Genomic DNA, 57,151 nt, shown 5'->3' with positions numbered 1-57,151 from the left:
CCCCTTTCCCACGGATTGACCATGACCTACTTGCAGGAAGCGAGCCGTAGCGCGATTACGGTCCCGAAACTCCAGGCAATGCGCGAAGCCGGTGAAAAGATCGCCATGCTCACCTGCTACGACGCAAGCTTCGCGTCGCTGCTCGATCGCGCGGGTGTCGACTCGCTGCTGATCGGCGATTCGCTCGGCAACGTGCTGCAAGGCCAGGTGACGACGCTGCCGGTGACGTTGACCGATATCGCGTATCACACGGCGTGTGTCGCGCGCGCGCAGCCGTCGGCGCTGATCGTCGCGGACTTGCCGTTTGGCACCTATGGCACGCCTGCCGACGCGTTTGCGAGCGCCACGCAGTTGATGCGCGCCGGCGCGCAGATGGTCAAGCTCGAAGGCGGCGAGTGGCTCGCGGAGACGGTGCGGTTCCTTGTTGAGCGCGCGGTTCCGGTGTGCGGCCATATTGGGCTCACGCCGCAATCGGTGCATGCGTTCGGCGGCTTCAAGGTGCAGGGCAAGACCGAGGCGGCAGCGGGCCGGCTACTGTGCGATGCGCGTGCGCTGCAGGACGCCGGCGCGCAGTTGCTGGTGATGGAAGCGATTCCGTCGCGCCTTGCCGGTGAAACCACCCGTCAGTTGAAGATTCCGACCATCGGGATCGGCGCAGGGCTCGACTGTTCCGGGCAAGTGCTGGTGCTGCATGACATGCTCGGCATTTTCCCCGGCAAGCGGCCGCGCTTTGTGAAGGATTTCATGCAGGGCTCGTCCAGTATTCTCGCGGCCGTCGAGGGGTATGTGCGTGAAGTGAAAGATGGGATCTTTCCTTCTGCTGAGCATACGTTTTGAGAGGTTGTTGAGGGTGGTGCGGCGGGCGGTGTAGCGGTTTGATGGTTGGCCCCGCTGCCGCCGTGCTGCGTCTGCTGCGTCGTCTGGTTTGTGCCTCGTCTAACGGACGATGCGCGCCGGCAGCGCGCCGCGCAATGCGTTGCAAATCAGTAGCGCTTGCGCATTGAGCACGTCGTCGCGCGTCAGAATGCGCTCGGCGGCGCCTAGCGCCGGATCGTCGAGCAACACGCCGCGCATCACACCGGGCAGCACGCCCGACGCAAGCGGCGGGGTCCACCAGCGGTCGTCCAGCTTCACGAACACGTTCGAGCGGCCGCCTTCAGTTAGCTCGCCGCGCTCGTTGAAGAACAGCGTGTCGAATGCATCCTTCGCTTCGGCTTCGCGCCATGCGCGATCGTATTCGGCACGGCGCGTCGTCTTGTGCAGCAGCAACGGGTCGTGCGACTGGACGTCGGCAAAGCCATGCTCCGGGCCGAGCAACACCCCGACGGTTTGGTCCGCGAGCGGCACCAGTGGCGCCGCTGTGATCTCGATGACGCCGCCCTTGTCGAGCGTGAGCCGCATCCGGTGCGGCACGCCCGGTGGCAGCGCACTGCATTGGGCAGCTAGCCGCGCCTGCGCGTCGGCCTGATCAAGGCGGAAGTCCAGCCACGTCGCGCTCGACGCGAGCCGCGCGAAATGACGCTCGACATTCCTGACGCCCGCCTCAAAGGTCGCGTACATCGTCTCGAATATCTGAAAGCCGGGGTCGGCTTCGGTCAGAAAACGTGCCTTCAATTTGCACTCCGCGTATTCGTCGTTCGGGACGCTGTCCAGCACGATGCCGGCGCCAATGCCCAGGGTTCCATGGCAGCGGCCCGTGGATAACTCGTTCTCGAGCGTCAGCGTGCGGATCGCGACCGACAGGCAAAAGTCGCCACAGCGTGGCACGGATGGCGCAGCAGACAGCGGCGGCGCGTCGAGCCAACCGATCGCGCCCGTGTACAGGCCGCGCGGGGTGGTCTCGAGTTGCTCGATCAACTGCATCGTGTGGTGCTTCGGCGCGCCGGTGATCGAGCCGCACGGAAAGAGCGCGCGCAGGATGTCGGCGAACGACGTGCGGGCGCGCAGTTGCGCGGTAACCGTCGACGTCATCTGCCACACCGACTCATAGGCTTCGACCGAAAACAGCGCCGGTACCTTGACCGTGCCCGTTTCCGCCACGCGCGACAGATCGTTGCGCAGCAGGTCGACGATCATCACGTTTTCGGCGCGATTCTTTGGGTCGTGCGCGAGGAAGTCGGCGGCGGCGCGATCGGTATCCGGGTCGCGCGAACGCGGCGCGGTGCCCTTCATCGGGCGCGTGCGCAAGGTGGCCCCCTTCTTCTCGATAAAGAGCTCGGGCGAACACGACAACACCCAGCGGCCTTCCGGTAGCGCGATCAGCGCACCGAACTGCACCGTCTGGCGCGCACGCAGGCGCCGGTACAGCGCGGCCGGTGGCCCGAACACGTCGAATCCAAGCCGATACGTGTAGTTGATCTGATACGAATCGCCGGCGCGCAATGCGTCGTGAATGGCGGCGATCGCGTGTTTGAATTCGGGGTAATCGACGCTCGCCTGCAGGCCGCCGGTGCCCGCCACGGTCGGCTCGACCGCACCGCTGTCGCGCTGCACGAGCCATATGTCCACTTCGTCGCGCGACAGCTTCGAGCATTGCTCGAACAATAAAAAACGCAGCGTGGCATCGCCACGCTGCGTTTCGTTGTTCAGCACCAGTTTGCGGCCGAATTCGTAGTCGGCTAGTACGACCGCGTGCAAGCCACGGCGCATGTCCTGCGCGACGGCCTCGCACACTGCATCGAGCTGCGCGGCGTCGGTACACGCGTGTTCATGGCGAAAGCCCGTGTAAAGACGGCTCGAACGGCGAGCGGCAGTCGAGTTGCAGTCATCGAGTAATGCGAACACCGCATTCCTGTCATCGGCCGTCATAGTCCCCGAACTTCAAATTGCCCTAGTTCGAAGGTTAGTCGAAAAAGCTCTTGACCCGATCAAACCAGCTCTTGCTTTGCGGACTATGGCGTGCCCCACCTTCGACCAGCGACTTCTCGAATTGCTGCAGCAGATCGCGCTGCCCTTCGGTAAGCTTGACCGGCGTCTCGACCTGCACGTGCACGTACAGATCGCCGGCGATGCTCGAGCGCAGACCCTTGATGCCCTTGCCACGCAAGCGGAACGTCTTGCCGGACTGCGTGCCTTCGGGCACGGTAAAACTCGCGCGGCCGGCCAGCGTCGGTACTTCGATCTCACCGCCCAGCGCCGCCGTGGTGAACGGAATCGGCATCTGGCAATGCAGGTCGTCGCCGTCGCGCTCGAACACCGAGTGCGGCTTGATGTGAATCTCGACGTACAGATCGCCCGACGGACCGCCGTTGATGCCCGGCTCGCCGTTGCCGGCCGAGCGAATGCGCATGCCGTCGTCGATGCCCGCCGGAATCTTCACTTCGAGCGTCTTGGTTTCCTTGGTCTTGCCCGCGCCGTGGCAGTTCGTGCAAGGCTCAGGAATATAGCTGCCGGTGCCATGGCACTTCGGACAGGTCTGCTGGATGCTGAAGAAGCCTTGCGACATCCGCACCGTGCCCGAGCCGCTGCAGGTCGGGCAGGTTTCCGGCTTGGTACCGGGCTTCGCGCCGGAACCGTGACAGACGCCGCACGACACCCAGCTCGGCACGCGAATCTGCGTGTCGTAACCGTGTGCCGCCTGCTCGAGCGTGATTTCCATGCTGTAGCGCAGGTCGGCACCGCGGTAGACCTGCGGGCCGGCACGGCCGCCGCGCGCAGCGCCGCCCGCGGCCTGGCCGAAGATATCGCCGAAGATATCGCCGAACGCATCGGCGAAACCGCCGAAGCCTTGCGCGCCTGCTCCGCCCATGTTCGGATCTACGCCAGCGTGGCCGTACTGGTCGTACGCGGCACGCTTTTGCGAATCCGACAGCATTTCATAGGCTTCTTTGACTTCCTTGAAATGCTCTTCCGCGTCCTTGCTATCCGGATTGCGGTCAGGGTGAAACTTCATCGCCAGCTTGCGATAAGCCTTCTTGATTTCTTCGTCGCTCGCGTTCTTCGCGACGCCCAGAACCTCGTAGTAATCCCGTTTCGCCATATCGCTTCAACGCCCGCCGTGCACCATGACGCGGCGGCTCCTCGTGAATGCCGGAGTCTTGCGACCCGCGCAGCGCCGGCTTCGCGCGCCGTGCGGCGCCGCAAAACCGTGCCCGTTATAAAACAAATGTGCCCGGAGAGCCGTAAAGGCTCGCCAGGCGCGATATCCGGCGGCGCTGGGGCGCCGCACGTCTTACAGCCGCGCCGCGTGCACAGTTCGGGTACACGCGGCGATGGTCGGATTGCAACCCGGCTTAGTCCTTCTTCACTTCCTTGAAGTCGGCGTCGACCACATCGTCGGTCTTGTCGCCGGATGCTGCGCTTTCCGCACCTGCTGCACCCGCTGCCGCGCCGGCTGCGCCTTGCGCGGCCTGCATGTCGGCGTACATCTTCTCGCCGAGCTTCTGCGATGCGGTCGACACGGTCTCGATCTTCGCTTCGATCGCGGCCTTGTCGGACGCGTTGTTCTTCAGCGTTTCTTCGAGATCCTTCAGCGCTGCTTCGATCTTTTCCTTCTCACCGGCGTCGAGCTTGTCGCCGTATTCCGCGACAGCCTTCTTCGTGCTGTGCACCAGTGCGTCGCCCTGATTGCGGGCATCGGCCAGTTCACGCAGCTTGTGGTCTTCTTCGGCGTTCGCTTCCGCATCCTTCACCATCTTCTCGATCTCGGCTTCGGACAGACCCGAGTTCGCCTTGATCGTGATGCGGTTTTCCTTGCCGGTTGCCTTGTCCTTCGCGCCGACGTGCAGAATGCCGTTCGCGTCGATGTCGAAGCTCACTTCGATCTGCGGCACGCCGCGCGGTGCGGGCGGAATGCCTTCCAGGTTGAACTCGCCGAGCAGCTTGTTGCCTGCTGCCATTTCGCGTTCGCCCTGGAACACCTTGATCGTCACCGCCGACTGGCTGTCGTCGGCCGTCGAATACACTTGCGCGTGCTTCGTCGGGATCGTGGTGTTCTTGTTGATCATCTTCGTCATCACGCCGCCGAGCGTTTCGATACCCAGCGACAGCGGCGTCACGTCGAGCAGCAGCACGTCCTTACGGTCGCCAGACAGCACCTGGCCCTGGATCGCGGCGCCCACGGCCACGGCTTCGTCCGGGTTCACGTCGCGACGCGGTTCCTTGCCGAAGAATTCCTTGACCTTGTCCTGCACCTTCGGCATACGGGTCTGACCGCCGACGAGGATCACGTCGTCGATTTCGCCGACCTTCACGCCTGCATCCTTGATCGCGACGCGGCACGGTTCCATCGTGCGCTCGATCAGATCTTCAACCAGCGCTTCCAGCTTGGCGCGCGTGATTTTCAGGTTCAAGTGCTTCGGACCCGACGCGTCCGCCGTAATGTACGGCAGGTTGATTTCGGTCTGCTGGCCCGACGACAGCTCGATCTTCGCCTTTTCAGCGGCTTCTTTCAGGCGCTGCAGCGCGAGCACGTCTTTCGACAGGTCGACGCCCTGCTCTTTCTTGAACTCGCCGATGATGTAATCGATGATGCGCTGGTCGAAGTCTTCACCGCCGAGGAACGTGTCGCCGTTGGTCGACAGCACTTCGAACTGCATTTCGCCGTCCACATCCGCGATTTCGATAATCGAGATGTCGAACGTGCCGCCGCCCAGGTCGAACACCGCAATCTTGCGGTCGCCCTTTTCGGCCTTGTCCAGACCGAACGCGAGCGCAGCAGCCGTCGGCTCGTTGATGATCCGCTTCACTTCGAGGCCGGCAATGCGGCCCGCATCTTTGGTGGCCTGACGCTGGCTGTCGTTAAAGTACGCCGGCACGGTGATCACAGCTTCGGTGACCGGCTCGCCCAGGTAGTCTTCAGCGGTCTTCTTCATCTTGCGCAGCACTTCCGCCGAGATTTGCGGCGGTGCGAGCTTCTCGCCGTGCGCTTCGACCCATGCATCGCCGTTTTCAGCCTTGACGATCTTGTACGGCATCAGGCCGATGTCCTTCTGCACTTCCTTCTCTTCGAAGCGGCGACCGATCAGGCGCTTGACTGCGAACAGCGTGTTCCGCGGGTTGGTGACCGACTGGCGTTTGGCAGGCGCGCCCACGAGAACTTCGTTGTCGTCCATGTACGCGATGATCGAGGGCGTGGTGCGGGCGCCTTCCGAGTTTTCGATCACTTTGACCTGATTGCCTTCCATCAGCGCCACGCACGAATTCGTGGTGCCAAGGTCGATACCAATGATTTTGCCCATTTTTACTAATCTCCTGACTTTGATCGCAGCGGAAAACGCCCGTGGCGCCTGACTCCAGGCTTGTGGCCGACGGCCGTCCCGCCCCTCAATTCATACCTGCACTCAAAGTGAGTGCGTCCGCATCGTTTTCAAGACCTTTAACCCAATGCGGTCTTTAAATTTTTTCAATCGCCCGCGCTTGCGGCGCGGATTTTCTCATGCGCGGCCGCTACGGCTGCCTCGAACTGCGCGAGACCGTGCCAGCCGGTTGCCCGGCCAAGACGCTTGCCGCGATGGAAGAAAAACCACGTGGGCACTCCGTGCAGCACGAAACGGCGCCCCAGTTCGCGATGCTCATAAACGTTGCCGTGAAACCAGCGCAGACCCAGCGCCCGAATCGCTTCCGGCTGCGCCAGCATCGCCTTCTTGGCGATCTCGCAATTGAAGCAGTCGTAACCCCAGAAGAACACCACCGCCAGTTCGTCGCCGGCCGACTGCAGCGCCGCGTCGATGCTTTCGGCGCTCACTTCCTGCATGTCGAAAGCGGCAAAAGCGGAGGCGTCGACGGGAACGTTAGCCATAAGACGGATTGCCAATACCAGAGGGTACGCGCGGATTACTTCGGCTGTGCGACCGTGACAAGCGCCGGACGCAGCACCCGGTCGCTGATCACATAGCCCTTCTGCAGCACCGCGACAACCGTATTCGGCTCCTGCTCGGCCGGCACCATCGAAATGGCCTGATGGCGATGCGGATCGAACTTCTCGCCAACCGGATTGATTGCAATCACGCGCCCTTTCTCCAGCGCACCGGCCAACTGGCGCAGCGTCAGCTCGACGCCTTCGCGAACCTTGACGAGGTCGTCGGACGAGTGCGCTACCGCTGCCTCCAGGCTGTCGATGACCGGCAGCAAATGCTCGGCAAACGTCTCGATCGCAAACTTGTGCGCCTTGGCAACGTCTTCCTGCGCGCGACGGCGCACATTCTCGGTCTCGGCCTTGGCGCGCAGAAAGCTCTCCTGCAAATCGGCAACCTTTGCCTGAGCCTCGGCGAGCGCGGCATCTACGCCAGCTTGCGCTTCACCCGTTTCTGGCTGGGCCCCGCGAGCCGCGTCGGCGGCCTGGCGCGCGGCGTCATCGGCGGGCGTGGGATTCTGGCTCGTCGGATTCTCTTGCGTGTTTTCCATGTCGCTGAAAGTCGATAGAAGAATAAAAACAGAAGCGGCTGCAATCGGCTGGCTAACCGCTAACTCGCGGGAGGCCGACCGCCTGCATTGTGCGTTGCGAAACAGCAACACTATCACCGCCCGGCAGCGGTGCAGATAAGGGCCAACACGCCGGTTTCAAGCCGTGGCCAGCCCTTTTTCGCACCTCGGCAGGGCAAAGGAAATGGCTCGTAACAACCATTACTAGCCCGCCATCATATTGAGATTGAGCGCGATTCGCGAGTGGCCTAAACTCCTTGAAAACGTCGGAAAAGACATGTTTACCCTAATCTGACGTATCCATTACTGCCAGTGAATCGAATCGCCCGTTTCCATTGCTGATCTCCGAGGGGAGTGCCATGAAACTGACCTTCGCAATCTCGGTGCTCGCCTTGGTGCTCATTGCGGGAACCACCACCATCTGCATGTCCGGCGCCGTCAACGATCACACCACCGAATACGGCGGCGTGCACGCCACGATGGAACAGCTGTTCAATCCCCACCTGAAAGTTTGTCGATAACCCGCCGGTCGCGCTTCGTCGGCCGGCCGTGCAACGCGGCCGCCGGCTCCGGAAAGCGCTTGCGCCGCTCCAGTTCCACCTGCCGTTTTGCCTTGCTGTCGTCGGTTTCCGCATAGAGCGACTGTGCAACCGGCGCCGGACCGCGTACATCGCACACGCCCAGCACCTCGATCTCCCAGACAACCCGTTCGATCTCGATCTCAACCCGGTCGCCGACGCGCACTTCTTTGGCCGGCTTGACTGCGACGCCGCCGATTCGGACGTGGCCTTTTTCGACCGCGTCGGCGGCCAGCGAGCGCGTCTTGAAAAAGCGCGCTGCCCAAAGCCATTTATCGATGCGCAACCGCGCACCCGGTTCAGTCAGAATCTTGTAGTTCATCGATCGCTCAAATGCTTCTGCGTGCAAAAGCGCACCTTGGCGTGAGAAAAACCATCGGACAAGTACTGTAGTCGAGGTGCCTGTTGCCAGTAGTGCGGCGGGCGTCCGGCAAGACACGCCTGTCGCCCAGTTTGTGCCGCCCGCTCAGGATGCAACCGCTGCTTGCGGCGCAGCCGCCTGAACCGGCCACCCCTGCAGATGCTGCGCCACGATCTCGCCCAATGCGGCAATCCACGCCGACGATGCGTTCAGGCAGGGTATCGCATGAAACTCCTTGCCGCCCGCCTGCATGAATTCCGCGCGCACTTCCATGCCGATCTCCTCGACCGTCTCGAGGCAATCGGCCGTGAACCCCGGGCAAAACACATCGACCCGCCGCACGCCCGCAGCGCCCAATTCCTTCACCGTCGGCGCCGTATAAGGCTGCAGCCATTCGGCCTTGCCGAAGCGCGACTGGAACGTTACGCGGCACTCGACCGGCGTCAGCGCAAGCGCATGCATCAGCAAGGCCGCCGTTTGCTGACATTGCTCGTGATACGGGTCGCCCAGGTCGAGCGTACGTTTGGGTACGCCGTGAAAACTCAGCACCAGCTTGTCGCCCGCCGCGAAATCGGGACGGCCGTGCACGTGCCAGTCATGATGCACTTGCGCCGCGAGCGCCGAAATATACGCGGGATGATCCGCATACTGACGCACCGTGCGTATCTCGAGCTGGTTACGCATCCGCTTCAGCGCGCCGAACGCCGCGTCGAACGCGGTGGCCGTGGTCGACGACGAATATTGCGGGTACATCGGCATCAGCAGTACCCGCTCGGCGCCTGCCAGCTTCAACTGGTTCAGCATCGCGGGAATGTCGGGCGTGCCGTAGCGCATCGCGTATTCGACCAGCACTGCGTATTCGTTCAGGTGCAGCAGATGGCGCAAACCTTCGACCTGCTTCTCTGTATGCACTCGCAGCGGCGAGCCCTCCGGCATCCACACCGCCGCGTACTTCTTCGCCGACGCGCGGCTGCGAAACGGCAAAATCAACACGCGCAGGATGATCTGCCACAGCAGCGCCGGAATTTCGACCACCCGCGGATCGGACAGGAACTGCGCGAGATAGCGGCGCACAGCACCCGGCGTAGGCGCATCGGGCGTGCCGAGATTGATCAGCAAGACTGCGACGCGATGTGCGACAGCAGACTGCAAAGGCCGCTCGAGATCGAAGCGCATAGGGTTGGCACAAAAGGCCGCGTGGGTCGCGGCGACGGTTCAGGTGAGGGCCATTATAGCGGCGCGCCATGCGACCGAAAGTCGGCCATCCGGCTAATTGGCAACGCGCGTGCGGCGACGCATCATGGTGTCCGGCATTGCACTGCATGCCGCGCATGCAGGTGCAGTAAGTTCACTGCTGGCTAAGCGTGGTCGAAAGCAGGCGCGCAGTGATATCGACGATCGGAATCACGCGGCTGTACGCCATCCGCGTCGGCCCGATCACGCCGAGCGTGCCCACGATCGTGCCGTTCACTTCATACGGCGCGGTCACCACGCTCATTTCCTCGATCGGCACGAGATTCGATTCGCCGCCGATGAAAATCTGCACTCCCTGTGCGTGACTCGATACGTCGAGCAACTGAAGGAGGCTGGTCTTTTGGTCGAATACATCGAAAAGCTTGCGCAGGCGCGCCATGTCCGACGACAGGTCCGCCACTTCGAGCAGCTTGCGCTCGCCGGAAATCAGCACGGTTTCGCCGGTATCGGTTTCATCGGTGCTGGCGGTTACCGCCGCGTGCATCAGGGCCGTCATGTCGCCGCGCAACTGGTCGATTTCTTCGCGCAACCGGCGCCGCACCTCGTCGAACGACAGTCCGGCGAAATGCGCGTTGATGTAATTGGAGGCCTCGATCAGCTGCGCCGGGGAAAAATCGCGTTGGGTGGCAAGAATGCGGTTTTGCACGTCGCCTTCCGGCGTCACGATGATCAGCAGAATGCGCTTGTCGGACAGGCGCATGAACTCGATCTGCTTGAACATGTGGCTGCGCCGCGGGGTCAGCACGACACCGGCAAACTGCGACAGATTGGACAGCACGCTCGCCGCTGCGGCGACGATCTTCTGCGGCTCGCCGCCCTGCAGCGTTGCCTGCAGCGTCTTTTGCACGACGCGCGTGAGCGCTTCTTCGTCGGCGGCGGATTCGACTGTCAACATCGTGTCGACGAACAGCCGGTAGCCGCGTGGCGTCGGAATACGGCCAGCCGACGTATGCGGACTGACGACCAGACCCAGCTCCTCCAGGTCGGACATCACGTTGCGGATCGTGGCCGGGCTCAACTCGAGCCCGGAATATCGCGACAACGTGCGCGAGCCGACCGGCTGACCTTCGGCGATATATCGCTCGATCAGCGTTTTCAGGAGGGTTTGTGCGCGGGGATCTAGCATGAGGAAAAATTTTAGCCTAACAGGGTTGCCGCAGCGAGCATTAACCGTACCGGCCGCGTGCGACCGCCGGCGCCTTGCTGCGCGCCAGCGCGCAGGCTGCGTCCCGCTAGCCGCGCGCGTGGTTGCACGCGGCTGTCATCAACGCTTCACCATTCTAACGATAATCGGGTGCACGCCGGTGTGCGTTACCAGCCCGTCGAGGCGAGCGCGCGAGCGCCCGACGCAGGAGCGCGCGGGTGCGGCCTGCCGCAACGGTTCTTTTCAGCACGCAGCTATGGTGTAATGCCGGCATGCAAGTTACCAGCCAGTTCAAGACCGTTGCGCTCATCGGGCGCAACAATACGCCAGGCATCGGCGAGCCGCTGACCGAGCTCGCCTCGTGCATCGCGAAGCGTGGCTTCGACGTCGTATTCGAGGCCCAGACCGCGCACGAAATCGGCGTGACCGACTATCCGGCATTGCGGGCCGCCGAGATCGGCGCACGTGCCGACGTGGCGGTCGTGCTCGGCGGCGACGGCACGATGCTCGGCATCGGCCGGCAGCTCGCGCCCTACCGCACGCCGCTGATCGGCATCAACCACGGCCGGCTGGGCTTCATTACCGACATCCCGATTTCCGATATGCGGGAAGCCGTGCCGCAAATGCTCAGCGGCAGCTTCGAGCGTGAAGAACGCATGTTGCTCGAAGCGCGCATCATGCGCACCGGCGAGCCGATCTATCACGCGCTTGCGTTCAACGACGTGGTGGTGAACCGCAGCGGCGTATCCGGCATGGCGGAACTGCGCGTGTCGGTGGATGGCCGCTTCATGTACAACCAGCGCTCGGACGGCCTGATCGTTGCCACGCCCACCGGTTCGACCGCTTATGCGTTGTCGTCGTCGGGTCCGATCCTGCACCCGCAGCTCGGCGGCATCGTGCTCGTGCCGATCGCACCGCACGCATTGTCGAACCGGCCGATCGTGCTGCCCGACGGGTCGAACGTCAGCATCCAGATCATCGCGGGCCGCGACGTCAACGTGAACTTCGACATGCAGTCGTTCACGGCGCTGCAGCTGAACGACACCATCGAGGTGCGCCGTTCGCGCCATACGGTGCCGTTCCTGCATCCGATCGGCTACAGCTACTATGCGACGCTGCGCAAGAAGCTGCACTGGAACGAACATCCGTCCAGCGAAAGCGACGAGTCCGACCTCTAGCGGGCCGCGGCGGCAAGCCGTCACGCGGGCCAAACAGAACCGGCCGGAGCAAGCCAGAACAAAGCCGAACCCGACCACCCCTGATCCAAACCACCGCAAGCCGCCTGATACCACCCAACCAGACGACCTCCCATGCTTCGCCACCTCTCGATTCGCGATTTCGTCATCGTCGCCGCGCTCGATCTCGAATTCGACAGCGGCTTCACGGTCTTTTCCGGTGAAACCGGTGCGGGCAAGTCGATCCTGATCGACGCGCTCGCGCTCGCGCTGGGTGCACGAGCCGACGCGAGCATCGTACGCAACGGCGAAGCGCGCGCGGACATCACCGCCGAATTCGATACGCATGAGCAGGCCGATGCGTGGCTCGACGAGCATGCCCTCGCCGCCCAGCCTAAAGACGACTCGCACGGCGGCACGGTGCTGCTGCGCCGCGTAATCGATGCGAACGGTCGCTCGCGCGCGTTTATCAACGGCACGGTGGCAACGCTCACGCAATTGCGCGAAGTCGGCGAAATGCTGGTCGACATTCACGGCCAGCACGCACATCAGCTGCTGATGCGCGCCGACGCGCAACGCGATCTGTTCGATACGCACGCCGGGCTGATCGAGCTCGCCGCCGGCGTGACGCGCACGTGGCGCAACTGGCGCGATGCGACGCAAGCGGTCGAGCTCGCCCAAACCCGCGACCGCGAATTGCAGCTGGAGCGCGAGCGGCTCGCGTGGCAGCTGGTCGAGCTCGACAAGCTCGCGCCGCAGCCCGGCGAATGGGAAGAGGTGAACAGCGAGCACCGCCGTCTGTCGCATTCGGCGAACCTGATCGACGGCGTGCAAGGCGCGCTGTCCGCGCTGTCGGAATCGGACGACGCGATGCTCCCGCATCTGGGTTCGATTATCGCCAAGCTGCGCGATCTCGCGGAAATCGATGCTGCGCTGAACGACGCGCTCGCCGCGCTGGAGCCGGCCGAGATCCAGCTGCAGGAAGCGGCCTATTCGCTGTCGCACTATGCGCAGCGTCTGGAACTCGATCCGCAGCGCCTCGCCGAGGTCGAAAAGCGTCTGGACGGCTTGCATTCGGCCGCGCGCAAGTTCCGTCTGCAGCCCGAGTCGCTGCCCGAAGAGCACGAGGCGCGCCGCGCGCAGCTGGCCGCGCTCGATGCCGCGGCCGACCTCGATAGCCTGCGTGCCGCCGAGGCCAAGGCAAAAGACGCGTACATGGCAGAAGCGAAACAACTGTCGAAGGCACGCGGCAAAGCCGCGAAGGCGCTCGGCGCCGCGGTGACGACCGGCATGCAGGAACTGTCGATGGCGGGCGGCAGTTTCGAAGTGGCGCTGGTCGCGCTGCCGGCCGGCGGCGCGTACGGGCTCGAGCAGGTCGAGTTTCGCGTCGCGGGCCACGCCGGCGTACCGTTACGGCCGCTTGCAAAAGTCGCGTCGGGTGGCGAACTTGCGCGGATCAGCCTTGCGCTGTCGGTCATTGCCAGTACTGCCAGCCCTACGCCGACGCTGATCTTCGACGAAGTCGACACGGGTATCGGCGGTGGCGTCGCCGAGGTGGTGGGCCGGCTGCTGCATCAACTCGGCCACGATCGTCAGGTGTTGTGCGTGACGCACCTGCCACAAGTGGCGGCGCGCGGCGACCATCATTTCCAGGTCGCCAAGAGCACGAAGGGCAAGCGCGGCACGGTGAGTACGGTCACGTCGCTCGACCGCGCGAGCCGGATCGAAGAAGTCGCGCGGATGCTGGGAGGCATTGAAATCACGGCGACCACGCGCAAGCACGCAAAGGAAATGCTGACGGCGTAGCGGCACACGATATCGCCCAACGGCACCCGACAGCCGCCCTTACGCGCGCCACGCGCGCACGCATCACCCCACGCGTGCGCGCGCACCACCCATCAACCAAACACCCGCTCCCAAAGCCGCAACACCGCCGCGCACTCCTGCGCCACCACGCTCCGCTCGACGCGGGCCTTCTCCATCCCATCGAGCCGCAGCTTGTGCTGCAGCTTCCGGTAGGTCCGATACGCGGCGCCGACCGTTTCAGCCTCGTCTCCGCTCATCAGGCCAAAGCGCGACACCTCGCGCAGCAGCGCAATATTGCCGGTATTACGAATCAGCTCCGGGTCACGCGCCGCATGCAGCAGCACCCAGTACTGCACGGTGAATTCGATATCCACCATGCCACCGCGATCGTGCTTCAGATCGAACAACGGCGTGCGGTTCGGATGCCCATCCGAGACACGCTGACGCATCTCGACGATCTCTTTGGCGAGCGGCGCAGCCTCGCGCGGCGTGGTCAGCACCTGCACGCGAATCGCCTCGAACGCAACGCCGATCTGCGTATCGCCCGCGCAGTAACGAGCCCGCGTCAACGCCTGATGCTCCCACACCCACGCGGTATTGGCCGCGTCGCCTTCGCGCAGCTGGTAGCGGCGGAACGAATCGAGATCCGTGACCAGCAAGCCGGATTCGCCGTTCGGCCGCAAGCGCAAGTCGATATCGAACAGCGTGCCGGCGCCGGTCGACGTGGTCAGCCACGAGATCAGCCGGCGCGCAAAGGTCGCATAGACATCGGGCGCGCAATCGGCGGAGTCTTCATACAGAAAGATCAGATCGAGATCGGACGCATAGCCGAGCTCTTTGCCGCCCAGCTTGCCGTACGCGATGATCGCAAAGCGCGGCACATCGCGATGGCGCTTGGCGAGCTGATTCCACACAGCTTCGATCGTCACGTCGAGCACCGCATCGGCGAGCTCGGACAGCCGGTCGCTGACGTGCTCGACGCTCAATTTGCCGGCCAGATCGATCAGCAGAATGCGAAACACCTCCGCCTGGTGCGCATGGCGCAACAAGTCCATCTGCTGTTCTACACCGTCCGCCGCCGCGAGCCGCAAGCGCAACGTGCGCTTGAATTCCGGCCAGTCGAACGGGCTTGCAATCGCTTCGTCGTCGAGCAGTTCGTCGAGCAGTTGCGGATGGCGGATCAGATAGCCGGCGGCCCAGCGCGACCCGCCCAGCACCGACAGCACGCGATGCAGCGCCTGCGGGTATTCGGTCAACAGCGCAAGGTACGCGCCGCGCCGGCTCACCGCTTCGAGCAGATCGAACAGCCGTGCGATCGTGTCGCCGCGCCGCTCGGGCGGCTCCAGCGTGCGCGCCGCTTCGAGCGCGCGTTGCGCGACGCTATCGAAACGTTGCCGGCTACGCTCGACAAGGCCCGTATAGCGCGACGATTCCCACACCGCGCGCAGCCGCGCGAGCAGTTCCGCGGGCTCGGCAATGCCAAGCTCGACGAGCCGCGCGCTCAGCGCCTCGCCGGCGCTCTCGTCCGCCAGCGCGCTGCTCCACACCCACGCCGCCGTGCCGTCTTCAGGCGCACCGCAGCCACCGTCGCCATTCACCTTGTCGGCGAAAATCTGGTCGAACTGCTGCTCGACCCTTTCACGGTGTGCATCCAGCACCACCATCAAGGCCGCGTAATCCGGAAAGCCCATCGAGCCCGCCAGCGCCGCACGCTCTTCGACGTCGACCGGCATCGCATGGGTCTGCGCGTCGTTGCGGTACTGCAGCCGGTGTTCGAGTTCGCGCAGAAAGCGGTACGCCTCCGACAGCTCGGCGCACACCGCCACCGCCATCAGCCCGCGCGCCGCGGCAAGGCGCAGTACCTCGAGCGTCGGCCGGATCCGGAAGCCCGCATCCTGGCCGCCGCGGATCAGCTGGAACACCTGCGCGCTGAATTCGATCTCGCGAATGCCGCCGCGCCCAAGCTTGATGTCGTCAGCCTTGTCGGGCCGCATCGACGCGCGGCGCTGCGCTTCCTGGCGGATCTGCAGATGCAGCGCACGGATCGCGCTGATCACGCCGAAGTCCAGATAGCGGCGGTACACGAACGGCATCGCGATCGCATCGAGCAACTTGGCAAGGCGCCGCGCCGGCGCGCTGCCCTGCTCCGACACGAGCCGCCCTTTGATCCACGCGTAGCGCTCCCATTCGCGGCCCTGCACGTAGAAATACTCTTCGAGCATGCCGAGACTGCACACCAGCGGCCCGGAGTCGCCGTTCGGCCGCAGCCGCATGTCGACGCGAAACACGTAGCCGTCGCTGGTCACTTCGGCGAGCGCACCGATCACCCGCTTGCCCAGGCGTGTAAAGAATTCCTGCGTGGCGATCGCGGGGCGCGTGCCGCCGGCCGTTTCGCCGTCGTCTTCATAGACGAAGATCAGGTCGATATCCGACGACACGTTCAGCTCGCGCCCGCCCAGCTTGCCCATGCCGACCACACCGAGCGTGAGCCGCTCGCCGTCCGGCCCGCGCGGCTCGCCGTACAGTGCCTCGAGTTCCGCGGACAGCACCGCAAGCGCCCGCTGGATCGTCGCCTCCGCGAGATCGGTCATCGCGCCGGTGACTTCCGCCACGTTTGCAGCACCGGCCAGATCGCGCTCCATCACGGCGCAGAACACCTCGGTGCGCAACTGCCGCAAAGCCCGTTTCAGTGCATCTTCGCGAAGCGGCGCACCGCTTGCTGCATCGGGTTCGGTGCACAGCTCATCGAGGCGCGCTTCGATGCACGCACGCGTCAGCGGCTCGGCCGCCAACGCCGCGACCCGCCCGGCAAGCTCGGGACGTGCTACGAAAGCACGGGACGCGTAATACGAATAGTCGGAACTCAGCAATTTCGTATGGGTCATGAAGAATCTGGCTCGCTGGTTGCTTTACCAGCGGCGGAAAAAAGTTCGCCGTACAACTCGCCGCACGGCTCGGCACCAGCGCTGCCATTTGCCCGCCAGGCCGCGCCAGTACAGGGTTTGCAGGAACGACAGCGAACACCCCGTGTGATACATTTCGACGCTAGACCGCAAAACTACCATACGCCCAACTTGCCTCAGCATGTCCGAGCGAAATCTACCCGCCGACCCGCACGAAGCAGGACGCGTCAGGCCCCATAGCGGAGGAGACCACGTGATGCTTCGGCACACGTTGCGGGTCGTCTCGTGCGTGGCGCTGGCCGCATACTTCATTGCGCTCGTGCTGGTGGCCGGCTTGCGCTATGTCGTGCTGCCGCAGGTCGAATCGTTCCGGCCGCGCATCGAAGCGCTGATCTCCGAGAAAATCCACGCGCAACTTTCGATCGGCAAGCTCACGCCGCACTGGATCAGCTTCCAGCCCGGCGTCGAAGTGACCGACCTGAAAATCCGCGCGCGCGACGGCCATGTCGCGCTGACCATTCCGCACGCGACGGCAACGGTCTCATGGCGCTCGCTGTGGACCTTCAAGCCGATCCTGTCGAGCCTGATCGTGGACCAGCCGGACGTGCTGATCGAGCGCAATGGCGACGGCGCGCTGTCGGTGGCCGGCGTGCCGCTGCCGTCGGGCCACACCGGCAACGACACCTTCACCACATGGCTGCTGCGCCAGCAGGCGATGGTGATGCGCGGCGGCACGCTGCGCTGGCGCGACGCGCGCCACGACGCGCCGGAAATCGCGCTGCAGAACATCCGCCTCGCGATCCTGAACGACGGCTTGCAGCATCGTTTCGCACTACAGGCGCCGGCGGACGGCAAGGTGCTGTTCGGCCCGCTCGATTTCCGCGCCCGCTTCACGCACGCCCGGCTCGCCGCAATGGGCAAGCCGATCAACTGGAGCGGCAACGCGTATCTGTCGACCGGGCCGGTCGATCTGCCGATGCTCGCGCGCTACATCGATTTCCCGATCGAGACTTACGCCGGCCGCATCGACAACGCGATCTGGCTGGACTTCGCGCAAGGGCGGATCCAGACGGCGAGCGGCGAACTGGCGGGCAGCGACATCGCGCTGCGCGTGAAGCCGACCCAGCCGAAACTCGACGTCCCGACCGCGCGCTTCTCGTGGACCCTGCACCAGGAAAACCGCGAATACACGCTCGCGCTGCACAACCTGCACGCGGAGTTCGGCCAGCAGCCGCTCGCCGACGGCACGCCGGTGATACGCACGCTGGCGTTCTCGACGCTCGACGGCCGCTTCGTGATGCCGAGCGTCCAGCACGGCCAGCTGATCAGCATCTCGGGCGACCGCGTCGACCTCGGCATCCTCGCCGAATTCAGCCGCGCGTTGCCGCTGCCGCGCCGGCTGCTGAACGGTCTTGTGCGCTTCAACCCGCGCGGCATCGTGGCGAACTACAAGATCGAGGTCGAGCGCGACAAGCCGGAGTCCGGCCAGGCGGCCAGCGAGCGCCATGAAGTCGGCGCCGAGCCGATCGTGCGCTATACCTTCAAGGGCGACTTGCAGGGCATCAGCGTAGCGGCTCAGGAACCGCCGCCGGGGCTCACCGCGCGCGGCCATCCGCGGGCCGGCATTCCGGGCATCGAGAATCTGTGGGGCAGCGTCGATGCCGACGAAAAGCACGGCACGATTACGCTGGACAGCACCAAGGCCGCGCTCACGCTGCCCGGCGTGTTCGACGATCCGCGCCTGACCTTCGAGCGGCTGCAGGGCAAAGGCAGCTGGACCGTCGCGCCGACCATCGCGCCAGGCGAGCAGCACCGGGCCTTCAAGGTCGACATTGCCGAGCTCAACGTCGCCAACGACGACACCGCCGCGCGAGCAAGCGCCAGCTATTCGAATGTCGGCCACGGCCGCGGCTCGCTCGATCTCACCGCGAAGTTCGAGCGCGCGCAGGTCAACCGGATCGTGCGCTACCTGCCGACCAGCATCGCCGAACGCGTCCGTGTCTACCTGGGCCATGGCCTGCAGGCCGGCATCTCGCGCGGCGCGACGATCGACATCCACGGCAATCTCGACAAATTCCCTTACTCGCGCGATCCGAGCGCCGGCGAGTTCAAGATCGTCGCGCCGTTCAGCGGCGGCCGCTTCGACCCGACGCCGTTCCCGCCGCGCAAGCTGCGCAACGGCACGCCGAGCATCTGGCCGGGCTTCGAGGGCATCGACGGGCAGTTCCTGCTGAAGGAAAACCTGCTGCGCTTCGACGTGAATCGCGCGCATTACAAGCGTGTCGCGATCAACAAGGTCACCGGCAAGATCGAAGACCTCGGCAATCGCGCGTCGAGCCTCGTCATTACCGGCAACGGCCATGGCCCGCTCACCGACATGCTCGATTACGTCGACAACAGCTCGCTTGGCATCATGACGAAGCACGTCACGCAGAAAATCGACGCCGAAGGCCCCGCCGCGCTCGACCTGAAGCTGACCGTGCCGCGCGCGCCGCTCGATCCGAAGGCGCCGCGGCCGCGCGTGAGCGTGGCGGGCTCGGTGGCATTCCAGAACAACCGGCTCGCGATGGACAACCTGCCGCCGCTATCGCAACTCACCGGCAAGGTGTCGTTCACGCAGCGCACGGCGCGCGTCGAGCATCTGGCCGGGCAGTTCTTCGGCGGCGATTTCCACGCGGATGGCGGCCTGCTGGAAGACGGCACCTACACGGTCGACCTGAATGGCCACGTGGCCGCCGAGGCAGCGCGCGAACTGAAGCTGCGCGGTCTCGCGCCACAGATGCTCACGCATGTGACCGGCAACGCGCCGTACCAGCTCAGCGTACGCGGCGCCAAGGGCCGCCTGCCGGAGGTGTCCGGGCATTCCGATCTGACCGGCCTCGGGCTCGATTTCCCGGCGCCGTTCAACAAGCCGATCGGCACGCCGATGCCGCTCGATCTGTCGTTCAAGCCGTACGCAGGCAGCGGCGCCGCCGATGGCCCCGGTCCGCGCCTCGAACGCGCCGATCTGAAGTTTGGCCCGATCGCCGCAACCTACCTGCTGCGCGCCGAGCTGCATCAGATGCCGAAGGTCGAGCGCGGCGCGATCGGCGTCAACCGGCCGGCCGATCTGCCGTCTGAAGGCGTGACCGCCGCGGTCGACCTCGACAGGCTGGATGCCGACGCCTGGCGTGCACTGTTCGTACAGATGCGCAACGCGAACCAGGGCGTCGCACCGATTCCGCCTTCCGCCACGACCGCGCAGTTCGTGCCGAACCGCTTCGCGGTGCACATCGGCGAGCTGACGCTGCTCAAGCGCCACTGGGACGACGTGGTGGTCGGCGCCTCACACGTCGACAACAAGTGGCAAGCCAACGTCGCGTCGAGCCAGGTGTCCGGCTATCTGTCGTGGCTGCCAGGCGCGATCCGCGGTTCGCCGGGCACGCTGCAGGCACGCCTCGCCCGCCTCGAGATTCCGTCGGCGACCGAAAAGGATCTGCTCGGACAGGCGATGGCGCAGCCGGCGCAGAACATGCCGACGATCGACCTGATCGTCAACGAGCTGATCGTGCGCGGCCACGATATCGGCCGGCTCGAAGTCGATGCGCACAACTTCGAGGAAGACGGCGTGCCGGTCTGGCAGCTCGACAAGTTCGACATCAGCAATCCGGCCGCAACCTTCACAGCAACCGCCAACTGGCGCACCGCGCGCGATTTCGGCCCGACTTCCGACGTAACCTCAGACGCAACCTCGGACGCAACTTCCGACGAAGACACGCCGCGCCGCACGGCGCTCGACTTCAAGCTCGACGTGAAAGACGCGGGCGCGCTACTCGACCGGGCCGGCCTGCCGCGCACGCTGAAGGCGGGCGAAGGCACGCTGACCGGCAAGGTGGCCTGGCGCGGCGGCCCGACGCGGATCGACTTCCCGACCTTGAACGGCAACCTCGCAGTCGATCTGCGCCACGGAGAGATCCTGAAGGTGCATCCGGGCGTCGCGAAACTGCTCGGCGTGCTGAGCCTGCAAAGCGTCGAGCGGGTTGCGACACTGCACTTCCGCGACGTGATAGGCGAAGGACTACCGTTCGAAAGCGTGACGGGCACCGCGCAGATCACCGACGGCGTCGGCCGCACCGACAATTTCCAGGCGATCACCGCGCCGGCGCGCGCCGAAATGAAAGGCACCGTCGATCTCGCGCACGAAAGCCAGGACCTGACCGTGCACGTGATCCCAACCGTCAGCGCAGGCGTCGGCGTGCTCGCCGCGGCCATCATCAATCCGTTGATCGGGCTGGGGGCGCTGGTCGGCGACATCGCGCTGTCGCAATCGATCCGCCACGCGTTCGCGCTCGACTATGCGATCACCGGTTCGTGGCGCAAACCGCACGTCGAGCGGGTGCACGGCGATCGCGGTAATATGGACGGCGTACCGGCCACGGAGGCGGCGCAAACGCCGGCCCAGTAGCCCGTAGCGGGCCTTGGGGCAGCGGTAAGCGATGCGCGGCAACAAGCGTTGTGCAGGAATCTTGCGATGCCGCATGCATGATCCGCGGCACTTGCGTTGCGCACGCCTGATTGCGTTCGCTACATGCATTGGCTGCCTGCCTCCGCTACGCGGCATCGCACCACTTCCCGCGGGCCGGCAATGTCTGAATCACGCAGTCTTCGCCGCGCAGTTCTGGTTGATATCCGGCGGCATACGCCGTGCGTCGCCGCCCTGAAGGAGTCTTTCGCAAGCTCATGAGCGATCAACACGCGCAAATTTCGCCCACCGCACCGTCTTTTCGCGTCGCGGCGCTGCAAATGGTCAGCACCCCCGATCGCGAGCGCAACCTTGCCGATGCCGAAACACTGATCGCGCAAGCCGCCGCCGACGGCGCCCAACTCGTCTTGCTGCCCGAATACTTCTGCTTCATGGGCTTCAAGGACACCGACAAGCTCGCGGTCCGCGAGGCTTACCGCGACGGCCCGATCCAGCGTTTTCTCGCCGATGCGGCGCGCCGGCACCGCGTCTGGGTGATCGGCGGCACGCTGCCGCTGACCGCCCCGGAACCGTCGCGCGTGCTGAACACGACGCTGGTGTTCGACCCGGACGGCAACGAAGCCGCCCGCTATGACAAGATCCACCTGTTCAGCTTCGAAAAGGGCGAAGAATCGTTCGACGAAGCCCGCACCATCCGCCCCGGCGAAGCGGTGCGGACCTTCGACGCGCCGTTCGGCCGGGTCGGCCTGTCGGTCTGCTACGATCTGCGCTTTCCGGAGCTGTACCGGCAACTGGGCGACTGCGCGCTGATCGTGGTGCCGTCCGCCTTCACGTATACGACCGGCCGCGCGCATTGGGAAACGCTGTTGCGCGCGCGGGCGGTGGAAAACCAGTGCTATGTGCTCGCGGCAGCGCAAGGCGGCAAACACGAAAACGGCCGCCGCACGTGGGGACATACCATGTTGATCGATCCGTGGGGCGAAATCCTCGACGTTCGCGACGAAGGCGCGGGCGTGGTTGCCGGCACGATCGAACGCGCACGCATCGACGAAGTGCGGCAGAGCCTGCCGGCCTGGCGTCACCGCGTGCTTGCCTGACACTGCCTTAGCGCGATGAATTTTGCGCAACCGAGCATCGTTGCATTGAAAGCGCGCCGCCTGTCACCCATATCGTCGGGGCGCACCGTCCGAATCCATTGAATCGAGCAGAACCTACTTCGCATGAACATTATCGAACCCAGCATCCGTAATCTTGCGACCGCGAAGGACGTGCTCCTCACGCCCTACGGCCTCGACGAATCCGTGCTGATCCGCACGCTCGCCGATATCTTCACGCACCGCGTCGACTACGCCGACCTGTACTTCCAGGCCACGCGCAGCGAAGCGTGGAGCCTCGAAGAAGGCATCGTCAAATCAGGCAGCTTCAGCATCGACCAGGGCGTCGGCGTGCGCGCCGTGTCGGGCGACCGCACTGCCTTCGCGTATTCGGACGATCTGTCGCCGGACGCAATCCGTCAGGCCGCGATCGCCACGCGCGCAATCGCGAAGGCCGGCGGCGGCAAGCAGAAGATCAAACCCGCTTCGTCGCTGATCGGCGTGGCCGGGCGCGATCTGTACCTGCCGTCCGATCCGCTGCACTCGCTCGATGCGACCGCCAAGGTCAAGCTGCTCGAGCGCGTCGAGCAGATGGCGCGCGGCCGCGACCCGCGCATCACGCAGGTGATGGCGGGGCTTGCCGGCGAATACGACGTCGTGCTGGTGGCACGCAGCGACGGCGCGCTCGCCGCGGACATCCGTCCGCTGGTGCGGGTTTCGGTGACGGTGATCGCCGAACAGAACGGCCGCCGCGAGATCGGCAGCGGCGGTGGCGGCGGCCGCTTCGATTACAGCTATTTCACCGACGAAGTGCTGTCCCGTTATGTGGACGACGCGGTGCATTCGGCGCTCGTCAATCTCGATGCGCGGCCCGCGCCCGCCGGCGCGATGACTGTGGTACTCGGACCGGGCTGGCCGGGCGTGCTGCTGCATGAAGCGATCGGCCACGGTCTCGAAGGCGACTTCAACCGCAAGGGCTCGTCGGCGTTTGCCGGCCGCATCGGCGAACAGGTGGCGGCCAAGGGCGTGACGGTGGTCGACGACGGTACGCTGCCGAATCGCCGCGGCTCGCTCAATATCGACGACGAAGGCAATCCGACGCAGTGCACGACGCTGATCGAAGACGGCATCCTGAAGGGCTACATCCAGGACACGCTGAACGCACGGCTGATGAAGATGCCGGTAACCGGCAACGCGCGCCGCGAATCGTACGCCGCGCTGCCGATGCCGCGCATGACGAACACCTACATGCTGAACGGCGACAAGGATCCGCAGGAAATCATCGAATCGGTCAAGCACGGCCTGTATGCGGTGAACTTCGGCGGCGGCCAGGTCGACATCACGAATGGCAAGTTCGTGTTCTCGGCGTCCGAGGCCTACATGATCGAGGACGGCAAGATCAGCTACCCGGTGAAGGGCGCCACGCTGATCGGCAGTGGGCCGGAATCGCTCAAGTACGTCAGCATGATCGGCAACGATATGTCGCTCGATACCGGCGTCGGCGTGTGCGGCAAGGAAGGCCAGAGCGTGCCGGTGGGCGTCGGTCAACCGACATTGCGGATCGACCGGATGACGGTCGGCGGCACGGTTTGAACGCGAGGTAACGCGCAGCTGGTCCGCACGTTTTCCGCGCAAATCGCGCAAAGCGTGCGGATTATCCGCATTTTTATCCCCCGCAGCTTGTCAATCGAGCCTGCTCGGGTTATAAAGCCAATCAACCTTTTTTGACGAACAACCCCGTTTCCGCCATGTCCGCCAAGTTTTATTTTTATTTTTTCTGGGCATCTCAGACCGCTGGCGGATCGAGAGGGGTGTTAGCGCAGTAAAGGCAAAACCCGAAATTCCCGAAAAACCGTCAGCGAGTCTGGCGGTTTTTTTTTGCCTCTCGCCCAAACAACACATACGCACGCGTTAGAACCCTGGAGAACCAGCATGCCCCCGCACAATACCGACGATGTCCGCATTCGCGAGCTGAAGGAACTCGTGCCGCCCGCACACCTGATCCGCGAATTCCCCTGCAGCGAGAAACTGTCGGACCTGATCTTCAGCACCCGGCAGGCCGCGCATCGCATCCTGCACGGGATGGACGACCGCCTGATCGTGATCATCGGGCCGTGCTCGATCCACGATCCGAAAGCGGCGCTCGAATACGCGGGGCGCCTGCTCGAACAGCGCAAGCGTCTTGCCGGCGAGCTCGAGATCATCATGCGCGTGTACTTCGAAAAGCCGCGCACGACAGTGGGCTGGAAAGGTCTGATCAACGATCCGCATATGGACAACAGCTTCAAGATCAACGACGGCCTGCGTACCGCGCGCGAACTGCTGATGAACATCAACGAGCTCGGGCTGCCCGCCGGCAGCGAGTACCTCGACATGATCAGCCCGCAGTACGTCGCCGATCTGATTTCGTGGGGCGCGATCGGCGCGCGCACCACGGAATCGCAGGTGCACCGCGAACTGGCCTCAGGCCTGTCGTGCCCGGTCGGCTTCAAGAACGGCACCGACGGTAACGTGAAGATCGCCGTCGACGCGATCAAGGCGGCGTCGCAGCCGCACCATTTCCTGTCGGTGACGAAGGGCGGCCATTCGGCGATCGTGTCGACCGCCGGCAATGAAGACTGCCACATCATCCTGCGCGGCGGCAAAGTGCCGAACTACGATGCGCAGAGCGTGAACGCGGCCTGCGCCGATATCGGCAAGGCGGGCCTGGCCGCGCGTCTGATGATCGATGCGAGCCATTCGAACAGCTCGAAGAAGCATGAGAACCAGATTCCGGTGTGCGCGGACATCGCGCGCCAGATCGCCGGTGGCGACGAGCGGATCGTCGGCGTGATGGTCGAATCGCATCTGGTGGCCGGTCGCCAGGATCTGCAGGAAGGCTGCGCGCTTACCTATGGGCAGAGCATCACCGATGCCTGCATCAGCTGGGACGAAAGCATCCCCGTGCTCGACGGACTCGCCGAAGCAGTGAAACAACGCCGCATCGCGCGCGGCAGCGGCAACTGATATCGAAGACACCTGCGAGGCGCGCGCCTCGTTATCTGCATTGACTGGCGATGCCGCGAACCGGCGTCGCACGAAAGCCCGGCCTCTGTGCCGGGCTTTTTTTTATCCTTTTTTTGATCACTTTCTGTTGATCGTTAGCCATCCGGACGAATGGTGGTTCATCTGCAACCCCGGTACCGTAACGGTTGTGACAGGCAGGTTGAGGGACACAAAAAGAACTTGACCGGAAGGAGTTTACCCGTATAAAATTTTGTACATGAAGGGAGTCTATGAGTCAGGAGAAAGAAATTCGCTGGGTAGGTTCCAGCTATGACGACCTTCTCGAGTTTCCAGACGAAGCACGCCGGCAAGCAGGTTTTCAGCTTGCCAAGGTGCAAGCCGGCCTCGATCCGGACGACTGGAAACCCTTCGATGTTGTCGGTACCGGCACGCGTGAAATTCGCATCAAGGAAGCAGCAGGCGTATTTCGCGTGATGTATGTCGCCAAGTTTGTGGATGCGGTGTATGTCCTGCATTGTTTTCACAAGAAAACGCAGGCTACCAGCAAGCAAGACAAGGAAATCGCTGAAGCGCGTTATCGCGCGGTGGCTAACGTTAGGAAGGCATAGCAATGGTGATCGATACCAAAATCCGCCATGTGACCAAACCCGGCGCGAACCTGTTCCTCGAGCTCGGGTTCTCGGCCGAGGAGGCGAAGCGCCTGCACGCGGCTTCGCAAAAGCAGATCAACGATACGCGTTTGCTGAAAGAGCAACTGATGACCGAGCTGTCGAGCTGGATCGAACAGCATCATCTGAAGCAGTCCGAGGCCGCCGAAATTCTGATGGTGTCGCGGCCGCGCGTGTCCGATGTGGTCAACAAGAAAACCGCCAAGTTCACGATCGACACGCTCGTCGAAATGATGAGCAGGATCGGCAAGCCGGTTACGCTCGCGGTCGGTTGAAGGTGGCTCGGGTTGCGGCCTGTGAAGGCTGTTCGTGTCAACCCGCCTCGATGCCAACTGGCATGGTTACTTCGGCGCGCGGTCGTGCCGCCACAGCACATCGCTGCCGCCGTTCATCCGGTTCAGCACGCGGGCCAGCACGAACAGCAAATCCGATAGGCGATTCACATAGCGCCGCGGTGCCGCGCTGACCGTATCGACAGCGCCCAGCGCAACGATCGCGCGTTCCGCGCGCCGACACACGGTTCGGCACACGTGTGCGAGCGAAGCTGCGCGCGTGCCAGCAGGAAGGATGAACTCCTTCAAAGGCGGCAACGTCGCGTTGTAGTCCGCCAGCCATGCGTCGAGACGGCCCAGGTGCGCGTCCGTCACCATCGTATGGCCGGGCACACTCAGCTCGCCGCCCAGATCGAACAGGTCATGCTGAATCGCGGTGAGCGCTTCGCGCACATCGTCGGGCAATGCCTCACATAGCAGCACGCCGATATGCGAATTGAGCTCATCCACTTCGCCGATCGCCGCAATGCGCGCGTCGTCCTTGCGTACGCGCCGCCCGTCGCCCAATCCTGTGGTGCCGTCGTCGCCGGTGCGAGTGGCGATCTTGCTCAAGCGATGACCCATGATGTCGTCCCGTTCGGTCGGCCTCGATGCCGCAGTATGCGCATCCGTCGGTGGCGTCATTATAGGTTCCGCGGGTCAGCCGGTTTGCAGTCGTAGAGGGCGGCTGCCGGCCGCGCATCCGGCTGGACGTTCGGCGTAGAATGATTGGAAAACCAGCCTGTCAATACAGGCACTCAAGGAGACTCGCGTGAACCATCCCACGCCGCCCGCCCCGGTGCGCCGCCCTCGCCCCTTCCCCGCCGAATTGCTGGCATCGTTGAAGTCGGAGTTTGGCGAGCGCGTGTCGACCGCCGAAGCGGTACGCACCAATCACGGTCGCGACGAGTCGCCATTCGATCCGCAATTGCCCGATGCTGTCGTTTTTGCACGCAATACCGAGGACGTGCAAGCCGCCGTGCGCTTGTGTGCCCAGCATGGCGTGCCGATCATTCCGTACGGCAACGGCTCGTCGCTCGAGGGTCATCTGCTGGCAGTGCAAGGCGGCGTGTCGATCGATCTTTCCGAGATGAATCATGTGCTGTCGATCAACCCGGAAGACCTTACCGTCACCGTCGAACCCGGCATTTCGCGCAAGCAGTTAAACGAAGCGCTGCGCGACACTGGCCTCTTTTTCCCGATCGATCCGGGTGCGGACGCGAGCATCGGCGGCATGTCGGCGACGCGTGCGTCCGGCACCAATGCCGTGCGCTACGGCACGATGCGCGAGAACGTGCTCGGCCTGAAGGTCGTGCTCGCCGACGGCAGTGTGATGCGCACCGGCACGCGCGCGCGCAAATCGTCCGCGGGCTACGATCTGACACGGCTCTTCGTGGGCTCGGAAGGCACGCTAGGCGTCATCACGGAAATCACGCTGCGGCTCTACCCGCAACCTGAGGCCGTGTCCGCCGCCGTATGCGCGTTCCCTTCGATGCAAAGCGCCGTGCGCACGGTGATCGAAACCATTCAGATGGGTGTGCCGATCGCGCGCGTCGAATTTGTCGACTCGCTGGCCATCCGCGCGATCAATCGCCATTCGCACCTGACGCTGCGCGAAGCACAGACCTTGTTCTTCGAGTTTCACGGCACTGAAAGCGGCGTGAAGGAACAGGCCGAACTCGTGCAGGAACTGGCAGCGCAGAACGGCGGTGAAGATTTCGAATGGGCGACGCGCGCCGAAGACCGCAGCCGTCTATGGAACGCGCGGCACAACGCGTATTTTGCAATGCTGCAGCTAAAGCCCGGCTGCCGCGCCGTCACCACCGACGTCTGCGTGCCGATCTCGCGTCTGGCCGAGTGCGTTACCGAAACAGAGCAAGACCTGATCGCGTCGCCGCTGCCTTGCCCGATCGTCGGCCATGTCGGCGACGGCAACTTCCACGTCGCGATACTGATCGATCCGGCCCGGCCCGAAGAACTCGCGGAAGCGGAGCGACTGAACCAGCGCATCGTGCAGCGCGCGTTGCGCATGGACGGCACCTGCACCGGCGAGCATGGCGTCGGCCTGCACAAGATCGATTTTCTGGTCGAAGAAGCCGGTCCGGTTGCGATCAACACGATGCGTGCAATCAAGCGGGCCCTCGATCCGCAGAACCTGATGAACCCCGGCAAGATCTTTTCGTGGGCGGCGTAGCGTAACGCCAGTAACGCTAGTAACGCCAGTAACGCTACGCGCCATGCCCGTACGCCAGACGCGCCGCCATACAAACCAATCGAACGCAACGGCGCCGCGCCCTGAAGCAAAGGAACAACGAGGAGACCGACAATGAACGCCCCTGCCGAACTATCGGCCGAAGTGCTCGCGCAGCGCCAGCGCGAAGTGGTACAGGCTTTGATGGCCGTTCTGCCGACTCACTGCCTGCTGTATCGCGAAGAAGATACCGTCGCGTACGAGTGCGACGGTCTCGCCGCCTATCGGCGTCTGCCGCTGGCGGTCGTCTTGCCGGAAACCGAATCGCAGGTGCAGCGCGTCGTGCAGATCTGCCAGCGGCTCGGCGTGCCGATCGTGCCGCGCGGCGCGGGCACCAGTCTGTCGGGTGGCGCGATGCCGATCCGTCACGGGGTGGTGGTGTCGCTTGCGCGCTTTCGCAAGATTATCGAAGTCGATCCCTACGCGCGAACCGCTACCGTGCAGCCCGGCGTGCGCAACCTGTCGATCTCGGAAGCCGCCGCGCCTTACGGCCTTTACTATGCGCCCGACCCTTCGTCGCAGATCGCGTGCACGATCGGCGGCAATGTCGCGGAAAACTCCGGCGGCGTGCATTGCCTTAAATATGGGCTCACGGTGCATAACGTGCTGCGTGTGCGCGCCATCACGATGGAAGGCGACATCGTCGAGTTCGGCTCGTTGAGCCCCGATGCGCCCGGTCTCGATCTGCTCGCCGTGCTGGTGGGTAGCGAGGGCATGTTCGCGATCGTCACCGAAGTCACGGTCAAGCTGATTCCGAAGCCGCAAACCGCGCAGGTGATCATGGCCAGCTTCGACGATGTCGTCAAAGGCGGCGATGCGGTGGCTGGCATCGTTGCCGCGGGCATCATTCCGGCCGGCCTCGAGATGATGGACAAGCCGGCTACGCGCGCGGTCGAGGAGTTCGTCAAGGCGGGCTACGATCTCGACGCGGCCGCGATCCTGCTATGTGAATCGGACGGCACGCCCGAGGAAGTGAGCGAGGAAATCGTGCGGATGACGGCCGTGCTGCGCGAACACGGCGCGACGCGCATCCAGATTTCGCGCACGGAAACCGAGCGGCTGCGCTTCTGGTCGGGCCGCAAGAACGCCTTCCCGGCCGCGGGCCGCATTTCGCCCGATTACTACTGCATGGACGGCACGGTACCGCGCCGCAGCATCGGGCCGCTGCTCGCACGCATCGAACAGATGGAAAAGAAATACAACCTGCGTTGCATCAACGTGTTTCATGCAGGCGACGGCAATATGCACCCGCTGATCCTCTTTAACGGCAACGACCTCGACGAGTGGCACCGCGCCGAGGCATTCGGCAGCGATATTCTCGAGACCTGTGTCGAACTGGGCGGTACGGTCACTGGCGAGCATGGCGTGGGCATCGAGAAGATCAATTCGATGTGCGTGCAATTTTCCCCGCAGGAGCGCGATGCGTTTCATGCGGTCAAGCGCGCCTTCGACCCGCCGGGCCTGCTGAATCCGGATAAGGGCATTCCTACGCGGGCCCGGTGCGCCGAGTACGGCAAGATGCATATTCGAGGCGGCCTGTTGCCGCACCCCGAGTTGCCGCGCTTCTAGGCGCCGCTGCTGCGGCACGACGTCCGGTAGCGCCCTGCATCGCGCGTCACGGCGCGTGGCATGCGCTACGCGTAATGCGTATGCAAACGGTAGCGCCACTTGCAGCAGCACCGCACGAACCTGTACGTCGAGCCCGGCGTCCACTCCGGAATCCACCCCGGCAACACACGCAAACCACGCTCTACGCGGCCCGCTTCGGCGGCAACCCGTACGGGTCCGCTCCGGGTTGTCAGCCCGGCGCCGGCCGGTACAATCGAAATCAATACAACGAAGCACGACGCCATGGAAGAGGACGACATCGTCGCCGTTTGGTCCGAACGCATCCGTGCGGCTAGCGCCGACCGACACCCGGTGCGGATTCGCGGCGGCGGCACGAAAGACTGGTACGGCCAGTCGTTGCAAGGGGAGATCCTCGACACGCGCGCCCACCGGGGCATCATTGCGTACGACCCGGCGGAACTGGTGATCACCGCGCGCGCCGGCACGCCTTTGCTCGAAATCGAAGCGGCGCTCGCCGAGCATAACCAGATGCTCGCCTTCGAGCCGCCGCACTTCGGCCCACAGGCCACGTTCGGCGGCTGCATTGCGGCGGGCCTCGCGGGGCCGCGCCGTCAATCGGCCGGCGCACCGCGCGACTTCGTGCTGGGTGCGGTCATGATGAACGGTCACGGCGAAGTGCTGCATTTTGGCGGACAGGTGGTCAAGAACGTCGCGGGCTACGACGTATCGCGGCTGATGGCGGGCTCGCTCGGCACGCTCGGGCTGCTTCTCGAGCTATCGGTGAAGGTGCTGCCACGACCGAAGGCGGAAGCCACGCTGAAGTTCGACATGAACGGTACCGACGCGGTCCGCAAGCTCAACGAATGGGGCGGGCGGCCGTTGCCGGTCACCGCGAGCGCGTGGCGCAACGGCACACTTGCGTTGCGTCTGGGCGGTGCGGAAGCGGCGGTCAAATCGGCGCGTTCGTCGCTGGGCGGCGAAGTGGTCGATGCGGTCGAAGCCGAACGCTTCTGGGCCGGCTTGCGCGAGCAGACCGACCCATTCTTCGCGGCGATCGCGCCGCAAGCAGCGCTCTGGCGTCTTGCATTGCCCACCATCACCGAACCATTGCAACTGCCGGGTGCGCAGTTGATGGAATGGGGCGGCGCGCAGCGCTGGTGGATCACCGATGCGGACGCGCAAACCGTGCGTATCAGCGCGAAGCAGGCTGGCGGCCACGCGACCATCTTCCGCACCGGCCAGGGTTATGACCGCAGCGCGGGCGTGTTCACGCCGCTGCCCGCGCCGCTGATGAAGATTCACCGCGGCCTGAAGGCCGCCTTCGACCCGGCTCGCATCTTCAATCCCGGCCGGCTGTATCCCGACTTCTGAGCGCGCGATGCAAACCAATCTCGCGGACTTCATTCGCAACACCCCGGACGGCATCGAAGCGGACGCGATCCTGCGCAAGTGCGTGCATTGCGGCTTCTGCACCGCCACCTGCCCGACCTATCAACTGCTTGGCGACGAGCTCGACGGGCCGCGCGGCCGCATCTACCTGATCAAGCAAGTGGTGGAAGGCACGCCGGTCACGCGCAGCACGCAGACGCATCTGGACCGCTGCCTGACCTGCCGCAATTGCGAGTCGACCTGCCCGTCGGGCGTGCAATACGGACGCCTTGTCGAGATCGGCCGCAAGCTGACCGAAGAGCGCGTATCGCGACCGTTCGGACAACGCGTGGTGCGCCGCCTGCTCGCGAGCTTCGTGCCGAACGAGACGCTGTTCACGCCGGCGATGCGCCTCGCCCAGCACGTGCGGCCACTGCTGCCGAAGAAGCTGCGCGACAAGGTGCCGGCGCGCCAGCGCCAGCTCGAATGGCCGAGCGCCACGCACGCGCGCAAGATGCTGCTGCTGGCCGGTTGCGTGCAACCTTCGATGATGCCGAACGTGAACACCGCCACGGCGCGCGTGCTGGATGCACTTGGCATCGAGACGATCGTCGCGCCGGATGCCGGCTGCTGCGGCGCGATCCGCTTGCATCTGGGCTATCACGATGAAGCGCTCGACGACATCCGCGCGAATATCGATGCGTGGTGGCCCTATGTCGAACAGGGCATCGAAGCGATCGTGATGAATGCATCGGGATGCGGCGCGACGGTGAAGGAGTACGCGCATCTGCTGCGCGACGACCCGGCGTATGCGGACAAGGCGCGCCGCATCGTCGAGCTGACGCGCGATGTCGCGGAGATCCTGCCCGAGTTCGAAGAGCCGCTGCTTGCACTGACGCGCCGCCGCGCCGTGCACACCGTTGCGTACCATCCGCCGTGCACGCTGCAGCATGGGCAGCAGATTCGCGGCAAGGTCGAGCATCTGCTCGGCGAGCTTGGCATCGACGTGCGCCTGCCTGTCGATAGTCACCTGTGTTGCGGCTCCGCGGGTACCTATTCGCTGACGCAGCCCGCGCTGTCGTACGCGCTGCGCAACCAGAAGCTCGAGCGGCTGCAGGCGCAGGAGCCGCAGATCATCGTGTCGGCAAACGTCGGCTGCATCGCGCATCTGCAAAGCGGCACATCGACACCGGTCGTGCACTGGATCGAACTGGTCGAACACATGCTGGCTGGTTAACGGCGTCCGTATAATCGGGCTTTACCGCCCTATTACCGCTTAATGTGCAGGTTTTCATGTCCGACCTGATTCACCACCTCGGCGCGGTGCGCGAACGCATCGCGCGCGCCGCGCATGCAGCGGGCCGCGATCCGCAAGCGGTCGCGCTGCTCGCCGTATCGAAGACATTTCCGGCTGAAGATGTGCGCGCCGCGCATGCAGCGGGTCAGCGTGCGTTCGGCGAGAACTACGTGCAGGAAGCGCTCGCGAAGCTCGATGCGCTCGCCGATCTGCGCAACGAACTCGAATGGCATTTCATCGGGCCGCTGCAGTCGAACAAGACACGGCCGGTGGCTGAACGCTTCGACTGGGTTCACTCGGTCGACCGCCTGAAAATCGCCCAACGGCTTTCGGAACAGCGTCCGGATGACTTGCCGCCGCTCAACGTATGCGTGCAGGTCAACGTCAGCGGCGAGGCGTCGAAGTCGGGCCTCGAGCCTGGGGAAGCGGCCGACGTCGCGCACGCGGTAGCGGCATTGCCGAAGCTGCGTCTGCGCGGCCTGATGGCGATTCCCGAACCTGCCGGCGACCTCGAACAGCAACGCGCGCCGCATCGCGCACTGCGTGAGCTGTTCGAGCAATTGCGCGCCGGTGGGCTGGCGCTCGATACGCTGTCGATGGGTATGTCGGGTGATCTCGAAGCCGCCGTGCTGGAAGGCGCGACGATGGTCCGTGTTGGCACGGCGATCTTCGGCGCACGCGATTATTCGCACTGAAATTCGCTCACTGAAATTCGCTCACTGAAATTCGCGCACTAAAATTCACACACTGAAATTCGCGCACTAAATCACGCGCACCAGGGTGCGCGCACTAACCTCGGCTAAATACATCATGAAAATTGCGTTCATTGGCGGCGGCAATATGGCGGCTGCGCTGATCGGCGGTCTGATCAAGCGCGGCGTGGCCGCTGCCGATCTCTATGCGATCGATCCGAACGAAGAGGCGCGCAAGCGCAACGCCGACCAGTTCGGCATCACCACCGGCGCGGCCGCCGACGCGGCATTGCGTCCGTACGACGCCATCGTGCTGGCCGTCAAACCGCAGATCGCAAAGCAGGTTGCAGCACAACTTGCACCGCATCTGTCGGCGCAGCAGCTCGTGATCAGCATCGTCGCGGGCATTCGAGCGGCGGACCTGTCGCGCTGGCTCGGCGGCCATGCGCGCATCGCGCGCACGATGCCGAACACGCCGGCGCTGATCGGCATGGGCGTGGCGGGTCTGGTCGCGCTCGACGGCGTCGACGAAGCGGGACGTGCGCTCGCATCGCAAGTGCTCGGCGCAGTCGGACAAACCGTCTGGTTCGACGACGAAACGAAGATCGACGCGGTCACCGCGATCTCAGGCAGCGGGCCAGCCTATGTGTTCTATTTCATCGAGGCGCTGCAGGAAGCGGCGCGCCGGCTCGGCATGGATGAAGTGCAAGGACGCGCATTGGCGGTTGCCACGTTTACAGGCGCTGCACAGCTGGCCGCGCAATCCGATGAAGCGCCGTCCGTGCTGCGCGAGCGTGTGACGTCGAAAGGCGGTACGACCGCCGCGGCGCTTGCCGCATTCGACGCGCAAAACGTGAAAGAGGCGATCGTCCGCGGTGCACTCGCGGCCGATGCGCGCGCGAAAGAAATGGGCGAAGAGTTCGGCAAGCAGTAACGCGGGTACGGCAGCGCATGCAGGCTGCTGCTTGCGATCGATGCTTGCGCAACGTGTTGCGCAGGCCCGCATTGAATCTCAGGCGACTACGCTCTCACCCACCGCAGAATCAGAACGCCTGCGATGCGTAATTTGCCGCATATTGCGCTGCAATGCCCGCGAACACCGCGCCGCCCAGCCAGTTGTTGTGGCGAAAGGCGGCGAAGCATGCCATCCGGTCGCGCTCGCGTATCAGCGTGTAGTGATAGACCACACAGCCCGCCGCAGCCGCGAGACCGAGCCAGTAGAACACACCATAGCCGAGCACCACGCCGATACCCACGTAGATGCCGAGCGTCACCGCGTAGCACAGCATGATCGCGAACACGTCATAGCGGCCGAAGGTCAACGCGGAAGTACGGATGCCGATCTTGATGTCGTCTTCGCGGTCGACCATCGCGTATTCGGTGTCGTATGCGACCGACCAGAACACATTGGCGATCAGCATCACCCACGCGAGCAATGGCACGTGGCCCTGGATCGCCGCGAAGGCCATCGGAATCCCAAAGCCGAATGCGATGCCCAGATAGGCTTGCGGAATCGCAAAGAAGCGCTTGGTGAACGGATAGGTGCCGGCGACAAACAGCGCAAACACCGACAGTTCTTTGGTCAGCATATTGAGCGGCAAGATCAGCAGGAACGCGAGCAGCGACAGCCCTGCCGCCAATGCAACTGCCTCCCAGGACTTGATCTTGCCGGACGTCAGCGGACGGTTTTCGGTGCGCTTCACGAAGCGGTCGAAATCGCGGTCCGCGTAATCGTTGATCGCACAGCCGGCCGAGCGCATCAAAACCGTGCCCAGCGCGAAGATGACCAGCAGCGATGGCGAAGGCCGGCCTTGCGCGGCAATCCACAGCGCGTTGAGGGTCGGCCACAGCAGCAGCAGGCTGCCAATCGGCTTGTCCATGCGAACAAGGCGCAGATAGAGCGGGAGTCGGGCGAACATGGGGAAAAGGCGTCGAATACGGTGCGGCTATTTTAGTGCACCGTGCGGGTTGCCGGCTTCACGAGCGCCGATCGAACCTGTTACGCGTCAATGCGTGCTGCCGTGCGCGCGGCGCACCCAGCAATAAAAAAGCCCGGCAGATCACATCGATCTACCGGGCTCTTCGAGCGAATCAGGCTGATTTACGCCAGCATCGAACGCAGCATCCACGCGGTCTTTTCATGCGTCTGCATGCGCTGCGTGAGCAGGTCGGCGGTCGGCTCGTCGTGAGCGGATTCCGTTGCCGGGAAGATTTCGCGCGCGGTGCGCACGACGGCTTCCTGCCCTTCCACCAGCTGACGGATCATTTCTTCCGCCAATGGCACGCCGTCCGCTTCCGCAATCGACGACAGCTTGCCGAATTCCTTGTAGCTGCCCGGCGCGAACACACCCAGTGCGCGAATGCGCTCGGCGATCGAATCGACGGCCAATGCCAGCTCGGTGTACTGCGTTTCGAACATCAGATGCAGCGTGTTGAACATCGGACCCGTGACGTTCCAGTGGAAGTTGTGGGTCTTCAGGTACAGCGTGTACGTGTCGGCCAGCAGGCGCGCCAGACCTTCGGCGATCTTCTTGCGGTCTTTATCGCTGATACCGATGTTCACGTGCGAAACGGCTTCTTTTTTGGCCATGATGACTCCTTTGAAGAGTGATTCGAACCGGTCTGCATGCGCGGGGTTGGCGTGTTCGCAACCCTTGTACGCTTAAACGCCCGACAGTGTAGCGTAGAACGCGCCGCATCCGCGCGGCAGGCCGTGCGTACGATGCGCGCGGAGCACCTGTCGCGCGTGCGCGTCACGTCGGCCTCGCGAGCTAGCACTGTGGCCACCGCCGTGACTACAGATGCAGCCACAGCAAGCGCTGCTGTCGTCACCTGTCGTGCGGCTGCCCGGGTTGCTTCAACCGCCAAACAGATGCGCCAGCCCGTGCGCGGCGATCACCGCATAACCACTGCTGACGACTGCAAGACCGAGCATACGGCGCGCGAGCGCCGCGTTCGCCACGTGCTGGGCCTGTTGCACCGAACCTTTACCGCTGATACTCGCCAACACCATTTGCACCATGATCGTTCTCCTTTCCTCAAGCAGCGGCGCAACGCTGGATGCGTGCCACTGCGCTAACTCTTCGTTGCCGGGACGTGCGGCGCCTGTACGGCGACCGACTTTCAATGCGATGCAGCCACCGAAGGCCGCGCATCACGCAGACAACGCGCGATCGACCAGCAGAGCGATGGCAACCGTGCGCAGCGTGCCGGCAACGGACGCGACAGCCTGCAACGGCTGCGCAGCGGACTGCGTATGGTTCATCGGTAATGACTGCATGGCTTCCTCCGGATAGAGCGCTGAAGGGTCGGTGACCCGCGTGGAGGAACTATACCAATACTATCGACTAGAATTATTTAATTAATTTTATCTATTCGATAGGGGTGGAGATTGGCCGCAATCACGAAGGGCGGCGCACGGCCGCCACGCCGTTCAGTTCACCGCTGCCGGCAAATCGAGCTTCCTGACCCCAAGCAGATCGCAGGCCGCAATCGCGTCGCAGATCGCATCGATGGCGGGCATCCGCGTAAAACTCTTGCGCCACGCGAGCACCACACGCCGATCCGGCACCGGCTCGTCGAACGCCACATAGCTGAGCAAGCCAGAGTCGACGCCACCCGCGTGCGGTTTCACTTCATGCACCGACATGCGCGGCAGCACCGTAATACCGACGCCGCTCGCGACCATATGACGAATCGTCTCCAGCGACGAGCCCTCAAACGTCTTCTGAATACCGTCGGCGTTCTGCGAAAAGCGCATCAGTTCGGGGCATACGCCCAGCACATGGTCGCGGAAGCAATGGCCGCTGCCGAGCAGCAGCATGGTTTCCTGCTTCAGGTCGCTCGGATCGATCTTGGCGCGCGACTCCCACGCATGCCCCGACGGCAACGCGACGACGAACGGCTCGTCGTACAGCGGACGCAGCATCAACCCGGTCTCGGGGAACGGCAGCGCCATGATCGCGACGTCGATTTCGCCCTGCTTGAGCAGCTCGATCAGCTTGAGCGTGTAGTTTTCCTGCAGCATCAGCGGCATCTGCGGCACGCGCTTGATCATCTGCTTGACGAGCGTGGGCAGCAGGTACGGTCCGATCGTGTAGATCACGCCCAGGCGCAGCGGACCGACCAGCGGATCCTTGCCCTGTTTGGCGATTTCCTTGATGGCGAGCGTCTGTTCGAGCACGCGCTGCGCCTGCGTAACGATCTGCTCGCCGATCGGCGTGACGCTGACCTCGCTGGTGCCGCGCTCGAAGATCTGCACGTTCAGTTCGTCTTCGAGCTTCTTGATCGCGACCGACAGTGTCGGCTGGCTGACGAAACACGCCTCCGCCGCACGGCCGAAATGCCGCTCGCGAGCGACGGCCACGATGTATTTCAATTCAGTGAGCGTCATGGGGACCAATCAGGGCAATGAATTTGATAGGTTTCAGTTATACACCGATGGGGCCAATTCGCCAACCCGTCGCGCGCACGAAAGCTATGCGTCGCTTCGCGGCGCGATCGAAACGCGCGGTCGGGCGGCTGTCAAGCTTTCAGATACTGCTCGCGCGCGCCGAGCCAGCGCGCCAGTTGCTGCGTGACGGCATCCGGATATTCGGCCAGCAGCTGCGCGGCTGCCTCGCGCGCCGGCTCGATCAGCCAGCCGTCCTGCTGCAGGTCGGCAAAGCGCAGCATCGCCGCGCCCGACTGGCGCGCGCCGAGAAATTCGCCGGGACCGCGGATCTCGAGGTCGCGCCGCGCGATTTCGAAGCCGTCGGTGGTCTCGCGCATCGTCTGCAACCGCGCGCGGCCCGCAATCGACAGCGGCCCCGCGTACACGAGCACGCACACCGAAGCCGTCGTGCCGCGTCCAACCCGCCCGCGTAACTGGTGCAATTGCGCGAGCCCGAAGCGCTCGGCGTGCTCGATCACCATTAGCGACGCGTTCGGCACGTCGACGCCGACTTCGATCACCGTGGTCGCCACCAGCAGCTGCACCTCGTTGCGCGTGAAGGCGTCCATCACGGCGGCTTTCTCCGCCGGTGCGAGCCGGCCGTGCACGAGGCCGACTTTCAGCTCCGGCAACGCGGCCGCGAGCGTTTCATAAGTCTCCACTGCGGTTTGCAGCTGCAGCGTCTCGCTTTCCTCGATCAACGGACACACCCAGTACACCTGGCGCCCCGTCAGCGCGGCCTCGCGCACGCGGCCGATCACTTCTTCGCGGCGTGCGTCGGAGACCAGCTTGGTCAGGATCGGTGTGCGGCCGGGCGGCAGTTCGTCGATCGTCGATACGTCCAGGTCGGCGTAGTAGGTCATCGCGAGAGTGCGCGGAATCGGCGTCGCGGACATCATCAGCTGATGCGGCTGGAACGCGCGCGCGCCATCGGCCGCGTTGTGCGCCTTGGCGCGCAGCGCAAGCCGCTGCGCGACGCCGAAGCGGTGCTGCTCGTCGACGATCACGAGGCCCAGGCGCGCGAACTCCACGGCGTCCTGGATGATCGCGTGCGTGCCGATCATGAGTTGCGCGGTGCCGAGCGCGGCCGCTTCGATGGCGGCGCGCTTCTGCTTCGTTTTCAGGCTGCCCGCAAGCCACGCGACCGTCACGCCGAGCGGTTCGAGCCAGCCGCGCAGCTTGCGGGCGTGCTGCTCGGCGAGGATTTCGGTGGGCGCCATCAGCGCGGCCTGGTAGCCGGCGTCGATGGCCTGCGCGGCGGCCAGCGCCGCGACCACCGTCTTGCCGCTGCCGACGTCGCCTTGCAACAGCCGCTGCATCGGGTGCGGCTGCGTCAGATCGTGCGCGAGCTCGGCGCCGACGCGCTGCTGCGCGCCGGTCAGCGCGAACGGCAGCGCCGCCAGCAAACGCGCGACCAGCGAATTTGCGTCGTGCTCCGCGCGCCGCGGCATCACCGGTGCGCTGCGGGTGCGGCGCTCTTCGTGCGCGCGCTTGAGCGACAACTGCTGCGCCAGCAGTTCCTCGAACTTGATGCGGGTCCACGCAGGATGCGTGCCGTCGATCAGCGCGGTTTCGTCCGCATCGGCGCTCGGGTGATGCAGCGTGCGCACCGCTTCCATCAGCGGCGGCAAGTCGAGCGGCCGCAGATACGCGTGCGCGACCGGCTCCGGCAGCAACTCCGGCAGCGTGGTGCGCGACAGCGCGTTGTCGATCGCCTTGCGCAAATACGCCTGGCTGATGCCCGCGGTGCTCGGATAGACCGGCGTCAGCGCTTGCGGCAGCGGCGTGTCTTCGTCGACCACGCGCACCGCCGGATGCACCATCTCCATGCCGAAGAAGCCGCCGCGCACGTCGCCGCGCACGCGCAACCGCACGCCATGCGCCATCTGCTTGACCTGCGAGCCGTAAAAGTTCAGGAAGCGCAGCACCAGTTCGTCGCCTGCGTCATCGCGCAGCTTGACCAGCAGCTGGCGGCGCGGCCGGTACGCGATCTCGTTGTCGAACACCACGCCTTCGGTCTGCGAGATACCGCCGGGCAGCAGTTCGCCGATCGGCGTCAGCGACGTCTCGTCTTCGTAGCGCATCGGCAGATGCAGCACGAGGTCGATGTCGCGCGTGAGCCCGAGCTTGGCGAGTTTGTCGGCTGTGCCGGTGCCGGCGGGTTTCTGTGCAGCGGCTTTTTGCGCAGCGGGTTTCGATGCGGGCTGTCCGGCGCCGCGCTTGCGCGCCGCCTTCTGCGCGGGCGGGTCCGCGGCGTCCGTGCTCAGGCCGCTGGCCTGAACGCCGGCCTGATCCTCCGCCAGCACCAGCTTGCCGCTCGCCGTGCGGCGCTTGCGCGGCATGGCAGCCGGATCATCGGGTTCGACAGGCGGACGGCGTTCGGACAAAGGCATGAGTCGCTTCGCAAGTACAATATCGGGTTTCCAGGGTAGGACGGCAGTCGGGCTCGCGACGCGCGCCGCCGCGGCAACGTCCCGCAATCATAGCCGCTCGGCGCGCCGCATCGAACCGGGCCGCACGCTTGCCGCGCGCATTACTGCGCGCCGATACCCTGCCATCCCGCTTTTTGCATCGGTTTCATACCCACCAGCTTGCATGTTCACGCTTTCCGATTTCGATTTCGCGCTGCCCCCTGAACTGATCGCGCAGGTCGCACTGCCTGAGCGCAGCGCAAGCCGCCTGCTCGAGGTAGACAGCCAGACCAGCCCGGCCACGCTGGTCGACCGCGGCTTTGCCGAACTGCCTGCGTGCATCGCGCCGGGCGACCTGCTGGTGTTCAACGACACCAAGGTGCTGAAGGCGCGCTTTCTCGGCCACAAGACAAGCGGCGGCAAGATCGAAGTGCTGATCGAACGGCTGACCGGCGAGCGCACCGCGCTGGCGCAGATCCGCGCGAGCAAGAGCCCGGGCACCGGCACCACGCTGCGGCTCGCCGACGCGTTCGACGTGACGGTCGGCGAGCGCGTCGAACCGTTCTACACGCTGCATTTCCCCGCCGACTGCCTGACGCTGATCGAGCAGTACGGCCGCCTGCCGCTGCCGCCGTACATCGAGCACGATCCCGACGCGATCGACGAAACGCGTTATCAGACGGTCTACGCGCAGAACCCGGGCGCGGTCGCCGCGCCGACTGCGGGCCTGCATTTCGACGACGCGCTGTTCGCGCGACTCGACGAGCGCGGCGTGCAGCGCGCAACGCTGACGCTGCACGTCGGCGCGGGCACCTTCCAGCCGGTGCGGGTCGAGAAGATCGCGGAGCACAAGATGCACAGCGAGTGGTATCAACTGCCGCAAACACTGGTCGACCAGATCGCCGCCGTGCGCGCACGCGGCAACCGGGTGATCGCGGTCGGCACCACGTCGATGCGTGCGCTCGAAGCGGCCGCGCGCGACGCCGAAGCGGCCGGCAAACCGCTCGCCGCGACCAGCGCGGAAACAGACATCTTCATCACCCCGGGCTACCGCTTTCGCGTGGTCGACCGGCTGGTGACGAACTTCCATCTGCCGAAGTCGACGCTGCTGATGCTGGTGTCGGCGTTCGCCGGCATCGACACGATCCGCGCCGCGTATCGCCATGCGATCGACGAGCGTTACCGCTTTTTCAGTTACGGCGACGCGATGCTGCTTACGCGCCGGGACAACGTCTGATGCGCGCCCCTGATGCACGCGGCCTTATCGGTGCATCGGTTGCCATCGCCGTTTCATCTGCCGCCGGATTCGCTCCGGCAGCGTTCATTATTTGCGCCGGACTGTCTTCCGGTGGCACAGGAGCTTTCCCATGACCGACGGTCATCCTCACGATCCGCGCGACGCGCGCGACGACCACGGCGCGTATCTGGGCGAACGCCCGGCCAACGGCCTGCAATTCGAACTGCTCGCGACCGACGGCCAGGCGCGCCGCGGCCGCCTGACGCTGAATCACGGCGTGATCGAAACGCCGATCTTCATGCCGGTCGGCACCTACGGCACGGTCAAGGCAATCCAGCCGCGCGAGCTCGAAGAAATCCGCGCGCAGATCATCCTCGGCAACACGTTTCACCTGTGGCTGCGTCCGGGCCTCGACACGATCGCCGCGCACGGCGGCCTGCACCGCTTCATGGGCTGGCAGCGGCCGATCCTGACCGATTCGGGCGGCTTCCAGGTGTTCTCGCTCGGCGATCTGCGCAAGATCACCGAAGACGGCGTGACGTTTGCGTCGCCGATCAACGGCGACAAGCTGTTTCTGTCGCCGGAAGTGTCGATGCAGGTCCAGAAGGTGCTGAACTCGGACATCGTGATGCAGTTCGACGAATGCACACCGTACGCGACCAACGGCGTGCCGACTTCGCATCAGGACGCAGCGGACTCGATGCGCATGTCGATGCGCTGGGCGCAGCGTTCGATCGACGAATTCAACCGGCTCGGCAATCCGAACGCGCTATTCGGCATCGTGCAGGGCGGCATGTTCGAAGACCTGCGCGACGAATCGCTGGCGGGCTTGTCGGAGATCGGCTTCCACGGCTTTGCGATCGGCGGGCTGTCGGTCGGCGAGCCGAAGGAAGACATGATGCGGGTGCTCGAACACATCGCACCGAAGCTGCCCGCCGACAAGCCGCACTACCTGATGGGCGTCGGCACGCCGGAAGACCTGGTGGCAGGCGTCGCGGCCGGCGTCGACATGTTCGACTGCGTGATGCCGACCCGCAACGCGCGCAATGGCTGGCTGTTCACCCGCTTCGGCGACGTGAAGATCCGCAACGCAGTCCACAAGAACTCGCTGCGCCCACTCGACGAACAATGCGGCTGCTACACGTGCCGCAACTTCACGCGCGGCTATCTGCACCATCTGCATCGCGTCGGCGAGATTCTCGGCGCGCAGCTGAACACCATTCACAACCTGCATTACTACCTCGAATTGATGCAGGAAATGCGCGACGCGATCGGCGCTGGCCTGTTTGACACGTTCCGCAAGCAGTTTCACGATAACCGGGCGCGCGGCATCGACTGAGTTCCGTCGCCGGTCCGGCATTCGCGCCGTAACGGGCGGCCGCCCGATAAATTACAATTTACTTTCGACCGCGTATGCCATCCGGCTGCGCGGTCGTCCCGCAGTTCGGGATCGGGCGCCGGGGCGTCGTACAGAAGCCCTGTGCAGCCCTTGTGACAAGCAATCGCGACCTGTTCGGCAAGCCGAATCGGCGTGCCGTCGTACAAATGGCCGGTGGTAGAATACTCGGCTGACTTTTTTTGACTGGTATAAACGGAGAGACCAACGTGCCGTCGTTCATTTCTAATGCATTCGGGCAAGGTAGTGCCGCAGGGGGCGCCGAATCGAGCCTGATGAGCTTTTTGCCGCTCATCCTGATGTTCGCGGTGCTCTATTTCATCATGATCCGCCCGCAGATGAAGCGTCAGAAGGAACATCGCAGCATGCTCGCGGCCATGGCCAAGGGCGATGAAGTCGTGACCAACGGCGGGATCGTCGGCAAGGTGACCAAGGTCACCGACGCATATGTCGGCGTCGAGATCGCCGAAGGCACGGAAATCACCGTGCAGAAGGCTTCGGTCACCACGATTCTCCCGAAGGGTACGATCAAATCGCTGTAAGGCCTGCGCTGAAGGGCATGGGTCGCGAGGCGCCGCCAATGCGTCCCGCCCCGCCCCGACCGGCCCCGCGGCAGGTGAAGGAACCCGGCACTACACCGTTTCCGTCACCTGCCGCCGCGCACCGCCTACTGCATCGCCTCTGAGCCAAGCTTCCGTCGGACCCATCCCATGAATCGTTACCCCCTCTGGAAATATGTCGTGATGCTGGTGGCGCTCGTCATCGGCCTCGTGTACACGCTGCCCAATTTCTTCGGCGAAGCGCCGGCGGTGCAGGTGTCGAGCGGCAAGGCCACGGTCAAGCTCGATTCGACCACGCTGTCGCAGGTCGAAGCGGCACTCGCATCCAGCCAGATCAAGCCGGACGACATCACGTTCGACAATTCCGCGACCAATGCGAACATCCGCGTGCGGCTGCCGGATACCGATACGCAGCTGCGCGTGAAAGACCTGCTGCAAAAGTCGCTGAACAGCGACCCGACGGACCCGCAGTACATCGTCGCGCTGAACCTGCAAAGCGCGTCGCCGCGCTGGCTGACCGCGCTGCACGCATTGCCGATGTATCTCGGCCTTGACCTGCGCGGCGGTGTGCACTTCCTGCTGCAGGTCGACATGAAGGGCGCACTGAACAAGAAACTCGATTCAGACGCGGCGGACGCCCGCACGTTGCTGCGCGACAAGCGCATTCGCGACGGCGGCGTGAACCGCGTCGACCAGTCGGTGGTCGTGAACTTCTCGGACCAGAGCGCGGCCGATGCGGCGCGCACGGAACTCACCGCGGGCGTCACGGAACTGCAGTGGGCGACGCAACCGGCACCAACCGGCGGCTTCCAGGTCGTCGGCACCTTCACGCCGGACGTGCAGCGAACCGTGCAGGACGCTGCGCTCAAGCAGAACATCACGACGCTGCATAACCGCGTGAACGAACTGGGCGTCGCGGAACCGGTGATCCAGCAGCAAGGCAACGACCGCATCGTGGTCGAACTGCCGGGCGTGCAGGATACGGCCAAGGCGAAGGACATCATCGGCCGCACGGCAACGCTCGAAGCGCGCCTCGCCGACCCGAACAACCTGCATCCGAATCCGAGCGACCCGGTGCCGCCGGGCGACGAACTGTTCACGCAGGGCAACCAGGCGCCGGTAATGCTGCGCAAGCAGGTGATCTTCACCGGCGACCGCATCATCGACGCGTCGGCCGGCTTCGACGAGCACCAGCGTCCGTCGGTCAATATCCGTCTCGACTCCGCAGGCGGCCGCGCGGTGCGCACGGTGTCGCGCGACAACATCGGCAAGCCGATGGCGATGGTGCTGTTCGAAAAGGGCAAGGGCGAAGTGCTGACGGTGGCGACGATCCAGTCCGAACTGGGCGACCGCTTCCAGATCACCGGCCAGCCGACGCCGCAAGCCGCAACCGATCTGGCGCTGCTGCTGCGCGCCGGCTCGCTCGCCGCGCCGATGGACATCATCGAGGAACGCACGATCGGCCCGAGCCTCGGCGCCGACAACATCAAGAAGGGCTTCGATTCGGTCGTCTACGGCTTTATCGCGATTGCCGCCTTCATGATCGCGTACTACATGCTGTTCGGCCTGATCTCGATGATCGCGCTGTCGGTGAACCTGCTGTTGCTGGTGGCGATCCTGTCGATGCTGCAGGCCACGCTGACGCTGCCCGGCATCGCCGCTATCGCGCTCGCGCTCGGTATGGCGATCGACGCGAACGTGCTGATCAACGAGCGCGTGCGCGAAGAACTGCGCAACGGCGCGCAGCCGCAACTGGCCATCCAGAACGGCTATGCGCATGCATGGGCCACCATTCTCGACTCCAACGTCACCACCCTGATCGCCGGTCTCGCGCTGCTCGCGTTCGGTTCGGGCCCGGTGCGCGGCTTCGCGGTGGTGCACTGCATCGGCATCATGACGTCGATGTTCTCGGCGGTGTTCTTCTCGCGCGGCCTCGTGAACCTGTGGTACGGCGGCAAGAAGAAGCTGAAGTCGCTGGCGGTAGGCCAGGTGTGGCGTCCGGCCACGCCGGACGGCGCGGCCGCAGCCTTCATCGAAGACGACACCGAGACCGGCACGCCCGGCACCGCCGGCAAGGCGCGCGCCGTGACTGCGCCGGCCCTGTCGAAGAAGGCCGCTGCGGCGCAGGCACGTGCTGCCGGCAAGCCGACCGTGCGCCGTCGCGACGGGTCGTCGAATGCCGGCACGCCCGGCGGTTCGGCATCGAATACGCCCAAGAAACCGGGTTCGCCCCGCTGAAGCCCGGAGAACGAGACCATGGAATTTTTCCGCATCCGCAAAGACATTCCGTTCATGCAGCGCGCGTTGATCTTCAACGCGATCTCGCTGCTGACGTTTATCGCTGCCGTATTCTTCCTGCTGCATCGCGGGCTGCATCTTTCGGTGGAGTTCACCGGCGGCACGGTGATCGAAGTGCAGTATCCGCAAGCGGTGCCGCTCGAGCCGGTGCGCGCGACGCTCGACAAGCTCGGCTACGGCGACGCGCAGGTGCAGAACTTCGGCACGTCGCGCGACGTGCTGATCCGCCTGCCGCTGAAGCAGGGCTTCACCTCCGCGCAGCAAAGCGACCAGGTGATGGGCGCGCTGAAAGCAGACAACGCGCAGGCGCAGCTGCAACGCGTCGAGTTCGTCGGCCCGCAGGTCGGCAAGGAGCTCGCAACCGACGGCCTGCTCGCACTCGCGTGCGTGGTGGCCGGTATCGTGATCTACCTGTCGTTCCGCTTCGAATGGAAGTACGCGGTTGCCGGCGTGATCGCCAACCTGCACGACGTGGTGATCATCCTCGGCTTCTTCGCGTTCTTCCAGTGGGAGTTCTCGCTGTCGGTGCTGGCCGCGGTGCTCGCGGTGCTCGGCTACTCGGTCAACGAATCGGTGGTTATCTTCGACCGGATTCGCGAAACCTTCCGCCGCGAACGCAAGCTGAGCGTGATCGAAGTGATCAACCACGCGATCACCAGCACGATGTCGCGAACCGTCATCACGCACGGCTGTACGCAGATGATGGTGCTGTCGATGTTCCTGTTCGGCGGCCCGACGCTGCACTACTTCGCGCTCGCGCTGACGGTCGGTATCCTGTTCGGTATCTACTCGTCGGTGTTCGTTGCGGCAGCGCTGGCGATGTGGCTCGGCGTCAAGCGTGAAGACCTGCTGAAGGACAAGAAGGAACGTCACGACCCGAACGATCCGAACGCAGGCGCGCAAGTCTGAGCGCTGCGGATCAGATAGCAGAAGAACAAAAGGCCGGTTCGAATCGCGAACCGGCCTTTTTTTTGGGTACGCGGCAAGCGCCTGCGCTTTATCTCAAACCCAGCCGGCGCCGCGCCGTCAGCAACGCAATCACGCTCAGCGCGGCCGCGGCGATCAGATAGAAACTCGGTGCCGCCTTCGAACCCGTCGCGCCGATCAGCCATGCGATGATGAACGGCCCGAAGCCGCCGAACACCAGCACGGCGATGTTATACGCGAGCGACATACCGGTTGTGCGCGTGGCCACCGGAAACAGCTCGGACAGCAGGCCCGGCAGTGCGCCGAAGTAGCCGGTCATCAGCAAGCCGAACGCCACCTGCATCGCGATCAGCGCGCCGAAGGTCGGGTGCGCCACCAGCAATACGAAGCCCGGATAAATCAGCACCGCGAGCAGCACCGCCGGCACCAGCATCACGTTGACGCGGCCAAGCCGGTCGGACAGATGCCCGACCACCGGCGCAAACACCAGCTGGATCACGCCGGTCAGCGCCGTCGCCGCGAACGCAACCGACGGCGCGAGCCCGAGCTGCCTGACGCCGTAAGTCGGCATGAACAGCACCAGATAGGTCGACACGGTGCCGAGCACGACCGTGCCGATGCCGATCAGGAGCCGCAGCTTGTGGCTCGCAAACGTGTCGCGTAGCGGCGTCGCGGTGGGATCGGCGGCAAGAAACTCCGGTGTTTCATCCAGACGCGTGCGGATGTACCACGCGACCGGCCCGATCAGCAGACCAAACAGGAACGGCACGCGCCAGCCCCACGCGTCGAGCTGCTGCGGCGTCAGCTGGTTGGTCAGCACTGCGCCGAAGCCGGCTGCCAGCAGCGTCGTCAGGCCCTGGCTGGCGACCTGCCAGCTCGCAAAAAAGCCACGGCGCGCGGGCTCGTGTTCCGCGAGAAATGCGGTTGCGCTGCCGAACTCCCCGCCTGCCGAAAACCCTTGCACCAGGCGCGCCGCAACCAGAATCAGCGGCGCCGCGATGCCGATCGACGCATACGTCGGCAGTACGACAATCACGAGCGTGCCGCTCATCATCAGCAGGATCGACAGCGTCAACGCCGCCTTGCGGCCGGCGCGGTCCGCATAAGTGCCGAGCACGATCGCGCCGAGCGGCCTCATGAAGAACGACACGCCGAACGTGCCGAGTGTCAGCAACAGCGACACCGCGTCGTTGCCCGCCGGAAAGAACAGCCTCGCGATGATGACCGCAAAGAACCCATAGACGACCAGATCGAACCACTCCAGCGCGTTGCCGATCGACGCGGCCAGCACGAGGCGCCATGATCCGGCGCGCTCCGCGCTCATGCGCGCGGCTGTCGTTGCACTCATGTTGATCTCCGATGCGCGCGGCGTTGTTGGCGTGGACAGCAGGCAGCAGTCCGTCGCAGCGCCCGACGCGTGGGCCGCTCGCTGGGGTGCCCGATTGGATGCGCGCACAACCATCGGGCCGTAGCGCCACTGTGTACCGGAAAATCGTGCCGCGCGCGAGCCGGAAAATCGCCAGGTACGGCCGCGCGGGGAGTCAACCGGGCTACTGCTTGATCCCTTCCGCCTGAATATGCAGCACCGTCGCCATATTGAAGCCCTGCTTCTGGCCGAGCCCGATGCCGTAATCCGCGCGATCGAACTTCGCCGTCGCATCGACGCCGCAGACCTCGCGCTTGAGCATCGGATGCTGCATGCATTTGAACGATTCGACCTTCAGCGTCAGCGGTTTGGTCACGCCGTGCAACGTGAAGGTGCCGGTCACTTCGACCGGCTTGTCGCCGTCGAACGAAATCTGCGTGCCCTTATAAACCGCCGTCGGATATTTGGCGACGTCGAGCAACTCGTCGGAACGCAGATGATCGTCGAGCTTCGCGTTGCCGGTCTGGATCGATGACGTATCGACGGTCACGTCGACAGTGCCGGTTTTCGCCGCGCGATCGAGCGTCACCGTGCCCGACGATCTGGTGAATTTTCCGCGCCATACCGATATGCCACCGAGGTGATCGGCCTCGAAGCTCGGGAACGTGTGGTTGGGATCGAGTTGATACGTATCGGCCGCGGCCGCGTCAAACGAGATGCAGGCCGCGAGCACGCCCGCGGCGACCAGCAATGTCTTCCTCATCTTGTTCTCCTTGATCAACGCACGGTGCACGCTCGCACCGTGCCGGCTGTTTGCGTTGCTACGTCGCGATGCTGCTGCACTACCGCGTTACTGCACTACTTCGCTGCGCCGACGATGTGAAACCGGATCACGATATCGTCAGCCACAGTCGACGTGTCCTTCCATTCGCCGGTGCCGATGTCGAACTGCAGGCGCTTGATCGTCAACGCACCGTCGAAGGTATGCGCGGCGCCCTGCCCGCTCATCTTGACCGGCACGACGACGGTCTGCGACTTGCCCTTGATGGTCAGTTTGCCCGTCACGTTGAACTGGTTCGGGCCGGCCGGCGCAATCGCGCTGGAAACGAAGGTCGCATTGGGATACGTCTTGGTGTCGAACCATTCCTTGCCGCGCACCTCCTGGTTGTAGGACTCGTCGCCGAGGTCGTAGCTGGTCATGTCGACGCTTGCCTGCACGGTGCCGGCGGCCGGCTTCGCCGGGTCGAATGCCACCTGCGCGGAGAACTTGCCGAACTTGCCTTCGACCGGCACGTTCATCTGCTTCGAGGTCGCGGTCAGCGTGCTTTGAGCGGTATCGATCTGCGCGAGCGCGCTGCCGGAGAACGTGCCCAGCGCAACTGCCGTAAGCACGCTGCATGCGGCCAGCATCCTGCGTTGCAACGAAGCCTTCATGGTTGTCCTTGGAGTCATTTGAGAAAAGGGATCATCCGCGCCAGCAGCCCATCGCGGTCCAGCCATTGATGCTTGAGCACCGCCGCGATATGCAGCACGACCAGCACCAGCAGCGTGTAGTTCAGGCCGATGTGCACGGTCTTCAGCACGACCTTCAGCGTCGGATCGGGGGCGATCAGGCGCGGCAGCGGCACGAGGCCGAGATAGACCACCGGCACATTGGCCGCCGAGCTATACAGATAGCCCGAAGCCGGAATCAGCAGCATCAGCGCGTACAGCAGCAGATGCGTCGCATGAGCGGCGCCGCGCTGCCAGGCGGGCATGCCGGGCGGCAGCGGCGGCGCGACATGGGTCGCGCGCCACAGGGTGCGCAGCACCGCGAGCGCGAACACTGTCACGCCGATCCATTTATGCCAGGAAAAATAGCGCAGCTTGGTCGGCGTAAAGCCAGGGATGTCGGTCATCACCCAACCGAGCGAAAAGCCGCAGACGATCAGCAGCGCAATCAGCCAATGAAACGCGATGGCCGTGCGTGTGTAAGGCGTGGGCGTGGCAAGCGGGGCAGGATGTGCCATGTCAGGGTTCCGCGCGAAGGGTAAGCGTGAAACGAAACAGCGGCCGCCGATATTCCCAACGATGCATGTCGCATTGCGAAACAATCGACGGCACGAGAGACCTCGCCGCCATGCTACTCCACCCGGCGCGCCGCGCGCAGACGCTCATTGCTGCGGCCTGGATTTTGCTACTTCGCTGAGCCACGCGCCGAACTCCGGGAGACGCTGAGCGCCCAACGGAAAAACGCCAATCGCAAGGCTGCCGGGCTGGGCCGGCCTGATGGGTGCGTGCGATGCGCCTTTGATACTATGTGGCCAGGTTTTTACGCCGCTCAAGGCCGGCCGCGCGCGGCCGGCGACGCGCGGCTCACGCCCTTCCTTCAACGTTTTCAGCTGCCTACGCATGGAACATGACCGTTTGATTGCATGTCACGAATGCGATGCGCTGTTTCAGAAGCCGCGGCTCGGCCGGCGCCGCCTCGCGCGTTGCCCACGCTGCAAGGCGGTGTTGTACGGCAGCACGTCGGGGCGGCTCGACGCGATCTGCGCGATGACGCTCGCCGCGCTGATAACGTTCCTGATCGCGCAAGGCTTTCCGATTATCGAGCTCGAAACCAACGGCATCACCACCCAGGCGAGCCTGCTCAGCGCGGTCGGGCAGCTGTGGTCGGAGAACATGCAGATCGTCGCGGTGATGGTGTTCTGCTCGACCACGCTGTTTCCGCTGATCGAACTCTGCGCGTTGCTGTATCTGCTGCTGTCGGTGCGCGCCGGCTTCGTGCCGCCCGCGTTCAACCAGTTGCTGCGCGCGATCCAGTTCGTGCGGCCGTGGGGCATGATCGAAGTCTTCATGCTCGGCGTGCTGGTGACGATCGTCAAAATGACCGGTGTCGCGCGCGTCGTGCCGGAGGCCGCGCTGTTTGCTTTCGGCGTGCTGACGCTGATGTTCGCGGTGGTGGTGACCTTCGATCCGCGCACGCTGTGGGACATCGCCGACACGCTGACGCGGCATCGCGCGCGCCAGACGCAGCGCGTGGCCGGGCCGCCTGCGCCCGCGCCATCGACGGCGCCGCGCCGCGGATGAGCCCACGATGAAATATCTGACGGCCAGGCGCGCCGGCCTCGTTGCGTGCCACGCGTGCGCGCTGGTGCAGCAACACGTGCACTCGATCGACCCGCAGCGCTGCAGCCGCTGCGGCGCGGTACTGCACCGGCGCAATCCGGACAGCCTGATGCGCACGTGGGCGCTGCTGATCGCGGCCGTCGTGCTGTACATTCCGGCGAACCTGCTGCCGGTGCTGCACACCACGTCGCTGGTCGGCAACGAAGACGACACGATCATGAGCGGCGTGGTGTTCTTCTGGACCTCGGGCGACTGGCCGCTGGCGATCATCGTGTTCGTCGCCAGCATTCTGGTGCCGATGCTGAAGCTGTCGGTGCTGGTGCTGCTGGCGCTGACCGCAGGGCGCCGCTCGCGCTGGCGGCCGCACGAGCGCACTTCGTTGTACCGGCTGGTCGAACGGATCGGCCGCTGGTCGATGCTCGACATCTTCGTCGTGACGATGACGGTCGCGCTGGTGCGCTTCAAGTCGCTGGCCGAGATCACCGCGGGGCCGGGTGCGCTCGCATTCGGCTCGGTGGTGATCCTGACGATGCTCGCCGCGATGCAATTCGATCCACGTCTGATCTGGGACCCCTTCGACACCGCCGCGCCCCCACCGGCGCCTGCGCCGTCTCGCGAACCCGTGCCCGGCGCGGACAGCATCACTCCCTCTTCCCAGGACCCCGCACATGAATAGGCCACAAGACCCGACGCCCGACGCGCCGCGCCAGGACCCGCCGGGACCGCCCCCGCTGCCCGAACCCGATATCGACGCGCGCCGCCGCTGGCTGCCGTCGCTGGTATGGGTGATTCCGCTGATCGCCGCGCTGATCGGCGTCGCGCTGGTGATCCAGTCGATCTACGAGAAAGGGCCGACCATCACGATCAGCTTCAGCTCGGCGGAAGGGCTCGAGCCGGGCAAGACCAAGGTCAAGTACAAGGACGTCGACATCGGCTACGTGAAGACCATCAAGCTCGCGAAAAATCACTCGCGCGTGATGGTGTACGTGCAGCTGACCAAGGAAGCCGAAGACTTCGCGGTGAAAGACAGCCGTTTCTGGGTGGTGCGGCCACGCATCGGCGCGAGCGGCGTGACCGGCTTGAGCACGCTGCTGTCGGGCTCGTATATCGGCGTCGACGGCGGGCGCTCGACCGAATCGGAAACCGAGTTCGTCGGGCTCGAATCGCCACCTGCGGTCACGGTCGACCAGAAGGGCCGGCAGTTCACGCTGCGCGGCGAGTCGCTCGGCTCGCTCGACATCGGCTCGCCGGTGTTCTACCGGCGCGTGCAAGTCGGCCAGGTGACCGGCTTCTCGCTCGACAAGGATGGCACCGGCGTCACGCTGCAGGTGTTCGTCAGCGCGCCGTTCGACCAGTACGTCGGCACCAACTCGCGCTGGTGGCATGCGAGCGGCGTCGATTTGCGGCTCGATTCGGGCGGCTTCAAGCTGAACACGCAATCGCTCGCGACGGTGATCGTCGGCGGTCTCGCGTTCCAGTCGCCGCCAGGCCAGGCGGTCGGCGTGCAGGCGCCGAACAACATGACGTTCCGCCTCGCCTCCGACGAAACCGACGCGATGCACGAGCCGGACGGCGAACCGGTACGCGTGGTGATGAACTTCAACCAGTCGCTGCGTGGGCTGTCGGTGGGCGCGCAGGTGGACTTCCGCGGCATCGTGCTCGGCCAGGTGACGAATATCGGCGTCGAATACGATCCGAAGGCGCGCAACTTCACGATGCCGGTGACCATGAACCTGTATCCGGACCGGCTGCGCAAGCGCACCGGCGAAGCCATGCCGGCCCAGGACACGCAGGAAGGCCACGCGTTGCTGGAGGCGCTGGTCAAGCACGGGCTGCGCGGCCAGTTGCGCACCGGCAACCTGATCACCGGCCAGCTGTACGTCGCGCTCGACATGTTCCCGAACGCGCCGAAGGCGATCGTCGATGCGTCGCGCGATCCGCTCGAACTGCCGACCATTCCGAACACGCTCGACGAACTGCAGCTGCAGATCGCCGACATCGCGAAGAAGCTCGACAAGATTCCGTTCGACCAGATCGGCGCGAACCTGAACGGCGCGCTGCAAAACGCCGACAAGCTGTTCACGAAGCTCGATACCGAAGTGCTGCCGCAAGCGCGCGATACGCTGAACGCGGCCAAGCAGACGTTCGGCACGGCGCAGTCCACGCTGCAACAGGATTCGCCGCTGCAATCCGATGTGCACCAGGCACTCACCGAACTGACCCGCACGCTGCAATCGTTGAACGCGCTCGCGGACTATCTGGAGCGTCACCCCGAATCGCTGGTGCGCGGAAAATCAGGAGATAACAAATGACGTTTGCGTGGCTCACCCGTTCGTTGCGTAAGCCGCATGGCGCGGCGGCTCGTGGCATGCCGGCCGCGGCGCGCGCCGCTGGCCGTGGTGCCGCGCTTGGGCTGATGGCGCTGGCGCTCGCGGCCTGTTCTTCGCCGTCGAGCCGCTTCTATACGCTGAGTGCCGGCGATACGTCGGCGCAGCCGATCGCGACGGTGGCGAATCCGGCGTTTCTGATCGAAGTGCCGCCGGTCGATGTGCCGCCGCAGGTCGCGAAAAACCAGCTGGTGGTGCAGACCGGCGAAACCCAGGTGCGCGTGCTCGAAGAAGAACGCTGGGCCTCGCTGCCGGGCGACGAGATCCGCCGCGCGCTGTCGAATGGGCTGACGCAGCAGCTCGGCACCTTCGATGTGTACGGCACGCCTTATCCGGACCGTGTGCCGGTGTACCGGATCAGCGTCAATGTGCAGCGGTTCGAGTCGTGGCCCGGCTCGCATGCGCTGATCGACGCGGTGTGGAGCGTGCGGTCGGTGCGCACGCAGGCGGTGCTGACCTGTCGCAGCGTGGTTAGCCAGCCGGTCAGTGGCGGGTACGATGCGCTCGCCGAAGGACATCGGCGCGCGGTCAGGCAGATCGCGACGCAGATCTCGGCCGCTGTGCGCGCGCTCGCGGCTGCGCCGGCGAAAGGCGCGGCGCCGGCCTGCCCGGCTGCTTCGGCGGGGGCGCCGGGGGCAGCTGGGGCGGGGGCCGGTGGCTAAGGGGAGGGGCGCCGTTGCGTGTGTCGAATCAAGCCGTAGGTAAACACTACCGCAGCACGCCAGCATCGCCCCGCTGCTCTTCTGCTCGGCATGCCTATGCCGACATCAGTTCGCCGACGTCAATTCGAAGCGAAAGCGCTTGCCAAGTGCCGCTGCGGCACTGGCAAGCGTAGCAAGCGTCAGGCTCGTGTCATCGTGGTCCAGCAAGCGATTCAAAGCCGAGCGACTAGTCTTCATGCGGCTTGCCATCATCGTCTTCGTGATGTGCTGTGCCTTCATCTCCTGCGCGATCTGCCACGCGATCACACGTTTGATCGCTACCGCGGTTACCTCTTCCAGCACTTTCTCTTCGGCAAGAAAATCATCGAAATTCGATCCGATGTGCCTGTTTGCCACGACACACTCCTTGTGTAGAAACTTCGACTTCACACTATAGGCTGCGCAGTTCTCGCAATCGGTCCTTTGCCAAGCCTAAATCCTCTTCGGCGTGCTCTGCGATTTTTTGATGAATGCGTGTAGCAGGATCATCTCCAGGTCGACCACGGTGAACAGAATTCTCGCAATTCGCTTATGCAAACTGACGCGCACTTCCCATAGATCCCGGTTCATCTTCCGCACTAACGGCATGCCGAGCGGCCAACCAAACTGTACTGTCTTGATATCTTCACCGATTGTCTTACGGTCTTGAGGGTTGAGCTCCTTTAACCAGTCACGGACCGGCTCATTGCCGGTTGCGGTTCGAAAAAAGCGGACGCCGAGAACGGCGACGAGTTGGACCATAGGCGCAGGCAAAAAAACCAAACCAACGAAATTGTACCAAATTTGGTACGTTTGCGCGAGTATGCCGTTTGTACGCGCTTCTGCAAAAACTGGGGCCACAGTCACCGTCAATCCGCCGATCTCGTCTCGGTGCGCCACCCCAGCGCGTACAATGGCGCCTTGTTCCACGCCCCTTCCCGGCACGCTCAATGTCCTTCGATTTTTTCGCCCCTTGTCCGCGTGGCCTTGAAGCCACGCTCGCCGCCGAACTTGCGGAAATCGCCGCGCGCCACCTGAACGGCGCGCCGTTCGACACCGGTGCGCAAGTGCCGGGCGGCGTGCATTTTCGCGGCGGCTGGGCCGCCGGCATGGCCGCTAACCTGCATTCGCGTATCGCTAGCCGCGTGCTGCTGAAAATCGCCGCGCGGCCGTACCGCAACGAGCAGGACGTCTATGCGCTCGCGCTGGAGCAGCACTGGGAGCAGTGGTTTTCGGCGAACGAAACGCTGCGGGTGGACGTCACCGCGATCAAGTCGCCACTGCGCAGCCTCGAGTTCGCGACGCTGCGCGTGAAGGATGCCATCTGCGATCGCCTGCGCGACGTGAGCGGCGCGCGCCCGAGCATCGACACCGGTGCACCGGACGTGCGCGTCTTCGCGTTTCTGACGGCCACCGATTGCACGCTGTACCTCGACACGTCCGGCGAGCCGCTCTTCAAGCGCGGCTGGCGGCTCGACAAGGGCGCGGCGCCGCTGCGCGAAAACCTCGCGGCCGGCATTCTGCGTCTGACTGGCTGGACCCCCGGCACACCGCTGTATGACCCGATGTGCGGCAGCGGCACCTTCCTCGCCGAAGCCGCGCAGGTCGCGCTGCACGTGGCGCCGGGCGTCGAACGGCGGTTCGGCTTCGAGAAGCTCAAGCAGTATGACGTCAACGCATGGCAAACGCTGAAGGTTGCCGCCCAGGACGCGAAGCGTGCCGCCCGTGCAGCGCGCAGCGAAGATCTGCAGATCTTCGGCAGCGACATCTCCGGCGACGTGCTCGACAAGGCGCGTGCGAATCTGGCGCGCGCGGGCCTGACCGGCTTGCCGCTCAAACAGCTCGACGCGCGCGGCATGACGCCGCCGTCGGGCGGCGCGGGCATTCTCGTCGCGAATCCGCCGTATGGCGAGCGCATCGAGGTACGCGGGCGTGGGCCGCGTGGCGAAATCCGTTCAACCGGCCGCGAGTCGCGCGACGACGACAGCTTTCGCCGCAGCCACACCGACACGCCCGACAGCGAGTTCTTCCACGCGCTCGGCGATGCGTTGAAGCAGCGCTTCACCGGCTGGCACGCCTTCATCCTGACTTCCGATCGCAAGCTGCCCGGACAGTTGCGGCTGCGCGAATCCACGAAGACGCCGCTGTATAACGGCGCGCTCGAATGCCGGTTGTTCCGTTTCGACCTGGTGGCGGGCAGCGTGAAGTCGCGGCCCGCAAACGGCGACGCGGCACAAGACTGAGCGAGCTGCCGGCCCGTTGATCGCGTCGTGGCGCAAACCTCGACCGCAAGAAATTGACGGCCACGTCCGGCTACGGGTGCATGCGCGGCGGTAGTAGCCCGCCATCATTGCTGCGCGTGGCCCGCCTACCCTGCTTGTTCGATGGCATCTGCGCCTGCCGCGCCGTGCCGATAAACGGCCATTACGTCGCGGCGGCTCGGTGCGTCCAGCTTGCGCAGGATCTGCTGGACCTGGGTTTTTACCGTCCATTCGCTCTTGTTCAGAATGCGCGAGATTTCCCAGTTGGTCTTACCCTCGCGCAGCCAGCGGAACACCCCTTGTTCGGCGGGCGTCAACGGCAATGCGCTCGCCGCATGCCCGCGCGGGGTGCCGGCGCCCGCGGCGCGGGTAAGCGTCTCGGCAGTTGCAACGGCCGATGCAGCTGCGCCCGTCACAGCCGGCCCATCGTGCCACGCCAGCACCGCGTGATGCAGGCGGCGCGCGATAGGGTCGGCAAGCGTGTCCCATTGCGCATGCGCCGCATCGCGCACGTTGAAAAGCGCGAAATACGACGCCACGGCCCGCTGCACATCGACATGACCATGCAGCAGCACATTGCGCAAACCGAACTGCCTGAGTAGCGCAGCCGGTTCGCCGATCGCACCGGCTTCGACATATTGCGGTCGGCGCACCAGCAGCCAGTGCGACAGCACCGGGCAGCCGACTTCAGCGTGAGCGGTGACCTGTTGCAGATAGAGAGGCGGCAGGTCGATGGCGAGCGTATCCAGAATCTTGACACCGAGTGTGCATTTCTCGGCTATAC

48 protein-coding genes and 1 pseudogene (1 of these 49 only partly in view) are annotated in these 57,151 nt (G+C 64.5%); 26 read left to right on the top strand and 23 right to left on the bottom strand.

The genetic code is table 11. The features are described 5' to 3' along the window. The first annotated feature begins 21 nt into the window (after window positions 1–21). Entirely contained in the window at window positions 22–837 is an 816-nt protein-coding gene (panB, locus tag ACYVNQ_RS26755; RefSeq protein ID WP_460906511.1) for a 3-methyl-2-oxobutanoate hydroxymethyltransferase, read from the top strand. A gap of 99 nt (window positions 838–936) precedes the next feature. On the opposite strand, the gene pabB is transcribed toward panB, so the two are convergent. From pabB to grpE, 5 genes are all read right to left on the bottom strand, one after another. Beyond that, window positions 937–2,808 carry an aminodeoxychorismate synthase component I gene (pabB, locus tag ACYVNQ_RS26750; protein ID WP_460906509.1) on the bottom strand — a complete coding sequence of 624 codons (1,872 nt, stop codon included), beginning with the start codon at window positions 2,806–2,808 and terminating at the stop codon, window positions 937–939. 34 nt (window positions 2,809–2,842) lie between these two features. Then, on the bottom strand, window positions 2,843–3,979 hold the full coding sequence (gene dnaJ, locus ACYVNQ_RS26745) for a molecular chaperone DnaJ (protein WP_460906507.1): 1,137 nt from the start codon (window positions 3,977–3,979) through the stop codon (window positions 2,843–2,845). Between the two features lie 253 nt (window positions 3,980–4,232). After that, window positions 4,233–6,179, bottom strand: a complete 1,947-nt coding sequence (gene dnaK / locus ACYVNQ_RS26740; protein WP_460906505.1) for a molecular chaperone DnaK — start codon at window positions 6,177–6,179, stop codon at window positions 4,233–4,235. Between the two features lie 164 nt (window positions 6,180–6,343). Next, the gene (locus ACYVNQ_RS26735; protein ID WP_460906503.1) at window positions 6,344–6,739 is read right to left on the bottom strand and encodes a thioredoxin family protein; all 396 of its coding nucleotides are present in this window, start codon (window positions 6,737–6,739) and stop codon (window positions 6,344–6,346) included. Window positions 6,740–6,774: 35 nt separating this feature from the next. After that, on the bottom strand, window positions 6,775–7,344 hold the full coding sequence (gene grpE / locus ACYVNQ_RS26730; protein WP_460907703.1) for a nucleotide exchange factor GrpE: 570 nt from the start codon (window positions 7,342–7,344) through the stop codon (window positions 6,775–6,777). A 377-nt stretch (window positions 7,345–7,721) separates the two neighbouring features. Between grpE and ACYVNQ_RS26725 the strand changes: the two genes are divergently transcribed. Continuing rightward, window positions 7,722–7,883: a hypothetical protein gene (locus ACYVNQ_RS26725; protein ID WP_460906501.1), complete on the top strand. Its 162-nt coding sequence runs from the start codon at window positions 7,722–7,724 to the stop codon at window positions 7,881–7,883. Here the strand turns inward: ACYVNQ_RS26725 and ACYVNQ_RS26720 are convergent. The 3 genes from ACYVNQ_RS26720 to hrcA form a co-directional block, all read right to left on the bottom strand. Continuing rightward, complete coding sequence (locus ACYVNQ_RS26720) at window positions 7,855–8,262, bottom strand: RNA-binding S4 domain-containing protein (RefSeq protein WP_460906499.1); 408 nt, start codon at window positions 8,260–8,262, stop codon at window positions 7,855–7,857. The genes ACYVNQ_RS26725 and ACYVNQ_RS26720 overlap by 29 nt on opposite strands. Before the next feature lie 144 nt (window positions 8,263–8,406). Further along, window positions 8,407–9,477, bottom strand: a complete 1,071-nt coding sequence (gene hemH / locus ACYVNQ_RS26715; RefSeq protein ID WP_460906497.1) for a ferrochelatase — start codon at window positions 9,475–9,477, stop codon at window positions 8,407–8,409. A gap of 172 nt (window positions 9,478–9,649) precedes the next feature. Next, window positions 9,650–10,681 carry a heat-inducible transcriptional repressor HrcA gene (gene hrcA, locus ACYVNQ_RS26710; RefSeq protein WP_460906494.1) on the bottom strand — a complete coding sequence of 344 codons (1,032 nt, stop codon included), beginning with the start codon at window positions 10,679–10,681 and terminating at the stop codon, window positions 9,650–9,652. A gap of 290 nt (window positions 10,682–10,971) precedes the next feature. Here hrcA and ACYVNQ_RS26705 point away from each other — a divergent pair, with 290 nt between their 5' ends. Together ACYVNQ_RS26705 and recN are read left to right on the top strand one after the other, a co-directional pair. Then, window positions 10,972–11,877, top strand: coding sequence for an NAD kinase (locus ACYVNQ_RS26705; protein WP_460906492.1), 906 nt, complete (start codon window positions 10,972–10,974; stop codon window positions 11,875–11,877). 132 nt (window positions 11,878–12,009) lie between these two features. Next, entirely contained in the window at window positions 12,010–13,680 is a 1,671-nt protein-coding gene (gene recN, locus ACYVNQ_RS26700) for a DNA repair protein RecN (protein WP_460906490.1), read from the top strand. A 92-nt stretch (window positions 13,681–13,772) separates the two neighbouring features. Here the strand turns inward: recN and glnE are convergent, their stop codons facing one another. Further along, on the bottom strand, window positions 13,773–16,565 hold the full coding sequence (gene glnE / locus ACYVNQ_RS26695) for a bifunctional [glutamate--ammonia ligase]-adenylyl-L-tyrosine phosphorylase/[glutamate--ammonia-ligase] adenylyltransferase (protein WP_460906488.1): 2,793 nt from the start codon (window positions 16,563–16,565) through the stop codon (window positions 13,773–13,775). Window positions 16,566–16,764: 199 nt separating this feature from the next. Between glnE and ACYVNQ_RS26690 the strand changes: the two genes are divergently transcribed. From ACYVNQ_RS26690 to ACYVNQ_RS26665, 6 genes are all read left to right on the top strand, one after another. After that, window positions 16,765–21,027, top strand: coding sequence for a YhdP family phospholipid transporter (locus ACYVNQ_RS26690; RefSeq protein ID WP_460906486.1), 4,263 nt, complete (start codon window positions 16,765–16,767; stop codon window positions 21,025–21,027). A gap of 275 nt (window positions 21,028–21,302) precedes the next feature. Further along, window positions 21,303–22,142, top strand: coding sequence for a carbon-nitrogen hydrolase family protein (locus tag ACYVNQ_RS26685; protein ID WP_460906484.1), 840 nt, complete (start codon window positions 21,303–21,305; stop codon window positions 22,140–22,142). Between the two features lie 123 nt (window positions 22,143–22,265). Continuing rightward, window positions 22,266–23,732 (top strand): metalloprotease TldD, encoded by a 1,467-nt coding sequence (gene tldD, locus ACYVNQ_RS26680; protein ID WP_460906482.1) that lies wholly within the window; start codon window positions 22,266–22,268, stop codon window positions 23,730–23,732. Between the two features lie 339 nt (window positions 23,733–24,071). Beyond that, window positions 24,072–25,145 (top strand): 3-deoxy-7-phosphoheptulonate synthase AroG, encoded by a 1,074-nt coding sequence (gene aroG, locus ACYVNQ_RS26675; RefSeq protein ID WP_460906480.1) that lies wholly within the window; start codon window positions 24,072–24,074, stop codon window positions 25,143–25,145. 269 nt (window positions 25,146–25,414) lie between these two features. Further along, window positions 25,415–25,753 (top strand): type II toxin-antitoxin system RelE/ParE family toxin, encoded by a 339-nt coding sequence (locus tag ACYVNQ_RS26670; RefSeq protein WP_460906478.1) that lies wholly within the window; start codon window positions 25,415–25,417, stop codon window positions 25,751–25,753. A 2-nt stretch (window positions 25,754–25,755) separates the two neighbouring features. Beyond that, window positions 25,756–26,088 (top strand): helix-turn-helix domain-containing protein, encoded by a 333-nt coding sequence (locus tag ACYVNQ_RS26665; protein WP_460906476.1) that lies wholly within the window; start codon window positions 25,756–25,758, stop codon window positions 26,086–26,088. A gap of 66 nt (window positions 26,089–26,154) precedes the next feature. Here ACYVNQ_RS26665 and ACYVNQ_RS26660 read toward each other — a convergent pair whose 3' ends face one another. Next, window positions 26,155–26,709: a cob(I)yrinic acid a,c-diamide adenosyltransferase gene (locus tag ACYVNQ_RS26660; protein ID WP_460907701.1), complete on the bottom strand. Its 555-nt coding sequence runs from the start codon at window positions 26,707–26,709 to the stop codon at window positions 26,155–26,157. A gap of 187 nt (window positions 26,710–26,896) precedes the next feature. Here ACYVNQ_RS26660 and ACYVNQ_RS26655 point away from each other — a divergent pair, with 187 nt between their 5' ends. From ACYVNQ_RS26655 to proC, 6 genes are all read left to right on the top strand, one after another. Then, complete coding sequence (locus tag ACYVNQ_RS26655) at window positions 26,897–28,318, top strand: FAD-binding oxidoreductase (protein WP_460906474.1); 1,422 nt, start codon at window positions 26,897–26,899, stop codon at window positions 28,316–28,318. 132 nt (window positions 28,319–28,450) lie between these two features. After that, entirely contained in the window at window positions 28,451–29,944 is a 1,494-nt protein-coding gene (locus ACYVNQ_RS26650) for an FAD-linked oxidase C-terminal domain-containing protein (RefSeq protein ID WP_460906472.1), read from the top strand. A 282-nt stretch (window positions 29,945–30,226) separates the two neighbouring features. Then, on the top strand, window positions 30,227–31,315 hold the full coding sequence (gene glcE / locus ACYVNQ_RS26645) for a glycolate oxidase subunit GlcE (RefSeq protein ID WP_460906470.1): 1,089 nt from the start codon (window positions 30,227–30,229) through the stop codon (window positions 31,313–31,315). A gap of 7 nt (window positions 31,316–31,322) precedes the next feature. Beyond that, window positions 31,323–32,549 carry a glycolate oxidase subunit GlcF gene (glcF, locus tag ACYVNQ_RS26640; protein ID WP_460906468.1) on the top strand — a complete coding sequence of 409 codons (1,227 nt, stop codon included), beginning with the start codon at window positions 31,323–31,325 and terminating at the stop codon, window positions 32,547–32,549. 56 nt (window positions 32,550–32,605) lie between these two features. Further along, the gene (locus ACYVNQ_RS26635) at window positions 32,606–33,304 is read left to right on the top strand and encodes a YggS family pyridoxal phosphate-dependent enzyme (protein ID WP_460906466.1); all 699 of its coding nucleotides are present in this window, start codon (window positions 32,606–32,608) and stop codon (window positions 33,302–33,304) included. A gap of 115 nt (window positions 33,305–33,419) precedes the next feature. Continuing rightward, window positions 33,420–34,235: a pyrroline-5-carboxylate reductase gene (proC, locus tag ACYVNQ_RS26630; protein ID WP_460906464.1), complete on the top strand. Its 816-nt coding sequence runs from the start codon at window positions 33,420–33,422 to the stop codon at window positions 34,233–34,235. Window positions 34,236–34,344: 109 nt separating this feature from the next. Here the strand turns inward: proC and ubiA are convergent, their stop codons facing one another. The 6 genes from ubiA to recG form a co-directional block, all read right to left on the bottom strand. Next, window positions 34,345–35,220, bottom strand: coding sequence for a 4-hydroxybenzoate octaprenyltransferase (ubiA, locus tag ACYVNQ_RS26625; protein WP_460906462.1), 876 nt, complete (start codon window positions 35,218–35,220; stop codon window positions 34,345–34,347). A gap of 182 nt (window positions 35,221–35,402) precedes the next feature. Further along, entirely contained in the window at window positions 35,403–35,891 is a 489-nt protein-coding gene (locus ACYVNQ_RS26620) for a Dps family protein (RefSeq protein WP_460906460.1), read from the bottom strand. A gap of 267 nt (window positions 35,892–36,158) precedes the next feature. Next, a complete protein-coding gene (locus ACYVNQ_RS26615; RefSeq protein ID WP_460906458.1) occupies window positions 36,159–36,323 on the bottom strand; it encodes a hypothetical protein in 165 nt (54 codons plus the stop codon). Window positions 36,324–36,455: 132 nt separating this feature from the next. Beyond that, window positions 36,456–36,581 (bottom strand): hypothetical protein, encoded by a 126-nt coding sequence (locus tag ACYVNQ_RS26610; RefSeq protein ID WP_460906456.1) that lies wholly within the window; start codon window positions 36,579–36,581, stop codon window positions 36,456–36,458. 153 nt (window positions 36,582–36,734) lie between these two features. Then, entirely contained in the window at window positions 36,735–37,694 is a 960-nt protein-coding gene (locus ACYVNQ_RS26605; protein ID WP_460906454.1) for a LysR substrate-binding domain-containing protein, read from the bottom strand. Window positions 37,695–37,825: 131 nt separating this feature from the next. Continuing rightward, entirely contained in the window at window positions 37,826–40,126 is a 2,301-nt protein-coding gene (recG, locus tag ACYVNQ_RS26600) for an ATP-dependent DNA helicase RecG (protein WP_460906452.1), read from the bottom strand. 202 nt (window positions 40,127–40,328) lie between these two features. On the opposite strand from recG, the gene queA reads away from it, so the two are divergent. The 5 genes from queA (at window position 40,329) to secF (ending at window position 46,544) form a co-directional block, all read left to right on the top strand. Beyond that, on the top strand, window positions 40,329–41,381 hold the full coding sequence (queA, locus tag ACYVNQ_RS26595) for a tRNA preQ1(34) S-adenosylmethionine ribosyltransferase-isomerase QueA (protein ID WP_460906450.1): 1,053 nt from the start codon (window positions 40,329–40,331) through the stop codon (window positions 41,379–41,381). A 130-nt stretch (window positions 41,382–41,511) separates the two neighbouring features. After that, window positions 41,512–42,720 (top strand): tRNA guanosine(34) transglycosylase Tgt, encoded by a 1,209-nt coding sequence (gene tgt / locus ACYVNQ_RS26590; RefSeq protein WP_460906448.1) that lies wholly within the window; start codon window positions 41,512–41,514, stop codon window positions 42,718–42,720. A gap of 332 nt (window positions 42,721–43,052) precedes the next feature. Further along, window positions 43,053–43,319 (top strand): preprotein translocase subunit YajC, encoded by a 267-nt coding sequence (gene yajC, locus ACYVNQ_RS26585; RefSeq protein ID WP_460907699.1) that lies wholly within the window; start codon window positions 43,053–43,055, stop codon window positions 43,317–43,319. A gap of 168 nt (window positions 43,320–43,487) precedes the next feature. After that, window positions 43,488–45,575, top strand: a complete 2,088-nt coding sequence (gene secD / locus ACYVNQ_RS26580; RefSeq protein WP_460906446.1) for a protein translocase subunit SecD — start codon at window positions 43,488–43,490, stop codon at window positions 45,573–45,575. An 18-nt stretch (window positions 45,576–45,593) separates the two neighbouring features. After that, a complete protein-coding gene (secF, locus tag ACYVNQ_RS26575; RefSeq protein ID WP_460906444.1) occupies window positions 45,594–46,544 on the top strand; it encodes a protein translocase subunit SecF in 951 nt (316 codons plus the stop codon). An 88-nt stretch (window positions 46,545–46,632) separates the two neighbouring features. Here the strand turns inward: secF and ACYVNQ_RS26570 are convergent, their stop codons facing one another. The 4 genes from ACYVNQ_RS26570 to ACYVNQ_RS26555 all read right to left on the bottom strand — a co-directional run bounded on the left by ACYVNQ_RS26570 (window position 46,633) and on the right by ACYVNQ_RS26555 (window position 49,937). Then, window positions 46,633–47,910 (bottom strand): MFS transporter, encoded by a 1,278-nt coding sequence (locus tag ACYVNQ_RS26570; protein ID WP_460906442.1) that lies wholly within the window; start codon window positions 47,908–47,910, stop codon window positions 46,633–46,635. 202 nt (window positions 47,911–48,112) lie between these two features. Further along, window positions 48,113–48,691, bottom strand: coding sequence for a YceI family protein (locus ACYVNQ_RS26565; protein WP_460906440.1), 579 nt, complete (start codon window positions 48,689–48,691; stop codon window positions 48,113–48,115). A gap of 95 nt (window positions 48,692–48,786) precedes the next feature. After that, window positions 48,787–49,362, bottom strand: coding sequence for a YceI family protein (locus ACYVNQ_RS26560; RefSeq protein ID WP_460906439.1), 576 nt, complete (start codon window positions 49,360–49,362; stop codon window positions 48,787–48,789). A 14-nt stretch (window positions 49,363–49,376) separates the two neighbouring features. Beyond that, window positions 49,377–49,937, bottom strand: a complete 561-nt coding sequence (locus ACYVNQ_RS26555) for a cytochrome b (protein WP_460906437.1) — start codon at window positions 49,935–49,937, stop codon at window positions 49,377–49,379. Between the two features lie 382 nt (window positions 49,938–50,319). Between ACYVNQ_RS26555 and ACYVNQ_RS26550 the strand changes: the two genes are divergently transcribed. Genes ACYVNQ_RS26550 through ACYVNQ_RS26535 form a run of 4 tightly spaced genes read left to right on the top strand, consistent with a single transcriptional unit; the run spans window position 50,320 to window position 54,088 of the window. Next, a complete protein-coding gene (locus ACYVNQ_RS26550) occupies window positions 50,320–51,000 on the top strand; it encodes a paraquat-inducible protein A (RefSeq protein WP_460906435.1) in 681 nt (226 codons plus the stop codon). 7 nt (window positions 51,001–51,007) lie between these two features. After that, complete coding sequence (locus ACYVNQ_RS26545; protein WP_460906433.1) at window positions 51,008–51,715, top strand: paraquat-inducible protein A; 708 nt, start codon at window positions 51,008–51,010, stop codon at window positions 51,713–51,715. Further along, window positions 51,708–53,351 (top strand): PqiB family protein, encoded by a 1,644-nt coding sequence (locus ACYVNQ_RS26540; protein ID WP_460906431.1) that lies wholly within the window; start codon window positions 51,708–51,710, stop codon window positions 53,349–53,351. The genes ACYVNQ_RS26545 and ACYVNQ_RS26540 overlap by 8 nt, the downstream gene beginning before the upstream one ends. Further along, the gene (locus ACYVNQ_RS26535; RefSeq protein ID WP_460906429.1) at window positions 53,348–54,088 is read left to right on the top strand and encodes a PqiC family protein; all 741 of its coding nucleotides are present in this window, start codon (window positions 53,348–53,350) and stop codon (window positions 54,086–54,088) included. The genes ACYVNQ_RS26540 and ACYVNQ_RS26535 overlap by 4 nt, the downstream gene beginning before the upstream one ends. Before the next feature lie 105 nt (window positions 54,089–54,193). Here the strand turns inward: ACYVNQ_RS26535 and ACYVNQ_RS26530 are convergent, their stop codons facing one another. Beyond that, window positions 54,194–54,484 carry a Fis family transcriptional regulator gene (locus tag ACYVNQ_RS26530; protein WP_460906427.1) on the bottom strand — a complete coding sequence of 97 codons (291 nt, stop codon included), beginning with the start codon at window positions 54,482–54,484 and terminating at the stop codon, window positions 54,194–54,196. 34 nt (window positions 54,485–54,518) lie between these two features. Beyond that, window positions 54,519–54,868: pseudogene (locus ACYVNQ_RS26525) on the bottom strand (type II toxin-antitoxin system RelE/ParE family toxin). A 188-nt stretch (window positions 54,869–55,056) separates the two neighbouring features. On the opposite strand from ACYVNQ_RS26525, the gene ACYVNQ_RS26520 reads away from it, so the two are divergent. After that, window positions 55,057–56,349: a THUMP domain-containing class I SAM-dependent RNA methyltransferase gene (locus ACYVNQ_RS26520; protein WP_460906425.1), complete on the top strand. Its 1,293-nt coding sequence runs from the start codon at window positions 55,057–55,059 to the stop codon at window positions 56,347–56,349. A 125-nt stretch (window positions 56,350–56,474) separates the two neighbouring features. Here the strand turns inward: ACYVNQ_RS26520 and ACYVNQ_RS26515 are convergent, their stop codons facing one another. Then, on the bottom strand, window positions 56,475–57,151 hold the 3' portion of the coding sequence (locus tag ACYVNQ_RS26515) for a helix-turn-helix transcriptional regulator (RefSeq protein WP_460906423.1). The gene runs 103 nt beyond the window's last position; only the last 677 of its 780 coding nucleotides appear in the window; the start codon falls outside the window, past its right edge; the stop codon is at window positions 56,475–56,477.

Source organism: Paraburkholderia jirisanensis (assembly GCF_054782355.1).
The sequence above is the reverse complement of the archived record's forward strand: the minus strand, read 5'-3'. Positions and strand labels throughout refer to the sequence as shown.

Excerpts from the sequence above, each read along its gene's own strand:
- ACYVNQ_RS26670 (WP_460906478.1), top strand. The coding sequence starts at position 25,415 with ATGAGTCAGGAGAAAGAAATTCGCTGGGTAGGTTCCAGCTATGACGAC.
- ACYVNQ_RS26535 (WP_460906429.1), top strand. The coding sequence starts at position 53,348 with ATGACGTTTGCGTGGCTCACCCGTTCGTTGCGTAAGCCGCATGGCGCG.
- hemH (WP_460906497.1), bottom strand. The coding sequence starts at position 9,477 with ATGCGCTTCGATCTCGAGCGGCCTTTGCAGTCTGCTGTCGCACATCGC.
- secF (WP_460906444.1), top strand. The coding sequence starts at position 45,594 with ATGGAATTTTTCCGCATCCGCAAAGACATTCCGTTCATGCAGCGCGCG.
- tldD (WP_460906482.1), top strand. The coding sequence starts at position 22,266 with ATGAACATTATCGAACCCAGCATCCGTAATCTTGCGACCGCGAAGGAC.
- ACYVNQ_RS26540 (WP_460906431.1), top strand. The coding sequence starts at position 51,708 with ATGAATAGGCCACAAGACCCGACGCCCGACGCGCCGCGCCAGGACCCG.
- secD (WP_460906446.1), top strand. The coding sequence starts at position 43,488 with ATGAATCGTTACCCCCTCTGGAAATATGTCGTGATGCTGGTGGCGCTC.
- panB (WP_460906511.1), top strand. The coding sequence starts at position 22 with ATGACCTACTTGCAGGAAGCGAGCCGTAGCGCGATTACGGTCCCGAAA.
- ACYVNQ_RS26720 (WP_460906499.1), bottom strand. The coding sequence starts at position 8,262 with ATGAACTACAAGATTCTGACTGAACCGGGTGCGCGGTTGCGCATCGAT.
- dnaK (WP_460906505.1), bottom strand. The coding sequence starts at position 6,179 with ATGGGCAAAATCATTGGTATCGACCTTGGCACCACGAATTCGTGCGTG.
- ACYVNQ_RS26555 (WP_460906437.1), bottom strand. The coding sequence starts at position 49,937 with ATGGCACATCCTGCCCCGCTTGCCACGCCCACGCCTTACACACGCACG.
- ACYVNQ_RS26520 (WP_460906425.1), top strand. The coding sequence starts at position 55,057 with ATGTCCTTCGATTTTTTCGCCCCTTGTCCGCGTGGCCTTGAAGCCACG.
- aroG (WP_460906480.1), top strand. The coding sequence starts at position 24,072 with ATGCCCCCGCACAATACCGACGATGTCCGCATTCGCGAGCTGAAGGAA.
- ACYVNQ_RS26550 (WP_460906435.1), top strand. The coding sequence starts at position 50,320 with ATGGAACATGACCGTTTGATTGCATGTCACGAATGCGATGCGCTGTTT.
- ACYVNQ_RS26705 (WP_460906492.1), top strand. The coding sequence starts at position 10,972 with ATGCAAGTTACCAGCCAGTTCAAGACCGTTGCGCTCATCGGGCGCAAC.
- ACYVNQ_RS26650 (WP_460906472.1), top strand. The coding sequence starts at position 28,451 with ATGAACGCCCCTGCCGAACTATCGGCCGAAGTGCTCGCGCAGCGCCAG.
- proC (WP_460906464.1), top strand. The coding sequence starts at position 33,420 with ATGAAAATTGCGTTCATTGGCGGCGGCAATATGGCGGCTGCGCTGATC.
- ACYVNQ_RS26620 (WP_460906460.1), bottom strand. The coding sequence starts at position 35,891 with ATGGCCAAAAAAGAAGCCGTTTCGCACGTGAACATCGGTATCAGCGAT.
- dnaJ (WP_460906507.1), bottom strand. The coding sequence starts at position 3,979 with ATGGCGAAACGGGATTACTACGAGGTTCTGGGCGTCGCGAAGAACGCG.
- grpE (WP_460907703.1), bottom strand. The coding sequence starts at position 7,344 with ATGGAAAACACGCAAGAGAATCCGACGAGCCAGAATCCCACGCCCGCC.
- glcE (WP_460906470.1), top strand. The coding sequence starts at position 30,227 with ATGGAAGAGGACGACATCGTCGCCGTTTGGTCCGAACGCATCCGTGCG.
- ACYVNQ_RS26665 (WP_460906476.1), top strand. The coding sequence starts at position 25,756 with ATGGTGATCGATACCAAAATCCGCCATGTGACCAAACCCGGCGCGAAC.
- ACYVNQ_RS26570 (WP_460906442.1), bottom strand. The coding sequence starts at position 47,910 with ATGAGTGCAACGACAGCCGCGCGCATGAGCGCGGAGCGCGCCGGATCA.
- pabB (WP_460906509.1), bottom strand. The coding sequence starts at position 2,808 with ATGACGGCCGATGACAGGAATGCGGTGTTCGCATTACTCGATGACTGC.
- tgt (WP_460906448.1), top strand. The coding sequence starts at position 41,512 with ATGACCGACGGTCATCCTCACGATCCGCGCGACGCGCGCGACGACCAC.
- ACYVNQ_RS26725 (WP_460906501.1), top strand. The coding sequence starts at position 7,722 with ATGAAACTGACCTTCGCAATCTCGGTGCTCGCCTTGGTGCTCATTGCG.
- ACYVNQ_RS26690 (WP_460906486.1), top strand. The coding sequence starts at position 16,765 with ATGTCCGAGCGAAATCTACCCGCCGACCCGCACGAAGCAGGACGCGTC.
- ACYVNQ_RS26560 (WP_460906439.1), bottom strand. The coding sequence starts at position 49,362 with ATGAAGGCTTCGTTGCAACGCAGGATGCTGGCCGCATGCAGCGTGCTT.
- ACYVNQ_RS26635 (WP_460906466.1), top strand. The coding sequence starts at position 32,606 with ATGTCCGACCTGATTCACCACCTCGGCGCGGTGCGCGAACGCATCGCG.
- glcF (WP_460906468.1), top strand. The coding sequence starts at position 31,323 with ATGCAAACCAATCTCGCGGACTTCATTCGCAACACCCCGGACGGCATC.
- glnE (WP_460906488.1), bottom strand. The coding sequence starts at position 16,565 with ATGACCCATACGAAATTGCTGAGTTCCGACTATTCGTATTACGCGTCC.
- recN (WP_460906490.1), top strand. The coding sequence starts at position 12,010 with ATGCTTCGCCACCTCTCGATTCGCGATTTCGTCATCGTCGCCGCGCTC.
- hrcA (WP_460906494.1), bottom strand. The coding sequence starts at position 10,681 with ATGCTAGATCCCCGCGCACAAACCCTCCTGAAAACGCTGATCGAGCGA.
- ACYVNQ_RS26545 (WP_460906433.1), top strand. The coding sequence starts at position 51,008 with ATGAAATATCTGACGGCCAGGCGCGCCGGCCTCGTTGCGTGCCACGCG.
- ACYVNQ_RS26605 (WP_460906454.1), bottom strand. The coding sequence starts at position 37,694 with ATGACGCTCACTGAATTGAAATACATCGTGGCCGTCGCTCGCGAGCGG.
- ACYVNQ_RS26615 (WP_460906458.1), bottom strand. The coding sequence starts at position 36,323 with ATGGTGCAAATGGTGTTGGCGAGTATCAGCGGTAAAGGTTCGGTGCAA.
- ACYVNQ_RS26610 (WP_460906456.1), bottom strand. The coding sequence starts at position 36,581 with ATGCAGTCATTACCGATGAACCATACGCAGTCCGCTGCGCAGCCGTTG.
- ACYVNQ_RS26735 (WP_460906503.1), bottom strand. The coding sequence starts at position 6,739 with ATGGCTAACGTTCCCGTCGACGCCTCCGCTTTTGCCGCTTTCGACATG.
- ACYVNQ_RS26660 (WP_460907701.1), bottom strand. The coding sequence starts at position 26,709 with ATGGGTCATCGCTTGAGCAAGATCGCCACTCGCACCGGCGACGACGGC.
- ubiA (WP_460906462.1), bottom strand. The coding sequence starts at position 35,220 with ATGTTCGCCCGACTCCCGCTCTATCTGCGCCTTGTTCGCATGGACAAG.
- ACYVNQ_RS26565 (WP_460906440.1), bottom strand. The coding sequence starts at position 48,691 with ATGAGGAAGACATTGCTGGTCGCCGCGGGCGTGCTCGCGGCCTGCATC.
- yajC (WP_460907699.1), top strand. The coding sequence starts at position 43,053 with ATGAGCTTTTTGCCGCTCATCCTGATGTTCGCGGTGCTCTATTTCATC.
- queA (WP_460906450.1), top strand. The coding sequence starts at position 40,329 with ATGTTCACGCTTTCCGATTTCGATTTCGCGCTGCCCCCTGAACTGATC.
- recG (WP_460906452.1), bottom strand. The coding sequence starts at position 40,126 with ATGCCTTTGTCCGAACGCCGTCCGCCTGTCGAACCCGATGATCCGGCT.
- ACYVNQ_RS26685 (WP_460906484.1), top strand. The coding sequence starts at position 21,303 with ATGAGCGATCAACACGCGCAAATTTCGCCCACCGCACCGTCTTTTCGC.